The organism is Clostridium pasteurianum DSM 525 = ATCC 6013, from assembly GCF_000807255.1.
GTDB lineage: Bacteria > Bacillota > Clostridia > Clostridiales > Clostridiaceae > Clostridium_I > Clostridium_I pasteurianum.
In genome coordinates this window covers 3,979,166-4,036,836 of record NZ_CP009268.1, presented here as the reverse complement: position 1 = coordinate 4,036,836, position 57,671 = coordinate 3,979,166, and the positions used below count along the sequence as shown (strand labels likewise).

Genomic DNA, 57,671 nt, shown 5'->3' with positions numbered 1-57,671 from the left:
GGTTCAGCATTAATAGGATCTGTTTTAGGTGTTAGTGCAACTAAAGTTTTAGAAATAGCTTGGACTGTATATAGAGCATATAGAGCAGGTTCAAGTATTGCAGCAGCTGTAGGTGCTATTTTTGGACCTGGTTATGCAGCTTGGTTTCTTGCACAAATTTTTATATCATATGGAATATCTGTTGTTTTAAATAGTCCAGGACTTAGATCTTATTAATTTAACATAATAATTATGTTCCCCCAACTTTTAATTTTAGGAGGCGGTTCATACTGTGAAGATAATTAAGAGTAAAATAATAGCTATTATTCTTTTTTGTTTTTATTTCTATTATTGAAGCAATTGATAGTATTAATAAGAATGAAATTACAATAGGTATTTTATATTTTACTAGTATTCTAATAGCTATAACATGTATTTTTATTGTAGTAATAGGCTATAGTGCTAATTTACTAATTTATAGGTTTGTTGTTGGAAAAAGTGTAGAGAAAAAATCAATCTTTTTCAACTTTTTTTTATTACAAATAGATGTAAATATAATTTTTTTATATTTTTCTAAGATAAATAATTTCTGGATTATTTTATTTAATCCCTTTGCATTAATAATAGAATGTTTATTTTATTTATATTTAATTAAAATTGAACTAATATCAAAAAAATCTGCAATTATTTATATATTAATAAATATTATGATTTCAATAGGATTTAATTTTTTAAAAGTTAAATATTAAAATATAAATAAATTAAAAAAGGAGTTTTTCTAGTGGTAAAAGAATATAAAAAGATACTAGAATACAGAAAAATACTAGAATATAGAGAAATATATTTTAAATTATTAAAAGAAATACCTATTATTAATAAAAAAATATTTGATATATTTAAAATTTCAATTATTATTTTGACTTTTTTAGGAACTGCAATATTCATGTTTTTGTTTTTTATATTAGATAAAAATTTATTGAATTATTTTTATCCAGTAATAATAATTTCATATGTATTTTTTTTAACATTTATATATAAAAGTAATGTTATAGCATATGATTTTAAATACAAATTGATATTATTTTTAACAAGTGGTATATACAATAATAATCAAAGAAAAAAAAATATTAATAAACTTATTATTTATAGTACGATAAACATAATGTTAGCATTGTTTTTTATATTAATTACATATTTAGTTTTAAAACATAGACTTATTAAAGAAAAGAATTATGTCGATATATTTTTTGCATTTAATTTTTTTAGTTTAATTACTTATATAACTATAAATAGAATAAAATTAATATACATGAGTTTTATATTACCAAATAAAAAAAATAATATAAAAAATATTGTAATAATATTTTTTCTTATAACTATTTTTATATTAATAAAAATAGAGAAAGCTATATTAGGTTTAGATATAAAAAATATAAATTTCAATAATTTTAATAATTTATATTTAAAATATTATTTATATATGTCAAATTATAATTCTTTTTATTTTAATATAATTTTTTTAATAATAAATATAATTATTTATTATTTTGATATATTAGGTAATTTTAAGGATGCTAAAGAATTTAGCAAGTCTAATAATTATAAAATATATAATTTAAATAATAAAACATTAAGAAAATTAATAAATTATAAAAAACTAATCATAATTGATTTTTTTAAAAAAGAAATTTTACCAAAATATAATTTAATGATAATAATTATGATATGTATTAATATATTGAATATTACATTATTAAAAAAAACATTATTAATTTCCTTATGTACATGTTTTTTATTTAGTCACTATAATCAAAGATATTTATTAACAGATAAATTTCTAAATTATATAAAGCTATTTAAATCCAATAATAATGTTATTTTACATATTACTAAAAAATTATTACCTATAGAAATTATACATTGCATTATTTGTTTGATTTTTATAAATAAATTTTCTTTGCAATCCTTATTATATATTTTTATAGGTATTATGTTATTCTTATTAAATATTTTAATTAATTCTTTAATATATCATAGGGGATTAAAGCTTAAATATTCAAATAGAGATAAAGATGATATTATATCTAAAATTTCTGGAGGGTTATATATAATACAATTCTTAATATTATTTTTTATTTAGAGGTATATATGAAATTGGAAAATAAACAAATAAAAAAAATTTTTATTATCGATTTATCTTTTTGGATTTTGCCAGTATTTACTACTATATTTGTACTTTTTATAGACATAAATAATAAATTTTCAAAAGATATTATCGATAATATAGCTATGTCAAATTTTACTAAAATATTAATAAATAACTTCTTAGTATATGTAGCTATTATTTTAGTAGGATTAATAAATAATAAATTACCATATATATTATTTTATTATAATTCTATTATGTATTCTGGTATTGCATTGATATTTATGGAGCACTATGGAGTTGTATCATGTATTATAAGAACGATACCTCATGGAATGACTGAAATATTAGGATTATCCATTGCGACATATATCGGAATAAATATTAAGAATATACAAATAAAAAATAAAAAATATTTGTTTTTTTTAGGAACTATTTTAATATTCATTTCAGCACTTATAGAATCTTTTGTAATCTTTTTTTTTAAATGGAAATTAAAATGATAAAGGAATGATTAACTTGGAATTAATAAATTTAAGTAAAAAGTATGAGAATCTTCTTTTTAAAAATATAAATTATAAATTTACATTAGGGAAAATATATAGTATATTTGGTAAAAATGGTATAGGTAAAACTACCTTATTAGATATAATATCAGGATTTAATAAAGCAGATAATGGATATATTGATTATGGAGATTTAAAAGATGAAATCATGTATATAGGAGAAAATCCTATACCCTTTGAACTTTTAACTGGAAAAGAATTCGTTATTACAACTCTTGAATTTAAAGATATTAAAATAGATGATTGTGAAATAGATAGCTTATTTAAAAAATTTGAAATAGAAGATTTTAAGGATAATATTATAAATACCTATTCAAAAGGAATGAAATATAAGTTACTAATAATAATCATTTTAATATCAAAACCAAAAGTTTTAATATTAGATGAACCGTTAGTAGATATTGATATAATTACAATAGAAAATATAAGCCAAATATTTCATAATATTAAAGATAGTATAATAATTTTTTCTACTCATATTTCAAATATAGCATTTAAATTAAGTGACGAAATATTATATTTGACACAAAATGGCATAATAAATGTTACCAATAATTTTAAAAGTTCAGAAGAAATTGAAAATTATATATTAAATTTAATGAAGGATGGTAGAATATATGAAAAATAAAATTTTAGAATCAATAGCACCAATAATAACTGCTGTAATATTTGTACAACTTATAACTAAAACTCATATTAATATAGTTAAATCATTGCTAATATCTATAATAATAGGGATAATAATTATGATCATTGTTAAAATTGTATTAAAAAATAAATAAGAAAATAATATATATTGGAGGAATACATGAATAAAATATTTCAAAGTATTGGTACTAGTATTGTAATTTTGTTAATTTTTGTTGGGTGTACTACTTTCCAAAAAGAAAGTGAAAAAAAAATGATATGCAAGCTAATGTATATACTATTTCATCACCTCAAAATGTATATTTAGATGGAGAAATACAGTATGTACAGCAACAAAATTTTATGCAAGATACAACTAAAGGGACTATCGATACAATAAATGTTACAGATAAACAACAAGTAAAAAAAGGACAGGCATTATTTACATATAAAAATGATACGGTAATTCAGCAATATGATAATTTATCGGATCAATTAAAAAATCTTCGATCTACATATAAGCAAATTCAGCAACAATTAACCGATATCTCTAAGGCACAACAACAGGTACAGCAAGCACAAATAGATAGTTCTGTTAATACTACAACTACAACTAATACCACAAAATCTTCTTTACAATCACAACTTGATCAAAATAATCAGCAACAGGCAAGCATAAAAAAACAGTTAGATAGTATTAAGAATAATCGTTATACTACAATTACTGCACCTTTTGATGGCAATATTTCTTTAACTGCAATTACTAATACAGATACAAATAAGTCTATTTTAACTTTAACTGATCCTAAAATGCAGGTAGTTTCCAATGTTAGTGAGAAAGATGTATTAAAGTTAAAAACAGGTCAAACAGTTAAAATTACTGTGTATGGAACAACTCAAGATATTAACGGTACTATTCGTTCAATTGGGACTGAATCTATACAAGCATCTATAACACAAGGAAGTACAAGTACAGCGTCTGCAACACAATCATCAAGCATTTCATCAGCGAATGTGTCTTATTATCCTGTATATATAGATATTGATAAACAATATGGTTTTCATCCTGGTTTTCATGTTCAAGGAACTACTACTGCTGAAAATCAATTGCCTAAAATACCAATTTCATCAGTTTTAAATGAAAATAGTAAAAATTACGTATGGGTTGTTAATAATAGCAAGTTGAAAAAAGTTGAAGTTACTACTGAAAAGTTGAATGATACATATATGCAAGTAAAAAGTGGGGTAAACTTTGGAGATAAGATTATTAGTAAGCCAACATCATCAATGAAGGAAGGAGCTACAATTAATGCAACAACTACTGAAAATTAAGGGACTATCAAAATGGTATAAACAAGGCAAAGATCATTATGATGTTTTGAATAAACTTGATTTTAGTGTGGAGCAAGGCTCATTTGTTATCATAATGGGTAAATCTGGTAGTGGAAAAACAACGCTTTTAAATACTATAGGTTTACTTGATGAATTTAATGAAGGAAGTTATGACTTTAAAGGACAGGATGTAACTAAACTAAAAGAAGTTGATAGATCTGTTTTTAGAAATAATCATATCGGATTTATATTTCAACAATTTCACTTAATTGAGTCATTGACAATAGCTCAGAATATAGAGCTACCCTTATTATATCATGGAGGATATACCCGTAGTAAAAGAATTGAAATGATTAAGAAAAGCCTTAAAGATGTTGGATTAGAAGAAAAATTCAAAAATTATCCTAATGAGTTATCAGGAGGGCAGCAGCAGCGTATTTCTATTGCCAGAGCTCTTGTTACTCAATCTGATCTTATCCTTGCTGATGAGCCTACTGGTGCCCTTGATTGGAAAACGGGTCTTCAAATAATTGATTTATTAGTTGATTTAAACAAACAAAATAAAACAATTATTATGGTTACTCATGATGAAGACCTTAGGAAATATGCAACACGTTGTGTTTATTTAAAAGATGGAGCATTTTGTAAGGAGGATGAAATATGAATTTATTTGAACTTATATATAGCGCCTTCTTAAGTTTACGTGCTCATAAATTTAGAGTTTTCTTAACTATGATTGGAATAATAATTGGAATAAGTTCTGTAGTTACTATTCTTTCTATTGGTGCTGGATTAAAAGCACAAGTAAATCAATCTACACAGAATGTAAGTGTCAATACAATTACCATTAATTTTGAACCAGAAGATTTAAACTCTGTATCCATGACAACACCATTTCAACATAGTGATTTTAATGATTTGCAAAATATTGATGGAGTAGAAAAAATTAGTGAGAGTACTGGAGGATTAGCAAATCTTTTAGGTATTAATGAAAATGCACAATTTTTTGATAAACAAACATCATTAACGATGAATACATATGATAAACAAAATTTAAATTTAATTTATGGAAGGAGAATTACACAGGAAGATGATAGCTTTAAGAACTATGTTATTATTCTTACTGAAGATCATGCAAATTCTTTATTTGGAACAGATTTAAAACAAACAATTGGTAAGGGCATTAATATAAAAGGTGAATTTTTTCAAGTTATTGGTATTCAAAAAAAAGATGCTACTGGACTTATTACATCTTATGATTATATTCCTCCTTTTGCAAAGACACTTTTTGAAAATGATACATCAATTTCTTCAATAGATATCAAGGTTAAGCAAGGATATGATACAAATTCTGTATTTAAATCTATACAAAAGGAATTAAAAATTCTTCATCCAGATTTAAAAGGAAAATATGTTCAGGCTGATCCTCAAGCAATAACAAAATCTATAGAAAAAATTATAGGTGGATTAACTCTATTCATTGCCATTGTATCAGGAATTTCATTATTTGTTGGCGGAATTGGAGTAATGAACATAATGTATGTATCTGTTACAGAAAGACGCAGAGAAATAGGAATTAGACGTGCCATAGGTGCAAAACCCAAGACTATATTATTACAATTTTTAATTGAATCTATTTTTATTACTGTACTTGGTGGAATTCTTGGAATTAGTATAGGTTATGGTATATCTGTAATTATAGGATTATTTTTACCATTTAAACCTGTTTTAACAATAGGAACATTACTAGGATCTTCAATTACATCTATTACTGTAGGAATAATTTTTGGAATTATTCCAGCGTATAAAGCAGCAAACTTAAATCCAATTAAAGCTATATATAAATAAAATATTAGGAGAAAAAGGTGTTGTCGTTTATGATTTTTGATAAAAGTATACCAATTTATATTCAAATTAGTGAATACATAAAATCAAATATAATAAATGGGAAACTTAAATCAGGCGAAAAGCTTCCGTCTATACGAAAATTGGCCAATGAATTAAGAGTCAATATAAATACTGTTTCTAGAGCTTATTATGAACTTAAATTAGATGAAATTATTTATGTAGAAAGAAAAGGATTAGGATATTTTGTAACATCAAATAATTATATAATAAATAAATTAAAACTTGATAGTTTGGAGAAAATTACTGAAATTTTTATTAATAATATTATAAATTTAAGATTTTCAAATGATGAAATAATTTATATGGTAAAACAAAGAATGATTAATAACAATAGTACTATACATTAAATATATGATAATTTTAAGGAGGTTATTTTCTATGGAAGATACAAATAATATTGAAAATATAACGTTTACTGAAAAATTAAAGAATTTTTTTATCCATCCAATCCAAATTTTTGCTCAATATAATAAAAAACGATTTTATGCACTTAAACTCTTAATAATACTTATAATAACTGCTATGTATGGGGCAGTACAGAGCATTATGGCTAAACCGTATTTACAAAAATACTATGATGATTTAACTAAAAATATGAGTTCTGATCAAGCTAGTATAGTAAAGAGTACCACTAGTGTTATCTCTTCTATACCAGTAATAATAATAACAACTATAATAATTGCTCTAATAACAATATTTATAGCTTCTTTTGTATATATGTTATTCATAAAAGCAGCAAAAGGCAAAATTAAATATGGACAGGTAGTATCAATTTATACTACTGCTTATATGGCTACAGTTATAGGTTTAATAATAAAAATTTTATATATGCTTATAAGTAAAAAACCGATGAATATTTCAGCACAAACTAATCCTAATTATATTAATACAATATTAAAATCATATGATATATTCACTATATGGCAATGGGTATTAATGGCTATAGGAATTTCTACAGTAGCAAAGATATCTAAAAAGAAAAGTGCAATAATAGTAATTATTTTAGCTTTGATATTAATATGTATAGTAGTAGTTCCTTTAATGTTAAAAAAATAATAAGAGATTATTATAAAATTATTAAAATTGAAGATTATGAGTTCCACACAATGGTAATTGTGTGGAATTTGACAAAATAGTGAATAATATGCTCTGTTAGAGCACTTGATATGTTGAAAGTGAGCCACCTTCACGGAATAATTTGAGCCACCTTAACGCTGGGTGATTCACCTACATATTTTTTGTCAATAATGAGTTTATAAGCTATTTTTAGTGTAAATAAATTCAAAGGAGGTCATATTATTATGACCAGATATAGAGAAATACTACGATTGTATAATCAAGGTATTAGTCAGCGTAGTATTGCATTAAGTTGCGAGTGTTCTCGCAACACCGTATCAAGGACTTTAAAACGTGCTGAAGCTTGTGGAATTGGATGGCCATTACCTCAAGATATGTCAGATGATGAGTTGATTAAAAACTTTTTCCACAACGAATTCTCTCTTCTTCAAGAAGACTTCCAGACTGTGAGTATATCCACAAGGAAATGGCTAAAAGTGGTGTAACCCTTAGCTTACTCTGGAATGAGTATTGCGAAGCATACAGGTTGAGCAATGAAGTCCCTTTTATGTATACTCAATTTTGCAAATATTATCGCGATTATGCCAATGTAACAAAAGCTACAATGCATATCAACCGCAAACCTGGTGAGCAATTAGAAGTTGATTGGGCAGGCCAAACATCACCTATTGTTGATAGAAATACTAGTGATATTATCAATGCCTACATTTTTGTTGCCGTGTTATCATCTAGTCAATATGCTTACGTTGAGGCTTTTACATCCCCAAATCAGGAATGTTGGATTACTGCCCACATTAATGCCTATAAGTTTTTTGGTGGAGTTACAAGAATTCTTATTCCGGATAATTTGAAAACAGGTGTGTAAAGAACATCTTGGTATACTCCTGTTATAAATAAAACTTATCATGAAATGGCTGAGCATTATGGAACAGCAGTAATTCTAGCTCGTGTTAGAAAACCCAAAGATAAGCCTAATGCCGAAGGCACTGTAGGTGTTATCTCCACTTGGATTATTGTAGCACTTCGTCATCAAAAATTCTTTTCACTTAGAGAATTGAATGAAGCTATAAGCTCAAAATTATATGAATTCAATAATAAGCCATTCCAAAAGAAGCCTGGAAGCAGGCTAAGTACTTTTCTTGAAGAAGAAAAATTAGCACTTATTCCGTTACCAAAAACTCAATATGAATTATCTACATGGAAAATTGCCACAGTTCAATTTAATTACCATATAAATGTGGAGAAAATGAACTATAGTGTTCCTTATGAATATATTAAACATAAAGTAGATGCACGAATTACACGTAATATAATTGAAGTTTTTTATAACAATCATCGTATTTGTTCCCACCCCAAATTACACGGCCGAGAAGGCCAATATAGTACTGTTGAAGAACACATACCTGAAGACCATAAAAAATATATTACTTGGAATGCAGAAAGATTTATTTCATGGGCAAAGAGTATTGGTCCTAATACTACTATAGTTATAAAGGCCATTCTTTCCATGCATAAGATAGAACAGCAAGGTGTATTTTATACATAATTTTCAGTCCAAAATATAATTAAAATCCTTTCCACCAAAAGATGGAAATTAGTTTTCAAGAGTGTCTAACCAAGCCTTAGTTTCTTTCATTCTATAAGAATTTCCATTCATGTTAACAACGTAAGATTTGTGAGTCAACCTATCGGTCATTGCAGCAGTCATCACAGGATCGCCAAATATTTCACCCCACCTGTCAAAAGAAAGATTAGTTGTAATTATTGTGGATTTTTGGCCTGCTCTTAAAGAGATATTAGTAAACAGGAGCTCCGCCCCCTCTTTGTCAGAAGATATATATCCAAATTCATCTAATATAACTAAATCATATTTAGAAAGTTTATTTTGATATCCTCTTAAACTTTTAGTAGATTTTAATTCTTTTAATTGTGTAATAAAAAGAGGTACAGTTGTAAATAATACTTTATATCCTTCTAAACATGCCTTTATTCCTAATGCGATAGCAATGTGTGTTTTCCCTGTTCCACAGTTTCCAGAAAGAATTACGTTCTGCCCGTCCTTTATGAATTTTAAGCCGCTAAGGTGCTTTAACTTCAATTGAGCGTCAGCTGGTAAATCTTCAATTGATAAATCTTCTAAATATTTTTTATAGGGGAAACTGGCTGTTCTAATTCTGCTTTGAGTCAAATTATACTTTCTTATATCACATTCCTTTTGAAGAAGTCCATATAGGAATTCCTCATAACTAAGGTTATTAGTGTTAGCATCTTCAATTGACTGTTCAATATCACTTTTTATAACTCCCAGCTTCATTATTTTAGCATATGTTTTTATATCACTAATAAATGAATTCTTAGCATCCATAAAGTCACTCCCTTGAATGTTTTTTTGAAACACAATATATATGGTTAAAAAAGATATTTTCAAGTAGTAGATTAAAATTAAGTACTTACTTAGCTCTAAGTATTTTCCTTATCTGTTCATAAATATCTTGTTCTGTATATTCATAAACATATCCTTCTTCGTCTGCTTCTGGCTCTTTGCCAAACTTCTCAAGAATAAAAATTTCCATATCTTTCGATATATTTAAAAATGAATGTTCTCTTAAGTCATTTATATATTTTTTAGTAACAATCATGCTTTTCTCCTTATACATATATAATCTTGTAAACTCAATCCTAACGGATTTTTTTAAGATACCCAAAACAAAATAAACATCTTTTACTGCTTTAGAAGACTGTTAAATTCATTTAAAATATTAAGTGAATTATTCATAATTTCATCATCATGATCTTCCAGATATATAATTTTAGGATCATCCTTTCTAGAACAGATAAATTCAATTTTATCAATACTTATATTAGTTGGGCATACTTCCTGTAGATTTTTGATGGCATTATTAATAGTTACAAGACCATAGTTACCAACTAATTCAATAAGTTTCACAAAATCTCGGTCATTACTGTTAAAATATTTAGAGTAAATTTCTTTTAGCACATTATCCATTTGATTAAAGGCTGTGCTATTAATAAGTGCTTTTGGCTTTCTAAAAAGCGTTTTAGAATAATGCATAATATCTATATGCCACAAGTTCATACCATAAACTTTATCATGTGTAGCTATTTCTTTTTCATTATAAAAAACTAAAATTTTAGTGGTATATATCTTACATCGTACCATTGTGCCTACATAATCATCTGGTACAGAGTAATAACAGGAATCTACCATAATCGTTGAATATTTATTTACTCTTAGATCTGAAATAGAAGCTGTTTCATATAGAGGCATATCCGGTAATAAGTACTCTCGTTCATCATCTAATAGTTGAAACGGTGACTTATTTGAATTAGATAAGGTTCTTGAATTTAATTTATTTAGCACTTCATCAAGATAAGCGTTAGCTTCATTTAATGATATAAATGTATGCTCTCTTGAAAATGCTTTCCTTCGTATAAATTCTACACTTCTCTCTACATGCCCTTTTTCATTACCACTGTAAGCATTGCAAAATCTAAATCTGAATTTATAATATAGCGACAGCTTTAGAAGAGCATCTGTTGGTTCTTTTTCTGTATGCCCTACAAACTTACCTACGGCAACTCTAGTATTATCATAAACAACTGTTCTGTGGTTACCTTTAATATGTTTAAAGAATGAAGCATGGGCTTCTAAAAAGCATCCTGTATTCTGTTTTGGAAATAATCTAGCCCATCTATAATTGCTGTAAGCTGCCGTAAATACTGCCAATTGAAATTCCTTTATAGTGCCATCATTCATTTGTAATTTCACTACTCCAAAATCAAATTCTACTATATCTCCTGGAGAGTATTCCTGACGTATATACGCTTCGCGTTTTTTCCTTTCTATGCTGTTTACAGCATTTACCACAGATGGATAGCTGATATTATAGCCTTCTTCAAGCAAAACCTCATACATATCAATTTTTTTCTTCTGCTGTTTAGATAATCCACTTAATCGTTTCTGTTCATTCTCTCTTAAAAATTGTTTAAGCCTTTCTATAACCTCATCGGTTAAAGCCTTTTTAACTCTTGGAGATGAAATATATTTAGGTTTAGATGTTATATCATTAATAATATTAATTTTGTCTATTTCACCTAAGTCATCATTTACTTCAATAAGCTTATTTTCGTAGTCTCTAACATATTTTCTTATGGTCTCTCTACATATTCCTGTTTCTTTACTTATTTGTCTTTGAGATTTACCTTCTCTAATATGTTTTAATATAATATCCTGTTTTTGATTCAAATCTATCACCCTCTGCACTTCCTCTTATACAAAATATTATTACCTAAATATTGTTTGTATAAAAGGTTTGGAAAATACTAGTGGACAGATTTTTAATTATTATTTGGCACAGTTATAGTTTATACAATACATCCTTTTAATATTTTTATATTTCTTGCGTCACATCTCTGCTTTATTAATTCTATTAATCTTATTTTCATACTTTTATTTAACATCTCATATCTATATTTTGTTACCCATACTATATGATATTCTATTTTATGCACTGTATGGCTTCCTTTGTTATAATATACCAACTATACCACCCTATTTTATTATACCAAAGTATTGTTATTTATCTATATCCTACGGATTTGCTAAAGCTGCCCAACTAAAGTCGGGGGTTTTAGACCTCATACATGGAAATAAAGAATCTGAGGATTTTGGATTTACTAGAGATGCAGATTACTATGGGAGGAATTCACAATGATAAATGAATCTACTGTTTCAAAGCTTAATGAATTAAGACTTACTGCTATGGCAGAATCCTATCGCAATCAGTTACTTGATTCCTCCTTCAAAGACCTATCCTTTGAAGAACGTTTTGGGCTTATAATCGATACAGAATGGTCTAGAAGGAAGAATAATAAGCTAAACAAACTTATTCGAAAATCTGAATTTAGCTTTAATGATGCATGTATCGAAAATATAGAATATCATGCAGATAGGAAACTTGACAAAGCATTGATTACAAAGCTATCTACCTGTAATTATATCCAAGAGAAACATAATATAGTCATCTTAGGTGCTTCTGGTGCTGGCAAAACATATATAAGCTGCGCTTTTGGAATTGCTGCTTGTAGAAACTTCTATACGACAAAATACATTCGTCTCCCAGAACTCTTAAACGAGTTAGCGATAGCTAGCACACATTATTTTTATAAATATAATATGAAATAAAAAAAGTAGTCCATTCATTTGAAATAGACTACTTTAAAATACTTTGGTCGGGGTGACAGGGATTGAACCTGCGACCTCATGGTCCCAAACCACGCGCGCTCCCATCTGCGCCACACCCCGGCAACATGTATTATTATATACAAAGACTAATAAAAAAGCAAGAAAAATTTAATGCAAATTTTAAATTAGTAATAGTGGAGAAAGATGAAACAAACTATGAAGTTAGTTCATTGGTTAAATGGTGATTTTTACTCACTATCAAGTGAAAGCTTTTCACCAGGCTACGCGGTGAAAAAGTTAAAGATTCCACTTCGTGAAAGGTGAAAGCTTCAACGACGCTGCGCTTGTTGAAAGTGATAGATTTGACTAAAGTCAAAGGTAAAGGATATTTTTCTTCCGTTACACTATAGAAAAATTTAGAATTAAGAGATGCAAACTTTATATGGGAATTTGGTTCATTAAAGATTTTTGGGCGGTTAGCCCGGTAGATTAGCAATAATATTACATTAATATAATGACTTTTATTGATTTTCAGTAGTAACATTTAGATAGTTGTTTCTATCCGATGACTAACATCCGTAATACTCCCAAGCTTCTATAAAGTGTGAGATAACAGTTTCAGCTTACTCATTAATTAATTTAAACTTAGAGATAGAACAAGATCAAGTTATATTAGATTTATTAATAACATGGCCCTGCTGGCAGGTCAACGGAATTAATGAATTGTGTAGTTATATTTTGAAAAATTTTATCACTGAAGTTAGTTATCCTAACCACCTAACCGGTTCGAAAACATATATTCCCATTTAAAGATGTTAATTTATTAGTTCTAAAGCTTTTTTCGTAGCATAGCGGAGAAAAAGCCTCCTTTACTATTCACTACGTGAATGCTTTCGCTTTTAACCGAGGCGAAGCCAAGTAAAAAGCTTTCACTTGTTAATGAGCAAAATATCCATTTAGCAGTTTGATGCCATTATTTCGTCATTTTCTCCTATTTCCAATAAAATAAGTATTTACAAATGATTATATTGAGTGTATTATGTAAGTATAACAGTAATTAACTGGAGGTGGTAAAATGAAATTTGATGAGAATATTCCAATATATATACAGATAATGAACTATATAAAAGAGAGAATTATTACCGAAGAATTAAAAAAAGGAGAAAAACTTCCATCTGTTAGAGAGTTGGCTGAACAAATGAAAGTAAATCCTAATACAGTTCAAAGAGCTTATCAAGAACTTGAAAGAGAGAATGTAGCACATAGTCAAAGAGGACTTGGAAGATATATTACAGAAGATGAGGAAAAAATAAAAATGCTAAAAAGTGAAATGGCTAGTGAGTTTATAGATACTTTTATCAAGAGTATGTCAAAGCTTGGTTATACTCCTGAAGAAATAATTGATATTTTAAGTAAAAAATTAGAAGGGAAGTGCTAAAATGGAACCTATACTTAAAGCATCAGATCTTACGAAATCTTATTTTAGAAAAAGAGGTCTAAATAATTTTAATTTAGAAATACCTCTTGGAAGAATAGTAGGTCTTTTGGGGCCCAACGGCAGTGGAAAGACTACCTTTATAAAAATTGCAGCAGGAATTTTAAGGCATACTTCCGGGGAAATAAAAATTGATGGACAAAATCCGGGAGTATATACAAAATCAGTAGTTGCATATTTACCTGATGTTAATTTTCTATATAAATGGATGAAAATTAAACACGCAGTAAAATTTTATAAGGATATGTTTAAGGATTTTGATGAGAATAAATGTAAAGAACTTTTAATATTCATGGACTTAGATGAAAATGATAAAGTAACAACACTTTCTAAGGGTATGCTGGAAAAATTAAATCTTTCTCTTACTCTTGCTAGAAAAGCAAAATTATATATTTTGGATGAACCTTTAGGCGGAGTGGATCCTACGGCAAGAGAAAAGATACTTAATGCAATACTTGACAACTGCAGAGAAGATTCCTCTATGATTGTAACAACTCATCTTGTAAATGATATTGAGAGATTATTTGATGATGTCGCTTTCATTTCAGAAGGTAAAATTGTATTACAGGGAAACGCGGAGGAACTTAGAATTGAAAAGGGTAAATCTATAGATGAACTATACAGGGAGGTATTTAAATAATGTTAAAACTTATAAAATATGAACTTGTAGGAAAATATAAATCCTTTGGGATATTGATTTTACTTATAATACTTCTTAATCTAGGGCTTATCAGCAGAATGAACAACTGGGAACCAGAACTTCTTGTAATGCTCTCAATTTTTATAGGAGTGGCCATTGGAGTTACTTTATTAGTATGGTGTATAAATTTATTTGGACAGGACTTATATGATGATAAAGGATATTTAACTTATACTTTACCGCAGAGGGGATATTCTATACTAGGTTCCAAGCTTATAATTTCTTCGATTTTCTATGTTATAGCTATGTGTATAGCTGGAGCATTTTCTTTATGATATACCAAACTTACAAATGTCATTGGATATGGTGGGAATTAAAATTAAATGGTTAAATATAGCGATTTTATTTTTAACAAGCTTTATTGCTTTATTAATGACAATTTATTTCTCTATATCTGTCACTAGACTTGCAATAGCTAAAAAGAGAATGGGAAAGTTTGCTGCATTTATAATTTTTGCTATAATAACTACACTACAAGGACTTATAAGTTATAAAATTATAGACAAAGTATTTCATCAGACTTTTTATGTAAAGATATTTGGTTTTTTACAGGGGACAAATGCTATTAACAGCAGTAATATGGATAGTGACCTTGCTTCATTAATAATAAATGGTGTACCTCTTAATACAGTAGATGTTATATTTCAAGTCATTATATTTATAGTATTTTTTATATTAACTTCTTATATTATTGAGAAAAAGATAGATTTATAAAATATAGAAATCTCTATATTTTATAAATTCCGGTTACTTTAGAATTCATTTTAATAATTTATTGATCTAAATTTATTTTTTAATATTGAGATGAGTAAAAGCTGTGTCCTAATATATTGTGGCACAGCTTTTATTATTCAGTTCTCTATCATATAAAGTGGAGAATAAAAGTACTATCTAAATTTTATGTTTATTATCACCAGCACCTCTTGTAGGTACAACAGAAATAATGAATCCTATAAGTACAGAAACTATGGCTGGAGCAATAATGTTAATATATGCTATATATCTGGTTCTATAGACAATTAGGGCAGTTATGCCAGTAATTAAAATTGAAGCTATAAATATATAGATAACAAACTTTGCAAAAGAACTCATAAATTTTTCATAAAATTTATGGCGAGTAGGTCCACTGATAATACTTCTAAATAAAAAATAAGATATAAGTATTAATACTAAATCCATGCCGGCTGAAATAATAAAATTCCTCATGCTAATCAACTCCTATCATAAAAATAGATTTATGTATTCTCTATTTCTATTATATTTTCCCAAATCTATAGGATTTTACACATGAAAATTAAAATTAAAAAGCTTTAATCTAGAAATTTATATTGAGACATAAATAAATCATAATACAATCCTTTAAGTTTCATTAGTTCTTTATGAGTTCCAGATTCAGCTATATTGCCTTTATCTATAACCATTATTCTATCAGCGTTTCTAATAGTAGAAAGTCTATGGGCTATTACAAAAGAAGTTCTTCCTGTAAGTAATTTTTGTATTCCACTTTGCACAAGCTTTTCTGTATGAGTGTCTATGTTAGAAGTAGCTTCGTCAAGAATTAATATTCTAGGATTTGCAAGCAAGGCTCTTGCAAAGGATATAAGTTGCCTTTGTCCAACTGAAAGTCTTGAACCTCTTTCATTTACCTCAGTATTATAACTATTTTCAAGGTTCATAATAAAAGCATGAGCATTAGCTGATTTTGATGCTGCTATAACCTCTTCATCAGTAGCATCTAGTTTACCATATCTTATGTTTTCCATTATTGTAGAAGAAAATAAAAAAGTATCTTGAAGCATTATTCCCATTTGAGACCTCAGGGATTCTAAATTTACATATTTAATGTTTATGTTATCAATTAAAACGCTTCCCTTAGTTGGATCATAAAATCTACTTATAAGATTTACTATAGTAGTTTTCCCAGAACCGGTAGGACCAACTAAGGCCACTGTTTCACCTGGATATATTTTGAAGTTAAGTTTGTTTAAAATAGTAGCATCATTGTTGTAGGAGAAAGTTAAATCTTTGAATTCTACAGTTCCAGTTATCTTAGGCATAATGTCATTTTTTATAGTGGTTATATCAGGTTTAATATCAAGAATTTCAAATATTCTTTCACCAGCGGCAAAATTTGTGATAAGGGTATTATAGAAGTTACTTATATTTATAATTGGTCTCCAAAACATGCTTATATAAGCTATAAAGGCAACCATAGTTCCAATAGTTATTCTATTAGACTTTAAAAGTGAAATTCCATAGAAAAAAACTAATATAGTTCCTACACCGGAAGATAAAGTTACTATTGGCCAAAAGGAATCATTTAATCTAACTGCTTTTACAAAGGAATCCATCATATCTTTTGTAAGTACTAAAAAGCTCCTTGAAGTCTTTTCTTCTTCTGAAAAGCCTTGTATTATTTTTATACCAGAAAAATCTTCATGGGTATAGGCATTTAGATTTGATCTTTTTCTTCTGTAATTTTGCCATCTTTTTCTGGAGATTGTTTCTATGGAAAAAAGAGTTATTGATAAAAAGGGAATAACTATTATGGCCATTAAAGCTAATACAAAGTTCATATAAAACATTATGAAAGTTACACATATAAGGGTTAGTATTTCTGGTATAAAACTGGTTAAGCTAGTTGAAAACAATTCCTGAAGGGAATTTACATCACCAATTACTCTAGCCAAAATTTTTCCTACAGGTCTGTTATCGAAAAATGAAAAGGAAAGTTTTTGAATATGTTCATAAAGCTGCTGCCTTATTTTTAATAAAATTTTGTTTGTAACCTTAGAAAGCATTTGAATGCTTGTTTTTGAAGCTATCATAGATAAAAAGTTTAATATAAACATAGCGATAGCTAACAGTATAAGTCCCTGTAGATTTTTGGATGAAATATATTTATCAATAGCAATTTTCATTAAATAAGGATTTAACAGTCCGCATAGCATTACGTAAATTAAAAGTATAAGTATAAGAAATACTCTTAGTTTATAAGGCTTTAAGTAGCTAAATAATCTAATTAGCAAATCTTTGTTGGATATATTGTTTATATTTTCATCCTGTTTTATAGAATTTTTAGGCATTATATCACCTCATCTTCTTTTAGAGATTCAAATTGTTCTAAATAAATTTCATAATAATAGCCTTTTTTATTGATTAGTTCTTCATGAGTACCAATTTCAACTATTTCACCTTTATCTAGAAATATGATGATGTCTGCATTTTTTACTGCGGATATTCTATGGGCAATTATGAAAGTGGTTATTTTTTTATTTCTATTATAGAGATTTTTTAACAAATTATATTCTGTATCCATATCTAAAGCTGAGGTGGAATCATCTAGAATTAATATTTTTGAATTTTTAACAAGGGCTCTAGCTATGGAAAGTCTTTGTTTCTGGCCTCCGGAAAGACCTATTCCCCTTTCACCAATAATTGTATTAAAACCATCTTCAAGTTCATCTATAAAGTTTAAAGCACAGGAATCACTACAAGCTTTCTCAATTTCACTTTGAGATGCACTTACATTACTGAATTTTATATTATTTTCTATAGTATCAGAGAAGAGAAAAATATCCTGTGGAACTACAGCCATTTGACTTCTTAGAAAATCTAAATTTATGGATTTTACATTTACTCCATCTATGAGAACACTTCCAGAAGTAACATCATAGTATCTTCCTATTAAATTTATCAATGAGGATTTACCAGAACCGGTACTACCCATTATAGCTACAGTGCTTTTTGCGGGTATTTTTAAATTAATGTTTTTTAACACAGTCTCCTTGTTATATTTGAAGGTTACATTTTTGAATTCTATATTTCCAACAATTTCATTAAGCTGTATTGGATTTTTAGGACTTGTTATCTGTGAGGTTATTTTAAATATTCTATCTATTTTCTTTGCGGAAGCTGAACCTTGAGATACAACATTTGTAAAAGTTCCTATCATTCTTATAGGCCATATCAGCATCCAAATATAACTGTTAAAAGCCACTAAGGTACCTATACTCATGCTATCTTTTATAACTAATATACCACCAACGCATACAACTAGTAATGTAGATATATTTCCTAAGAAATCTTGAAGAGGATTATACTTGCCCCGTATGTAATTTAATCCTACATTTAGATTATAATTATTATTATTTAATTTCAAAAATTTTAATATTTCATATTTTTCTCTGGCAAAGGCCTTTATTAATCTTACTCCAGCAATATTTTCCTGAGCTGTAGTGTTTAGTATAGCTATTTCATCGCTTATTTTATCAAATTGAGAATCTGTCTCCTTTTTTAATTTAGTGGTTATATATATAAGTAAAGGCATGGTGGATAAACAGATAATGGCTAAAATCCAATTTAGCCTAAAGAGTATTATAGATGCAATAATAAAATATAAAATATTTTCTATTATTAAATTTATTCCAAAGCCTAAAGATTTCCATACATTTTCTACGTCTTCACCTATTCTTGACATAAGTTCACCGGTATTCATATTGTCAAAATAACTGAAAGAGAGACTTTGAATGTGGTCAAATAAATCTTTTTTTATGTCTGTAGTAACTTTAGTAGACATATAGTCAAAGCAATACTCTTTTATGTATCCAAGGACAGATCTAAGTAAAGATATAATACCAATATAGATCAGCAGTTTAGTTAAAATTTCATATTCTTTTAATATTACCACCTTATCTATTAATATTTGTACAAGATATGGATTTATCATATCTAAACCAATACCTATAAGCATTGCTATTGAAGGTATAAGTATGAGCAAATAATATTTAGGCAGATATTTCAGCACTCTTTTCAATTGATGGTCCTCCTTTTTTAATATAATTATTATTTTATAATGATAATTTAAAAGTAAGAAAAATAGACAGAGTCCTTTGTTTTAGATAAATTAGCCAGGAACCTGTGGCCGTTATTTTTGTATAGACTTTTACAAAAATAAAAAAGTCCAGGATTTTCCACGGACTTTTAAGTAACTTTATAGAACAATTAATAGAAATAAAAAGTCATGGACGATAGATCCATGACTACAAAATCAAACTTTAAATTAATTAAAGAATTTTTCTAAGGCAGGACTATCTTCTAAATTTTTATAAGAATATACTGAGTTTCTAAATAAATTCTTAAATCTCATTTTTCCTACCTCCTCAATTAATATTATGACCTTATGATAAATTATCAAAATTTATTTGTCAATATAAATTTTAATTCTTAACATTAAACTGATATGAATCAGTTTAATGTTAATTTGAAATAATAAAATTTAATTTTTTAAGTACATTTCGCCAACTTCAAATACATTTCCCGCTCCTACAGTTAAAAGCAAATCCCCTGGCTTTAATGTTTTATTTAAAAAGCTTACTATTTCTTCAAAGCTATGGATATTCTCGCATTTTACATTGTTTTTTCTTATAGCATCACCTAGTTTATCAGAACTTACTACACCAGTGTCTTTCTCTCTTGCTGCATATATATCTGCTAGTACAAGTTCATCTGTATCTGAAAAGGCTTTGCTAAACTCGTCAAAAAGAGTTAAAGTCCTGGAGTAAGTATGCGGTTGGAATACGCAGAATACCCTCTTATGTGGATAATTCTTAGCGGCAAATAAAGTTGCCTTTATTTCTGTTGGATGATGAGCATAATCATCTATTACTGTAACACCATCCTTTTCGCCTTTATATTCAAATCTTCTATGGGTTCCACCAAAGCTTAAGAGCCCATCTGTTATAGAGTTGTTACTTATATTAAGAGTTAGAGCACAAGCTATTGAAGCTAATGCATTTAATACATTATGCTTACCAGGAACATTAAGTTGTACAGTAAATAGAGGACTATTGCATTTATAGACTTCAAAAGCTGCACATCCTTTTGGATCAAAGGATATATTTTTGGCAGTAATGTCACCTTTAGTTATACCAAAAGTGACAACATTACATAGTGCTTTCTGAGATATTTCAAAGGCCCTTGCATCATCTGCATTTGCAATAAGGTAACCATCTTTTGGAATAAGATCCACAAATTTTTTAAAAGTACTTTGAATTTCATTAATATCTTTATAGTAGTCTAAATGATCCGCATCTACATTTAGAATTATACCTATATAGGGGTAAAATTTTAAAAAAGAAGCTTTATATTCACAGGCTTCGGTAATAAAATATTCGCTTTTACCAGTTCGAACGTTACCATTTATAATATCTAACTCACCACCTACAAGGATGGTTGGATCTAGATTTTCTTTTAATGTTATATGGGAAATCATAGATGTAGTTGTAGTTTTTCCATGAGTTCCAGAAATAGCCACATTATATTTATGACCTTTCATTATTAAGCCCAAAAATTCTGCTCTTGTAAATAATGGAATATTTAATGCTTTAGCCTGTGCCAGTTCAGGGTTTGTATCAGGAATAGCAGCAGTATATATTACTAAATCTACATTTTTTAGGTTGTCTTTATGGTGGCCTATATATATTTCTGCACCAAGTTGTGACAATTTTTTAGTGAGAGAAGATTCCTTCATATCAGAACCTGATACAGTATATCCCCTCTTAAGTAAAATTTGAGCAAGTCCACTCATACTTATACCACCTATACCAATAAAGTGAACTTTCTTATTTAAATCCGTATTTAAATTAAAATTCATGAAATCAACTCCTCATAAAAATAAATTAATATTATAAAAACTCTTAGATTCAAAGGAGTTTTTGCTCCAAATGAATTTTAAAAGTAGTTGTTATAAAAAAAATCTCCTTCTTAATTATATACAAATATAAAAAAAAGCAATACATAAAATAATTAATAACCTTTAAACCTAATAATATTTCTATTGATTAAGCCTATAATATAGCATAAAATATGAATAATAAGAAAATTATTTTATAAATAATTCGTAATTTTAATGTGAACAGGTGATAGAATGGAAAAGTTCAGTAGAAATCAAAGGATAGCAGCTATAACTAAAATATTAGTTGAAAGTCCTAATAAAGTCATCAATTTAAATAGTTTTACAGAAATTTTTAATGCAGCAAAATCAACAATAAGTGAAGATATAGTTATTATAAGAGATATACTAAGTAAACTTAAGGTTGGTAATATTGAGACAATTTCAGGTGCTTCTGGAGGAATTAAATACGCCTGTAACATTTCCGAAATAGAAAAAGAAAAGTTTATAAGAGAATTGTGTTTTATTTTGAAAGAAAAGGATAGAATAATACCAGGGAACTTTATATATATGACTGATATAATGTATAATCCAGAAATGGTACATAAGGCTGCAGTTATTTTGGCATCAAGTTTTAATAAATTATCAGCAGATTGCGTGGTTACAGTAGAAACTAAGGGAATACCACTTGCCTATGAAGTTGCTAAAATGCTGGGAGTAAAACTTGTTATAGTTAGAAGAGATACCAGAGTTACCGAAGGACCTACTGTAAGTATAAATTATTTAAGCGGATCTAGTAAGAGAATTCAAAGTATGTCTTTATCAAAGAGATCTATAAAAAGAGGAAGTAAGTGTATCTTTATTGATGATTTTATGAAGGCCGGTGGAACTGCACTGGGAATTATTGATCTATTAAAAGAATTTGATAGTAAAGTTTTGGGAATAGGTGTATTAGTTGATAGTGTAGAAAATAAAAGAAAACTTGTAGATAATTATATATCAATTTTAAAATTTAAGGGTATTTCTGAGGATGGATCTGCAATTTTAATTCCATGGTAAAATATACAACTATAAAATTTTTATAAAAATTATAAATTTTTTGAAAAATAAGAAGGAAAAATATAAAATATAGAGAATATTAAATGTATAAAGCATCTTGGAGGTGGAGTTGAATAATGCAGATTACAGATGTAAGGATTAGGAAAATAACTACAGAAGGAAAAATGAAAGCCATAGTTTCAGTTACATTCGATAATGAATTTGTAGTTCATGATATAAAGGTTATCGAAGGTCAAAATGGTCTTTTTATTGCTATGCCTAGTAGAAAGACTCCAGATGGAGAATTCAAGGATATAGCACATCCTATAAACACTACAACAAGGGAAAAAATACAGACAGCAATTTTAGATGAATATGAAAAAGTAAAGAATGAAGAAGAAACAAAACCAGAAACTGAAGAATAAAATAAAAAGGAGGAATACTCCTTTTTATTTTATATAAAATTATTATGTGAAAATTTTTTGAAATACGTGATTAATTTTTATTTTAATATTTTACACTTGTTATTGAGAATTTTTAAAAAATAGTCTCTTATCTTGAAATTAATTTAATAATAAAATATAATTATAAAGGTTAATTGTCGTAATATGTACAAGAAGAGGTGTAAGCATGAATAAGTGCGTTTTAATTTTGGCTGGTGGCAAAGGTAAAAGGATGAAGTCAGATTTACCTAAGGTACTGCACAAAGTTTGTGGTAAGGAAATGATAAATCATGTAATTGATGTAATGAGAAAGGCTGACTTTCAAGATGTTAATGTCATAATAGGTAAGGGAGCTGATCAGGTAAAGGCTGCTACAAAGGATAGAAATATAACCTATTCTTTTCAAGGAGAACAATTAGGCACAGGACATGCAGTTATGTGTGCTAAGGATTTCTTAAAAGATAAGGATGGGATAGTAGCAATCTTTGCTGGAGATGCTCCTTTAATATCAGATGAAACTGTTAAAAAGTTCATTAAATTCCATGAACAAGGTAAATATAAGGCTACTTTGCTTACTTCAATATTAGAACACCCTGATGGATATGGAAGGATTATAAGAAATTCCGAAGATTGTGTAGAAAAAATAGTTGAACATAAAGATTGTAGTTCTGAAGAGCTTACAATCAAGGAAGTAAATGCAGCTATGTATTGTTTTGATATAAAAACTCTTTTAAGGGGACTAGATAAAATTAAAAATGATAATGCTCAAAAGGAGTATTATTTAACTGATATGATTGAAATAATTAGAGCATCTGGAGAAAAAGTTGGTGCTATGCCTATTAATTTTGAAGAAACTTTAGGAGTTAATTCAAGGGTTCAATTGTCAGAAGTCGAAAGTATAATGAGAAAAAGGATCAATAATAGACATATGGAAAATGGAGTTACAATTATTGATACAAATTGTACATATATAGGTGAAGATGTACAAATAGAAAGAGATACGATAATATATCCAGGAAATGTAATCGAAGGACTTTCTGTTATAAAGAAAGGTTGCATTCTCTATCCTAATTCTAGAATTGTAGATAGTATTATTGATGATAATGTAACTATCCAAAGTTCTGTAATTTTAGAGAGTAAAATAGGGAAAAATACCACAGTAGGGCCTTTTGCATATATAAGACCAGAAAGTAATATTGGTACTGAAGTTAGAATTGGAGATTTTGTTGAAATCAAGAAATCTAAAATAGGTGATCATACTAAGGTGTCACATTTAACATATATAGGAGATGCAGAAGTCGGATCTGATTGTAATTTTGGTTGTGGAACAGTAGTGGTAAACTATGATGGTAAAGAAAAACACAAAACTATAATTGGCAATAATTCATTTATAGGCTGTAATACTAATTTGGTATCACCAGTAGAAGTGGAAGACAATACATATATTGCAGCAGGATCAACTATAACTGAAAAGGTTCCAAAGGGATCTCTGGCCATAGCTAGAGCAAAACAGGTTAATAAGAAAGATTGGGTATCAAAAAAGAATTTAAAGAAATAAACTTTAGGAGGATTATTTTATTATGATAGCTCATGGGAAAAATATAAAAATATTTACAGGCAATTCAAATCCTGATTTGGCAAAGAGCATTGCAGATATACTAGGTGTCAAAGTAGGAGATTCTAAGGTAAGTAAATTTAGCAATGGAGAAACCTATGTTGATATTAATGAAACTGTAAGAGGCGCAGATGTATTTATAGTGCAAACTCTTTGCGAACCTGTTAATGATAGCCTTATGGAACTTTTAATTATGCTTGATGCTCTTAAAAGAGCATCTGCTGGAAGAATAACTGCAGTTATACCTCATTATGCTTATGCAAGGCAAGATAGAAAAGCAAAGGCAAGACAACCTATAACGGCAAAGCTTGTTGCTGATTTGATTCATACGGCAGGAGCCGACAGGGTTCTTACAATGGACCTTCATGCAGCACAGATTCAAGGTTTTTTTGATATCCCAGTTGATCATTTAGAAGGAGCCCCAATACTTGCTAAATATTTTAATGAAATGAACTTTAACAAGGAAGAACTTATAGCGGTTTCACCTGATATAGGTGGGGTTAAAAGAACTAGAAAATTTGCTGAAAGACTTGAAACGCCAATAGCTATAGTAGATAAAAGAAGACCAAAACCAAATGTATCTGAAGTAATGAGTGTCATTGGTAATATAGAAGGCAAAAAAGTAATACTAGTAGATGATATGATAGATACCGCAGGCTCCATTACAAATGCTGCAGATGCACTTATGAATTTAGGTGCAAAAGAAGTATATGCTTGCTGTACTCATGGAGTATTATCAGGGCCTGCTATGGAAAGAATTGAAAAATCAACATTAAAAGAGGTTGTTATATTAGATACTATACCTGTTAATGAAGAAAATTGCAGTAGTAAAATAAAGGTTTTGTCCGTAGCAAATATTTTTGCAGAAGCTATAAGAAGAATATATGAAGATGTTTCTGTAAGTAAAATATTTGATGAATCTATAGACAAGAAGTAATATTTATATAAAAATTCATTAACATCGCAATTCAATTTTAGTTTTGCGATGTTTTACTATATTGTAAATTATAATTAATAATTTGTAACATTAATGATGAAATAAAAAAAGTATGATAAATTATAATTACTATGGTAATAGTAAGACCTATAGGAGGTATAGGAATGGAAGGAACATTAGGAACAATTCTAATTATTGATGATGATGAAAATATAGCAGATATAATAAAAATATATCTAGAAAGTTCAGGATATAACACAAGGCTTTGCTATGATGGTAAAGAAGCAATGAATACTTTTATTGAATGTAAACCAGATCTAGTTCTCTTAGATGTGATGCTTCCACATGTGGATGGTATAGATGTATTAAAGAGCATAAGAAAAGAATATGAAACTCCTGTAATTATGCTCACTGCGAAGGGAGAAACTTTTGATAAAGTATTGGCACTAGAACTTGGAGCAGATGATTATATTGTTAAACCTTTTGAAGCAAAAGAGCTTATAGCAAGAGTTAAAGCTGTATTAAGAAGATACAATACAGATAATAGAGGTAAGGAAAAATTAAATTTTGATGGATTGCTAATTGATATAAATTCTTATGCTGTTGTGTATAATGGTGAAGAAATAAAGATGCCTCCAAAGGAATTTGAATTATTGTACTATCTTGCAAACAATAGAAATAGAGTATTTACAAGGGAACAACTTTTGTGTGAAGTATGGGGATATGATTATCCAGGAGATTCTAGAACTGTAGATGTACATGTTAAAAGGTTGAGAGAAAAACTTCAAGGTGGGGCAAATTGGCAAATTCAGACTGTATGGGGTGTTGGATATAAATTTGAGGTGAAGTAGTTTATGAAAAAAGGACTATTTTCTCAGATGATAGCAACTTATACAATTATCATAGCTGTAAGTTTTATTATTGTTTCAGGACTTTTATCCGTTTGGTTTGAATCCTATTATTTTCAGCAAAGAGAAGATGAGCTCCATAGAGGTGCCACACTTATAAAGCCCGTAGCAGTAAATTATATGCAAGGCGGAATGTCCTATGATTTTTTAAATGATACATTAGAGCATTTTGAACATTATTTTAATTCTAATATACTTTTAGTAAATAAATATGGATATGTATACGCAGTATCTGATATGAAAAGTAGTAGTAAGTTATTAGATAAGCAAATTTTAAATGAAGATATTGATAAGCTAAGAAAGGGAAATATTATTGTAAGAAAGGATGTTTATGGAGGTAACTTTAATCTTCCTGTTCACACATATATTGTTCCAATTTCAGATAATAGTAATGGATTTGAAGGGGCTATAATGATGAACACATCTTTATCTGAAATAAAAAAGCCTCTTATAAAAGTATATTATATAATATGGGCTTTGGCTATATTTGCCATAATTATAGCTTGCATTGTAATATATCATTTATCACAAAAGATCATAGTAAATCCTCTTGGCAAAATAAATTATGCAGCTAGGAAGATAGCCAATGGAGATATAGAAAAAAGGGTAGAAATTAAATCTGAAGATGAAATTGGAGAACTTGCCAATTCTTTTAATTATATGGCAGATTCCATAGCTAAGGTTGAAAAAAATAGGAGAGAGTTTATTTCCAATGTATCCCATGAAATAAGATCTCCAATAACTTCAATAAAAGGATTTATCGGAGGAATTTTAGATGGAGTTATACCTAAAGAAAAGGAAAGATATTATCTATCCTTAGCTTATGATGAGACACAGAGACTTACGAGACTAGTGAATGATTTGCTAGATTTATCCGCTATAGAATCTGGTCAATTGACTTTAAATATAACTAAGATTAATATTAATGAGATAATAAGACGCACTGTTATAAAATTTGAACCTAAAATAAATGAAAAAAAGTTGATAGTTGATGTGTGTTTTAATGAAGATGAATTATATGCTATGGGAGATATGGATAGAATAATGCAAGTGGTAACAAATTTAATTGATAATGCTATCAAGTATGTGATTGAAGAAGGTAAAATTAGCATTGAAACAAAGATAAAAGGAGATAAGATTTTTGTTTCAATCTATAATGAAAGTAAGCCTTTATCAGAAGATGCTTTGAAGCATATTTGGGATAGGTTTTATAAAAAAGACAAATCTAGAACTTCAAAGGTTAGTACAGGTCTTGGTCTTCCTATAGTTCAAAGCATACTTACGGAGCATGGAGAAGATATATGGGTAAAAAATGTGAAGGATACAGGAGTTGAATTTACATTTACATTAACAAAGGCAACTAATTAGTTTAATTTATATAATAGGAGGTGTTACTTTGAAAGATGATAATAGGATTATTAAAGAAGTGGAATGGCACCAAATAAATACAAAAGAAGAAGAGGATTTGAGAGGGAAAATAAAATTTAGAAAAAAAAATCGTAGATATATCTTTATAAAAATTTGCAAGGGAATGATTTTTGTTTTAATTGCTGCTTTTTCAGGAGGAATAACTGGCGGTTACATTGCAAGTAAGATATACAGCAATGAGATGAACACTAATAATTCGTCTTCTTTTCAAAGTGACAATACTTCTAAAAATACTAATAATAGTATAAATCCTATTACTAAAGTAGCTGGAGCAGTAAGTCAGTGCGTAGTAGGTATAAATAATAGCAATGATAGTATTTTAGGGGATGAAAGCAGTAGCTATAGTGGATCAGGAATAATTTTTAAATCTGATGGATATATCGTGACAAATTATCACGTTATTAAAGATACAAGTAGACATTTGGTAAAATTGTCTAATGGTAAAGATTCTAAGCCCCTGAATGCCAGTGTAGTAGGATACGATGCTATGTCTGATTTGGCCGTTCTTAAGGTGGATTCTGCCAATTTGCCAGCAGCAGTTTTTGGAGATTCTTCTAAAGTGCAGGTAGGAGATACTGCTATTGCTATAGGAAATCCTTTAGGAGAGGAATTCTCAGGTTCTGTTACAGCTGGAATCATAAGTGCTATAAACAGAAAAATAAGGATACAGGATCCTTCTACAGGAATAACTACAACTTATAATGTTTTTCAGACGGATGCAGCTATAAATCCAGGGAATAGTGGAGGAGCACTATGTAATGAAAGTGGAGAAGTTATAGGTATAAACAGCTTAAAAATAGGAGCCAATGAAAATGTAGAAGGTATGGGATTTGCTATATCTATAAATGAGGCAAAGAAAATAATAAACTCTATTATGAAAAATGGTAGAGTTATAAGACCTTATTTAGGTATTCAACTTGAAAATTATATATCTGAAGATAAAAAGATAAAAGGTGTTTTAATAAAACAAGTTAAAGATAATACTGGAGCAGCAAGAGCTGGGATAAAGGTAGATGATATAATGGTGGAATTTGACAGTGTAAAGCTAGAATCCAAAAGTGAACTTCAGGATATAATGGATAGACATAAAGTTGGAGATATAATACCTTGTAAAGTGATTAGAAATGGTAAAACTGTAAAATTTAGCGTTAAATTATCGGAAAGACCACCTTCCGATAGCTGATGGATATAAATATTTAGCAGTAATATAGTTACTGCTGATTTTTATTTGAGCGAATATTTAGTATAATGTATTTAGGAATTTATAAATAATATTTTTGCAGCCATATATTTTATAAATTAAAAAAGGAGTGGCATAAGGGGTGTATTTAATAGTAGGCTTAGGTAATCCTGGTAAGGAATATGAGAATACTCGCCATAATGTAGGATTTGATGTTTTGGATTTACTTTGTGACAAGTATAATATTGACATGAACAGGATAAAATTTAAAGGAATGTATGGAGAAGGGAAGATAGAAAATGAAAAAGTGATTTTTTTAAAACCTATGACTTTTATGAATTTAAGTGGAGAGAGTGTTAAAGAAGTCTGTGCTTTTTATAAGATCCCCAATAAAAACATAATAGTTATATATGATGATATCAGCCTTGATATAGGTCGGATGAGAATAAGAAAGAGTGGCAGTGCTGGAGGTCATAACGGTATAAAAAATATAATATTCAATCTTTCTACAGACATTTTTTCAAGAATTAAAATTGGTGTAGGTGAACCTAAAGGAGATTTAGTATCTCATGTTCTTGGTAAATTTTCAGAAGATGATAGATTAGAAGTAGAGAAAGTGTTTAATGCAGCTGTTAAAGCAATAAATTGTATAATAACTGATGGTGTATATGAAGCAATGAATAGTTTTAATGGACTTAAGCTTTAAGTAATTAAGAGGTGTTAATATGAGGTTTAGGGGGCTTATCCAGCCTTTAAGAGAAAGCAAAGAGTTTATAAATGTCATGTATAATATAAATAAAAGTAAGTTTCCAATTGAAGTATCGGGGTTATCTGAGTCTGGGAGAAGTTATTTTATCTATACTATATATGAAGAAATAAATAGGCCTCTTGTGGTTGTAGCAGATAATGATGTAGAGGCAAAAAAAATATATGAAGATCTATCTTTATATTTATCAAATGTATATTATTTTCCTACTAAAGAAATAGTTTTTTATAATTTAGATGCAGTTTCAGGTGATTTGAGATGGGAAAGAATAAAGGTCATAAGAGAAATACTTACTAAAGGTAGAAAAATAGTAGTTACTTCAATTGAAGCTTTTTCACCTTATTATGTTCCTGTAGAATTATATAGAAAATATTCATATAATCTTGGATTGGGAGATGCTATTGATTTAGAAAAATTTAGTAAAGAACTCATTTTATCAGGTTATGAGAGAGTGGAAACTGTAGATAGCAAAGGACAATTTTCTATAAGAGGAGGAATATTTGATATATTTCCACCAATATCTAATATGCCCTATAGAATTGAATTCTTTGGAGATGAGATTGACTCTATAAGAACTTTTAATACAGGATCCCAAAGAAGTATTGAGAAAGTGAATAAAATTGATATATTCCCAGCAAAAGAAATTGTTTTAGAAGAAGGTAATATTAAAACAGGATATAATTTTATAAAGCAAGAACTTGACAATGTATTAGAAAAGATTAAAGAAAAAGGTAATGAAGAATCTCAAAAGAAAATAGGTAGTATAATAAAAAGAAATTTAGAAACTTTAAAAGAATCTTCTACCTTTGAGACTATAGATAGTTTTTTACCTTTCTTTTATGAAAAACCATCTACATTTTTTGACTATATTGAGGATGCAATAGTAATAGTTGAAGATGACTTAAGGTGTAAAGGAAAGTTAAATAGTGTATATTTTGAATTCCAAGAAAATTATAAATCATTTCTTGAAAAAGGAGATATATTACCTAGTCAAGGAAAACTTCTTTTTCCACAAGAAGAAGTTTATGAGATGTTAAATAACAATAAAGTAATTAATATGACTGCAATTGAAAAATCTAAAGGATTTCTTAGAAGTACATATTGTGAGAATTTTAGAGAAATAACTTTAAGTAATTTTGGTGGAGTTCTTGAATTACTTATAAATGAAATTAAGGATAAAAAAGATAAAGGATATAAGACTGTTATATTATGCGGAAGTAAGCCGAGAGGAGAAAGATTAGTAAATACACTTAGAGATAGAGGCATAGAGAGCAGTTATAGAAATGAAATACAGAATATACAATTTGGAGAAATCATAATTACCTTTGGAAGTCTTAACAAAAGTTTTGAATATCCTGATTTAAAACTTTGTGTTATTTCTGATAAGGAAATTTTTGGTGAGTCAAAAAGAAGGTCAAAAAAGAAACCTCAAAAAGGTGTAAGTAAAATAAAGAGTTTTGCTGAGCTTAAACCAGGGGATTATATAGTTCATGTAAATCATGGAATAGGAGTATATAAAGGTATAGAGCAGCTGGAAGTTGAAGGGCATAAGAAAGATTATTTAGAATTAACTTATTCTGGTGATGATAAATTATTTGTTCCAGTAGAACAATTGGATTTAGTGCAAAAATATATAGGCAGTGATGGAAATTCTCCAAAAATAAATAAACTTGGAGGTAATGAGTGGAGTAAGGCAAAAAATAAAGTTAGAAAATCCATTAATGAGATAGCAGAAGAACTGGTTAAATTATATGCCATAAGATCTACATTAAAAGGATATACCTATTCAAATGATACTGTTTGGCAAAAACAATTTGAAGATGAATTCCCTTATGATGAAACTCCAGATCAGTTAAGTGCTATAGAGGACATAAAGCAGGATATGGAAGTCGGAAAAGTTATGGATAGGTTATTGTGTGGTGATGTAGGATATGGTAAGACAGAAGTTGCAGTGAGAATAGCCTTTAAAGCAGTTATGGATGGAAAACAAGTGGCCTTTTTAGTTCCTACTACTATACTTGCGGAACAACATTATACAAATTTCAAAAAGAGATTTTCTGATTTCCCTGTAAAGATAGATATGATAAGCAGATTTAGAACTTCTGCTCAGCAAAAATCTACAATAAAAGCCCTGAAGGAAGGGAATGTAGATATACTTATAGGGACTCATAGAATATTACAAAAGGATGTACAATTTAAAGATCTAGGACTTTTAATTGTAGATGAAGAACAGAGATTTGGAGTAACACACAAGGAAAAAATTAAAAATTTGAAGAAAAATATAGATGTATTGACACTTACAGCAACACCTATACCTAGAACTCTTCATATGTCTCTTACAGGGGTTAGGGATATAAGTGTTATGGAAACCCCTCCAGAAGAGAGATATCCAGTACAGACTTATGTAGTTGAATATAATGATCAACTTATAAGAGATGCTATTATGAGAGAATTAAATAGAGGTGGACAGGTATTTTTTGTATATAATAGAGTTGAAACTATAAATGATATGGCAGGAACTTTAGCTAAATTGCTGCCAGAAGCCAAGATAGCGGTGGCACATGGACAAATGACGGAAAGAGAATTGGAAACTGAAATGCTAGGTTTTATGAATAAAGAATATGATATACTTTTATGCACTACTATAATTGAAACTGGTATTGATATTCAAAATGTTAATACAATGATTATATATGATGCAGATAGAATGGGATTATCTCAACTTTATCAGCTTAGAGGACGAGTAGGAAGAACAAATAGAATGGCTTATGCTTATTTTACTTATAGAAAAGATAAAGTATTAACTGAGGTGGCAGAAAAGAGATTAAAAGCAATAAAGGAATTTACAGAGCTTGGTTCTGGATTTAAAATAGCTATGAGAGATTTAGAAATAAGAGGTGCCGGTAATATGATGGGATCGGCCCAACATGGTCATATGGCTTCAATAGGTTATGATTTGTATTGTAGAATGCTTGAAGATGCTATAAAACAATATAAAGGCGATATAGAAAAAGAACCTATTGAGACTTTTATAGATATCAAAGTGGATGCATACATACCAAATTCTTATATAAAAAATGAGATTCAAAAAATAGAAATTTATAAGAAGATTGCTTCTATTGAATCAAAAGATGAATTCTTAGATATACAGGAAGAATTAGAAGATAGATACTCCGATATACCTCCTTCTGTTTCTAATTTAATGCATATTGCTTATATTAAATCCTTGGCAAGACAGTTAGGTGTAATTGATATTAAAGATAAAAAAGATTTTATAAATGTTAAATTTAATGATAAAGACAGAATTACTGATTGCCTGGTGAAAAATTTAATTAAAGATTATAACAAGAGTATAATTTTTAAAGTTGATGATAAACCTATGATTATATATAATTTAAAAAACTTAAAGAGAGAAGAACTTTTAAATAATTTGACTAAACTATTTCAATATATGATAGATGTAATTAACAATTAAATTTCAATTGAATTGTTATATTAATAATATGTTAGCATTAGTTTTTATATTGTAGATTTTAGATAGTTCATACTATGATCAAAATACAATGAATTTATTGTCAAAATTAAGTTTTGATTAATAAATTTGTGTTTTAAATAATTAAAAAATAGGGGGAATAAATTTGAAAAACATTAAGAAAATCATATCATTTTCAATTATTGCTATATTGGCTATAGTGATGAGTGGATGTAATATGATTGCAAAAACAGAGCAAGGTATTATGAATAGTACAGTAGCAAAAGTAAATGATGAAAAGATAACAAGAGGACAGCTGGAAGATAATTGGCAGATGAAAAGTGTAATTAATCAAATTAAACAACAGTATGGAACTAACTATACTAGTAATGATCAAGCAGTAGAATTGTTAAAGCAGCAAAAAGAAACAATACTTGACCAGATGATTACAGAAAAATTACTTCTTCAAAAGGCAAAAGAATTAAAACTTGTACCTTCTGATTCTGAGATAAATAAAGAAATACAAAAACAATATGATTCTACAAAATCTCAGTATAAAACTGATGAGGAATGGAAAAATGCCTTGAGCCAAAATGGGCTTACGGAGAATGTTTTAAAAGAGCAAATAAAAAATTCTATTATAATGAATAAAGTCAGTGATAATATAACTAAAGATGTAAAAGTCACAGATAAACAAATTGAAGATTACTATAATGCAAATAAAAATAAATACACTACTGAACCAAATAAAATACATCTTGCTCATATATTGGTGAAAACAGAAAATGAAGCTAAAAGTGTAAAAGCTAGAATTGATAAAGGAGAGGATTTTGGAAAAGTAGCGAAGGAGGTTTCTACTGATACAGGAAGTAAAGATAATGGTGGAGACTTAGGAGATTTAGAAGAAGAAAATTCAGGGCTTGATGCTACTTTTTTAAAGGCTGCATTGGCACTAAAGCCAGGAGAAGTATCTAATCCAGTTCAAACTCAGTATGGATGGCATGTAATAAAGTGTATATCAAGAAATCAATACCCTGTTAAAAAGCTTGATGAAGTAAAAGATGAAATAAAGAATACTTTATTAACTAATGCTAAACAGGACAAAATAACAACTACATTAGATAAGTGGAAGAAAGAGGCAAAAATTAAACAATACGAAAATAACCTAAATTAATTATTGTTAAGATTAAGTGTAAAAATTTATTATCTTTTGATTTTAAAATAATAATTATAATTAAAAACATTTATTTAATACATATTAATTTATATTAGTGATTATTTAAAAAATAATTTACAAGTATAGTATTAATAATAATATCTATAGGAGGCTATTCTGCAATGAAATAGCCTCCTAATTATTTAATAAAATTCAGGTAAATTTTTAAGAAAGCAGGAAGTATAAAGCATGATTTTTGTAAATATAAGTCTAATTTAGTACTATAATAAAAAGTATGCATAAAATTTTATACTTGGTAAGATACTATAAATGTAAAAATATTTACATTAAATAGGAGGGAAGATTTATGAAAGCAACTGGTATTGTCAGACGTATAGATGATCTTGGAAGAGTTGTAATACCAAAAGAAATAAGGAGAACTTTGAGAATTAGAGAAGGTGATCCTCTCGAAATATTTACAGATAGAGAAGGAGGTGTAATATTAAAAAAATATTCACCAATTGGTGAATTAAGTGATTTTTCAAAAGAGTATGCAGAATCTTTAAATGCATCAATTGGGCATATAGTTCTTATAGCTGATAAAGATAGTATTATTTCTGTAAGTGGTGGAACTAAAAAAGAATACTTAGAAAAACGTGTTAGCGATGAATTAGAAAAAATTATGAATGATAGAAAAGTTGTTAATATTAATAGAGAAGATAATAAGGCAATACCATTAATAGAAGATGAAGAAGCTGAAGGAAAATATTCTGCACAAATAGTTTATCCTATAATAGCTGAAGGAGATTCTATTGGGGCAGTAATAATAATGTCTAAGGAAGAAGGAGTAACTTTCGGAGAAATAGAAGAGAAGTTAGGAGAAACAGCTTCTTTATTTTTAGGAAAACAGATGGAACAATAATGATATTTTGTACTAGTTATGATAAATTTTTAATTAAAGGTTACATATGAGGTATTAAAAAAATAAATATTTTTTATATTTATTTTTTAATACACATAAAATCCTGTAAAAAGTAATAATACCTCCAAACTATAAATATTAATATCTTATAGGAATTTTGGAGGTATTTTAATATTATGAAAAAACAATCTCTTATTAAAGGAACTGTAATTTTAGGGGCAGCAGGTATTTTTGCTAGATTTTTAGGAATATTTTTTAGATGGCCTCTTATAATGTTAATAGGTGATGAGGGAATAGGATATTATCAAATGTCATATCCTATGTACATGTTTTTTATAGCTGTTGCATCAGGGATACCTGTAGCTATTTCAAAGATGGTTTCAGAAAGAAATGCAATAGGTGACAAAGATGGAGCAGTTTTAGTTCTTAGAAAAGCTCTTATCCTTATGCTGGTAATTGGAGGTGGATTTACAGCTTTTATTTTAATATTCAGTAGTAAATTAATAGTCTTTTTAAATTGGGATAGAAAATCCTATTATTCCTTAATTGCTATTGCATTTGCTCCTTTATTAATATCTATAGTAAGTGCTTTTAGAGGATTTTTTCAAGGAATGCAAAATATGAATCCTACAGCAATGTCACAAATATTTGAGCAATTGGGGAGAGTGATCGTAGGTGTTGGACTTGCATACATACTTTTACCTAGAGGGATAGAATATTCGGCAGGTGGAGCTGCTTTTGGTGCAGTAGCAGGAGCATTTGTGGCGGGCATATATTTAATAAATAGATATATTTCTGTTCGAAAAGAATTTAAAGCAGTTAAGTATAAAAAAAATTATGATATAATGAGCAAATTATTATATATCGCAATACCTATTTCTATTGGATCTGCTGTAAGTAGTATAATGAGTTTACTGGATTCTATAATTGTTCCACAAAAACTTATTACCGCCGGTTTCAGCTATAGAGAAGCCACAATACTTTATGGACAACTTACTGGCAAGGCTTTTGTATTAGTTAATGTACCATTAACATTGTCTATTGCACTTTGTGCATCTTTAGTTCCAATAATATCAGAAGCATATATATTGAATAGAAAAAAGGAGGTTTTACATAAACTTCAGTTAGCTATAAAAGTTTCTATGGTTATTTCAATACCATCCTTCTGTGGATTGTTTTTTATGGCCGGTCCCATATTAAGTTTAATATTTCCTGGACATGGAGATGGATATTTGATTTTAAAATATTTGAGTATTTGTATACCCTTTATAGTTCTTGCCCAAACGAGTACTGCTATATTACAGGGGATTGGGAAATATTTTTGCCCTGTAGTAAATTTACTTTTGGGTTGTATTGTAAAAGTTGCAATAACTTCATTATTGGTTAAAATACCCGGAATAAACATATATGGAGCCATAACAGGAACAATATTTGGATATGTTATGGCATCTATGCTCAATATGATATTTATTAAAAAGTACTTGAATGTAAAAGTTAATCTATATGAAAGTATAATAAAACCAGCCTATGCATCTATAATTATGATGATTATAGTTGTATTTATTTATTCAAATGTCTATAATAATACAATGAGTAATGGTATTGCTTGCTTTATATCCATATTTTTCGGGGTTATTGTATATCTTATATTAATAATGATATTTGGAATATTCAGTTACAGACAAATAAAAAGAAGAATAGCTAGAAAACGATAATGGTTTATTTAATTCATATAAAGGAGATAGCTTTATGATTAATGTAGTAGGTCTAGGACCGGGTTCTTTAGAGGCATTGACTATAGGTACAGTACAACTAATAAAAAAAAATACCAATATATTTTTAAGAACAGAAAAGCATCCTACTGTTAAATTTTTAAGAGATGAAGGAATAAATTTTTTTACCTATGATAATGAATATGAGAATTCTGAAAGTTTTGACGAAGTATACAATTCTATCGCTGAAGATTTATTAAGTCAGCATGAAAAATTAGGGGATATTGTCTATGCTGTGCCAGGACATCCTTTGGTGGCTGAAAAATCAGTTGATTTATTATTGAGTTTGTGTAAAGAGAAAAGTATAAAAGTTAATATATTACCTGCTGTAAGCTTCATTGATGCTGTAATGGAGGCTTTAGAGATAGATCCAATAGATGGTATTAAAGTAATAGATGCTTTTGATATAAAAAATCAAATTATGGATAAGAGAATTGGTACAATAATAACTCAAGTCTATAATAATTTTATAGCGTCTGAGGTTAAATTATCCTTACTTGATTACTATAGCGATGATACTGAAATATACTTTGTACGATCAGCAGGTATAAAAGATAGTGAAAATATAAGAAAAATACCATTATATAAACTTGATCGTCAGCAGGATATAGATTATCTCACTTCAATATACATACCAAAAGATCTAGACAATAACAAAGATTTTTATGATTTAGTAAAGATTATTGATATTTTAAGAGGAGAAAATGGTTGCCCTTGGGATAAGGAGCAAGATCATGATTCTATCAAAAGAGATATTATAGAAGAAAGTTACGAAGTTCTAGAAGCTATAGATAAAAAAGATGAAGATATGATAATTGAAGAGTTGGGAGATGTATTGTTTCAGGTTATGTTTCATTCACAAATAGGAAAAGAAGAGGGATATTTTAACATAAATGATGTAATTGGAAATATATGTAATAAAATGATTAATAGGCATCCACATGTATTTGGAGATGAAATTGCAGATTCATCTGAAACTGTCGTTGAGAGATGGGATAAAATTAAAATAAAAGAACAAAAATTAATTAGTTATACAGATGTGTTAAAGCACATAGCAATAAGTTTACCGGCACTTATAAGAGCGGAAAAAGTACAGAAAAAGGCATCTAAAATTGGTTTTGATTGGCAAAAAGTAGAAGGAGCTATGGATAAAATTTTAGAGGAATTAAATGAAGTAAAAAAGGTATATAAAGGCAGTAATAGGGATAAAATAACAGAAGAAGTGGGTGATTTGCTATTTAGTGTAGTAAATGTTTCTAGATTCCTTGACATTGACCCCGAAAATGCTTTAAATTATACTATAGACAAATTCATTAGGCGTTTTGAATTTATGGAACTAAAGGCGAAAGAAATGAATAATGATCTGAAGAATATGACGTTTAATGAAATGAATGAGTTATGGAATAAATCAAAAATTTAAAAATTCAATAATCAGATCTTAATTATTTATTGAAAAGAAGGAATTTTGTGATTTATGAAGAATATGCTATTAAGTTAACGTATATTCTTAATTTTAAGGAGGTAACAAAAGTGAACAAAGCAGAATTAATTACAAGTATAGCTGAAAAAAGTAATTTAACAAAAAAAGATGCAGAAATAGCTCTAAAAGGATTTATAGAAAGTATCGAAGAAGCTCTTGAAAAAGGTGAAAAAGTTCAATTAGTAGGATTTGGTACATTTGAAACAAGAGAAAGGGCTGAAAGAAAAGGGAGAAATCCGAGATCTAAAGAAGAAATAATTATACCTGCTTCAACAGTACCAGTATTTAAAGCAGGGAAAGAATTTAAGGACAGAGTAAATAAATAATTTATTTTAGTTTTTTTTAAGCCTGGATTTCTGTCCAGGTTTTTTACTATATATAATTATTTAAAAAAATTATTTTCTGAAGAATTACATTTTTAAGGAGGAATCTTATGAGGCTGGATAAGTATCTAAAAGTATCAAGAATAATAAAAAGAAGAACTGTTGCAAAAGACGCTTGTGAAAATGGAAGAGTTTCTATAAATGGAAAAGTAGCAAAGCCGAGTTCAGAAGTAAATGAGGGAGATATTATAGAGATAAGATATTCCGAAAGAGTGTTAAAAGCAAAAATAATCAATATTTCAAGCCATGTACTTAAAGAAAATGCAAATCAGATGTATGAGCTCATCTTAGATGAAAAAGAAAATTAAATTATGTATTTATAAGGTAATATAAACTTTCTATTTCACATATATATTTATAAGTGGAATAGGAGGGAAAAGTATGGAAGTAAAAGTTGAGGATAAGAAAAGTAATTTAGTACTTGAAAATAGAAAAAAATTATCCATTACAGGTGTAAGTGAAGTAGTCAGTTTTAATGATGAAATTATAATATTAAATACTAATTTAGGTATACTTACTATAAAGGGCAGTGGACTTAAGATGAATAAGTTAGATGTACAAAATGGGGATATGAAAATTACCGGATTAATAAATTCCTTTGTTTATACAGGAAATGAAAGTAAAAAAAATAATGAAAGCATAATAGCTAGGCTATTTAGGTAGAATTTATGATACTTTCAAATTTAAATCAATTTAATTTGCTCTTTTATAGTTTCATTTCAGGAATAATTACCGGTATATTGTTTGATATATATAGAGTTATTAGGGGATTAGAACTTCCTAATAAAATTTTAGGATTTATTGAAGATTTATTATTTTGGATTTTAAGTGCTATAATAATATTCATATTTTTACTTTATAGCAATAATGCAATTATGGGAATCTATGTATACTTATTTATAAGTCTTGGAGTATATGTTTATATTAGGCTTTTAAGTAAAAAATTAATATATATTGAATTTCGGATATTAACTTTTTTTACAAAAATCATAAGAATAACATTTAATTTAATAATATATCCTATTAGGATATTATTTAATTATTTTTTGATTAATAATGAAAATAAGAATAAAAAAACTTGAATATATTATAAAAAAAAACTAAAATAGAGTTAGTAGTTTAAATCCTTAAAACTTGAAAGGAAAACGGTATGAGGAAGAAGTATATCAAATACCTTTTAATAGGAATTGTTATTATAAATATATGTTATATATTTATAAATCAACAGCTCACTATGAGGAGAATACAATTAACAATACAAGATAGAAATATGGAAAGCCAAAAAGTTAAATCTCAGAATGCAAAATTACAGAATGAAATAAAAATATCTCAATCGGATAAATACAGTGAAAAGCTTGCTAGAGAAAAATTAGGTCTTATTAAAGAAGGCGAGATTCCTGTAGTAAATGCTAGTAACAATAAATAAATATTATAATTAAAATAAAATATAAACATATATCAAGGAGGAGTCTTTTTAATATGACTTTAAAGGCAGGAGTAATTTTAGAAGGTACAATAATAAATATTACAAATTTTGGTGCATTTGTAGAGGTGGAGGGTAAAACAGGTCTTGTGCATATTTCTGAAGTTGCTGACACTTTTGTTAAAGACATAAGAGATTACTTAAAAGAACAAGATAAAGTTAAAGTTAAAGTTTTATCAGTAGACGATAATGGGAAAATAAGTTTGTCTATAAAGCAAGCGTCTATTCCTAAAAAGTCAAGTAAACCTGTTGATATTGATTGGAGTAAAAATTCAAAGAGCAAGCAGGGAGGTACTGACTTCGAAGATAGATTATCAAAGTTTTTAAAAGATAGTGAAGAAAGATTTCAAGATCTAAAGAGACATCAAGAGGCAAAAGGCCGTGGTGGTTATAAAAAAAGTTAATTATATAAATAAAGAGGCTAAAGCGGCCTCTATTATTTTTAAATTTATTTAGTAAATTATTATTGACATATTACTAAATATGATATATAATAGTTTCTGTTGCAGTAAGTAACATGCCGAAGTGGCGGAACTGGCAGACGCACAGGACTTAAAATCCTGCGGTGCTTAAACCACCGTACCGGTTCGATTCCGGTCTTCGGCACCATTATAATATCGCGGGGTGGAGCAGCTGGCAGCTCGTCGGGCTCATAACCCGAAGGTCGTAGGTTCAAGTCCTACCCCCGCAACCAAGTTTGGCGGAATAGCTCAGCTGGCTAGAGCATTCGGTTCATACCCGAAGTGTCGTAGGTTCAAGTCCTATTTCCGCTACCAGAGTTCATACTTATATATGAACTCTTTCTATTTCTTAAGCTTTTTTATAGTGAATTTTATTGCTATAATAATTTTTAAAATATATATTGACATATTACTAAATGTGATATATAATAATTTTTGTTGCGGCAAGTAACATGCCGAAGTGGCGGAACTGGCAGACGCACAGGACTTAAAATCCTGCGGTGCTTAAACCACCGTACCGGTTCGATTCCGGTCTTCGGCACCATTATAATATCGCGGGGTGGAGCAGCTGGCAGCTCGTCGGGCTCATAACCCGAAGGTCGTAGGTTCAAGTCCTACCCCCGCAACCAAGTTTGGCGGAATAGCTCAGCTGGCTAGAGCATTCGGTTCATACCCGAAGTGTCGTAGGTTCAAGTCCTATTTCCGCTACCAGAGTTCATACTAGGTATGAACTCTTTTTCGATTGTACAATATTTTTTTGTTTTATTGTTGAAGTTTATTATAATAAAATTAATATGTAATCTAATATGAAGAAATTCTATTTATACATGAGGGAGTTACAAAATTTAAATGACATAATATTTTTATAACGACAATTTTATTAAATAATTTTAAATGGGATTAGATACCGGTAATTATTACTAACTCAGCAATTATCTATAATTTAATAGGTAATTTATATAAAAAAGTATTTGTATTATAAACTTGTATTTTTAAAATGTATAAAAAATTCTAGGGATAAATGTCCTAAAAAAATTTATAATCTATTCATGTTATGACAAATAATTCCAGTTAGTCTTGTTATAATAAAAATAGTTTATAGGTTGGGAGATGTTTGTATGCAATATAATTCACAAGTTTATAACTATCGCAGAGTTAGCAAAGGGGACAAGTATAGCCAAAAGAATAAATTTATATTAAATATATTTGGTATAAAATTTGTTCTATATTTTATGTTTGCCTTCCTAATAAGCAGAGTGTTAATGATTAATTCAGCAGCACCTTTTGGAATTGCTTTTATGATTTGTATTTTGATACATGGAAATGTAAAAGAAAAAATTATAGGTGCCGCTGGAGCTGTATTGGGATATATGACTTTATATAATACTCTACAAAGTTTTTATATCTATATAATTGCTGTAATGACAATAACTTTTTTTAGCTTTTTATTGGATAAATTTTCTATAAATAGAAAAATATTTATGTATAATTTGCTTATATTATGTGAATTCATATTTTCAAATCTTATATTAAATAAGATGAATGGAAGCATTGCAATTTTTACTTCTATTTTACAGCTCATTTATATTGTTTCAATATATTATATTATTAATTACTCTATAATATGCTTTAAAAATATAAAAACAAAACATTTATTTAGTGGAGAAGAAGTTGTTAGTATGGCATTAATAATATCTTTAGCAATAGCTGGAACTTGGGGAGTAAATTTTTATAATGTAAATTTTAGAAATGTTGCCGCTCTATTAAGTATTTTAATAATTACATATGTAAATGGTATGACTGTAGGTGCAGCTAGTGGTATAGCAATTGGAGGTATAATTGGAATGTCATCAAATGCTATGCCTATTTATATTAGTGTCTTTTCTATTTGCGGCCTTATATCAGGAATATTTAAAAATACTAATAGATGGATGATGGGTATTTCTTATACAATAACTTTTTTTATAATAATAATATATGAAAAAGCTATACCTAATTTTAATATTATTGATGGTATAATTTCTTGTGGTATATTTTTTTCAATTCCAAGTTCCATATTAAAGACAATACAAGCTGAAATAAATTTTGAAAAGAAACAAGAAGGTATATCTCAAGGATATATCGATAAAATTAAGAATATATTTATTAAAAGGTTGGACAGATTTTCCGATGTACTCTTTACAATGTCGGGTATATTAAATAATTTAGTGGATAATGATAAATTAGCATTAAAAACAAAGAGCAGTGGATTAGTAGAGAACTTGGCAGACAGAGTATGCAATACTTGTAATATGAAAAATATATGTTGGAAAAGAGAGTTGTATTATACCTATGCGGCTTTTGAGGAACTTATATCTAACTTTCAAGATAATAGAATAGTTGTGCCAAATGAAATAGATAGAAAATGTGTTCATTTAAATGCATTAATGAAAAATACAGAGGAAATAGTTAATAATTATATCATAAATGAAATGTGGAGAATAAGATTAAGTCAAGGAAGAGAAATTTTGGCTAATCAAATCAACAATATGGCAGGTACCATTAAAGAAATACAAAAAGAGTTTAATGATAGTCTTAATTTTAATGGTATAATTGAGAAAAAAGTTATAGAAATTTTAAATAGAAATGACATTAAATATAAAGACATAATGTGCATAAATGATAATAATGATAGGCTTCTAATAAAACTCTCTATGGAAGCCTGCGGTGGAAGGCAGATTTGTGTTAAAGAAATATTACCTTTTATTAATGAAATTACAGAAAGATGTATGTGTGTTTGCGATGATGGATGCAAGATAAATCCAGATACTAATTTGTGTACAGTTGAATTTCAGGAAACTCCTAAATATCACGTGGCTTCTTATGTAAGTAGAAAAAATAAGCATGGAGAAACAGATAATGGGGACAGCTATAGTTTTGGAAAGTTAAATGATGGCAGTTATATGGTTATAATAAGTGATGGTATGGGATCTGGTGCAAAGGCTGGCCACGAAAGTAGAGCGGCTATTGACCTTATCGAAAAATTTACCATGTCAGGACTTAGTAAAACTACTGCTATTAATAGTGTGAATTCTATAATGACATTAAAATTCAGTGAAGATGAGAAATTTTCTACTATAGATTTATGTAGTATAGACTTATATTCTGGGAATGTAGAATTTATGAAAGTAGGTGCAGTTACTAGTTTTATTAAAAGAAAAGATAGGGTTGAGATAATAAATTCTAGGACATTACCTATTGGGGTATTAGATAAAGTTGATATTGACACAAAAGATAAAAAAGTTGAAAATGGTGATATTATAGTAATGATAAGTGATGGCATAACAGATTATGATAATGAAAATGCAGGAAAGACAGAGTGGATTATAGAATACTTGAAAAATTGTAGTTCTAATAATCCAAAGGATATAGCAGAAGAAGTTGTGAAAAAATCAGTAGAGATGGGTGGAGGTAAGGCAAAGGATGATATGACTGCTATAGTGTCAAAAATATATAGTTTGTATTAAAATGTTGTTTATTAATTGAATGAGAATTTATAAGTATGATATAATAAGTTGAAAATTAAGGATTTATTTTAGAATAATGTTTTAAATTCATTATTCTAAAATACTTTAATTATTAGATATTTTTAGGAAGTGGTGCCATTGTTAGATAAAGTATTAAAAACTATACATGAAAATTCAATGTTTTCTGTAAATGATAAGGTAATAGTTGCAGTTTCGGGTGGCCCTGATTCCATGTGTCTTCTCCATGTGTTAAATAGAATTAAAGATAAATTAAATATAAAAATTATAGCTGCGCATGTAAATCATTGTTTAAGAGGAAATGAGTCTGATGAAGATGAAGTTTATGTAAAAGAATTTTGCAGCAAATTAAATATTGATTTTTATAGTACTAGAGTAGATATAAATAGATTTTCCAAAGAAAAGGGACTTTCTTCGGAAATGGCAGGCAGGGCTGCAAGATATGAATTCTTTGAAAATATAAAAAGTAAAGTAGGAGCACAAAAAATAGCTATAGCTCATAATGCAAATGACCAGGCAGAAACAATACTTATGAGGATAATGAGAGGAACTGGTATTGCCGGGATTGTGGGGATAAAGCCAGTGAGAGATAAAATTTTTGTAAGACCATTAATAAAAATAGGAAGAGAAGAAATAGAAAGCTATTGTAAGAAGGAACACATTAATCCAAGAATAGATAACACAAATCTTACTAATATATATTCAAGAAATAAAGTAAGACTTGAGCTTATTCCCTATATAAAAAGAAACTTTAATGAAGATATAATAACCACATTAAATAGATTATCTGATACAGTAAATGTAGATAACGATTACTTAGAATATATTTCATCACAAAAATATAAATTATTTTGTGATGAGAAAAAAGATGAAATCATAATACATAAAGAAGCATTTTTAGAGCATAAGGCCATCATTGCCAGAATTATTAGAAAATCTATATGTTATCTTTTAAATAATACATATAATTTTGAAAAAAAACATATTTTAGATATAATCAATCTACAGCTTCATAAAACAGGAACTAATTTAGATTTGCCTAAAAATATAAAAGTATACAATAATTATGGAGATATTAGCATATATTTTAAAAATGAGAAAATTATTAATAAGGATAATAATGAGTATGAACTTTTTACTGGTAAAAATATTATACAATCTAAAAAAATAATAATTACAATAAAAACTTTGAGTAAAAATAATAGAGTGAATTTTAAAGAAAATAATTTTATAAAATACTTTGATTATTATAAAATAAAAGATAAAATAATATTAAGGTATAGAAAAAAAGGTGATAAATTTATTCCTATAGGAATGAGCGGTAATAAAAAACTTAAAGATATGTTTATAGACATGAAGATTGAAAAGAGTTTGCGTGATAAGATACCTCTCATATGTTTTGGTAGTGAAATTGCATGGATAGTAGGATATAGAGTAAGTGATAAATTTAAAGTAGATGAAAATACTATTAAAATATTAGAAATTAAATTTGAAAGTGAGGCAAACAATGACAGAAGATATTAAAGAGGTAATACTTACAGAAGATAAGATAGGAAATATGACTTCAAAAATTGGTGAAAAAATAAGTAATGACTATAAAGGTAAAGATCTTGTTTTAATAGGAATTTTAAAGGGATCTGTTATGTTTATGTGTGATCTTATGAAAAAGATAACAATACCTTGCAGTATAGATTTTATGGTAGTATCAAGCTATGGAAATGCTACTGAATCTACTGGTAAAGTTAAAATACTAAAAGATATTGATTTTTCTATAGAAGGGAAGGATATACTTATAGTAGAGGATATTATAGATTCAGGAATAACTTTATCATATGTTAAGGAATATTTGTATTTAAAAAAACCAAGGAGTTTAGAGATAGTTACACTTTTAAATAAGCCAGAGAGGAGGAAAGTAAATCTGCAGCCTAAATACATGGGATTTAATATACCTGATGCATTTTTGGTAGGATATGGATTGGATTTTGCGGAAAAGTACAGGAATCTTCCTTACATAGGAGTTTTAAAAGAAGAAGTTTATAAATAATTAAATTTTCTATTATTGTAAACAAATTTTGGTTATGGTACAATTTTATCGTATTTACAAAGAGAGGGGGGCCCATAGTGAAGAAGATATCAAGCGCTACGGTCTGGATAATAGTATCTATAGTAGTTATTTTTACAGCATTAACATTACTGGAGAATGGAAAAACAGGAAATCAAATAAATTTTAACACTTTTCAAAAGAAATATATAGCAAATGACGTAAAGAGTTTTCAGGTAAAAGAGGATAGAATGACCATTAATGGTGTATATACAAATGGTGAGACTTTTCAAACGGTAGTTCCTATGGAAAGACTTGTACAATTTTTAGCTGATAATCCTAATGGCAATGTTTCTGAGTCTTACACACCACCGGCTAATGTACCTATATGGGTAAATTGGCTGCCTAGTATACTTTCTATATTGGTTTTAGTAGTATTTTGGATTATGTTTATGCAGCAGGCTCAAGGTGGTGGAGGAAAAGGTGTTATGAGCTTTGGAAAAAGCAGAGCTAAAATGTCTTCGCCTGACAATAAAAATAAAGTAACATTTAATGATGTAGCTGGTGCTGATGAGGAAAAAGAAGAATTGGCTGAAATTGTAGATTTTTTAAAAACTCCTAAAAGGTATCTGGAACTTGGAGCAAGAATTCCTAAAGGAGTGTTACTTGTAGGGCCTCCAGGAACAGGTAAAACACTTTTGGCTAAAGCAGTAGCAGGAGAAGCAGGTGTACCTTTCTTTAGTATATCAGGCTCAGATTTTGTTGAAATGTTTGTTGGTGTAGGTGCTTCAAGAGTAAGAGATCTATTTGAGCAGGCTAAGAAAAATGCACCTTGTATAATATTCATTGATGAAATTGATGCTGTTGGAAGACAAAGAGGAGCAGGACTTGGTGGAGGACATGATGAGAGAGAACAGACACTTAATCAATTGCTTGTTGAAATGGATGGATTTGGAGCCAATGAAGGTATAATAATGTTAGCTGCTACTAATAGACCTGATATATTAGACAGAGCTTTATTAAGACCAGGTCGTTTTGATAGACAAATTTTAGTTGGTGCTCCAGATGTAAAAGGAAGAGAAGAAATACTTAAAGTTCATTCTAAAAATAAATCTTTAGAGCAAGGTGTAAAACTTGATGTGCTGGCAAAGAGAACCGCAGGTTTTACTGGAGCTGACCTTGAAAATCTAATGAATGAAGCAGCATTACTTGCTGTAAGAAACAGAAAGACTTTAATTGGTATGGATGAACTTGAAGAGGCGATAACAAGAGTTATAGCTGGTCCTGAAAAGAAAAGCAGAGTTATTAACGAGGCTGATAGGAGACTTACAGCTTTTCATGAAGCAGGTCATGCTGTAGTTATGAAATTGCTTCCCAATAGTGATCCAGTTCATCAAATAAGTATTGTTCCAAGAGGTATGGCTGGAGGATATACTATGCATCTGCCAGTAGAAGATAGAGCATATATGTCTAAAAGCAGATTGGAAGATGAAATGGTAGGCCTTCTTGGTGGAAGAGTAGCAGAAAAGCTAGTAATTGGTGATATAAGTACAGGGGCTAAAAATGACATAGATAGAGCTTCAAGTATTGCAAGAAAAATGGTTATGGAATATGGAATGAGTGAAAATCTTGGTCCAATATCCTTTGGAACAGATCAAGATGAAGTTTTTCTTGGTAGAGATTTAGGAAGAAATAGAAATTTTAGTGAAGAAATTGGAGCTAAGATTGATAAAGAAGTTAAAGAATTAATACAAGAAGCATACAGAAAAGCAGAAAAATTGCTTACTGACAATATGAGTAAATTAAAGGCTGTAGCTGAGAATCTCCTTGAAAAAGAAAAATTAGAAGCTGATGAATTTGAGGATATATTTGCTAATAGTTAGAGTTATTTTGCAGTAGAAAATAGAATGTTTTCTACTGCTTTATTTTATTTTTAATTGTATGGAGTAATAGAAAGTATGTATAGGGTTATGATATAATATAGTGTAATTATTACTTATAACCATCAAAAACTATAGATGAAAAGGGGCGTATTTAAGGATGAAATCTGATATTGAAATTGCACAGAGCTGTAAAATGCAGCCTATTTATAAGGTGGCAGAAAAATTAGAATTAAAGGAAGAAGATATAGATCTATATGGAAAATACAAGTGTAAGATTTCGCTAGATATTCTTAACAAGAATATAGATAAAAGTAATGGGAAACTTATTTTGGTTACTGCTATCAATCCTACTCCAGCAGGTGAAGGAAAATCAACAGTAACAGTTGGACTTGGTGATGCTTTAAAAAGAAAGAATAAAAAAGTAGTTATTGCATTAAGAGAGCCTTCTTTGGGACCCGTTTTTGGTATAAAAGGAGGAGCTGCTGGCGGTGGCTATGCTCAAGTTGTACCTATGGAAGATATAAATTTACATTTTACTGGAGATATGCATGCTATAACATCTGCAAATAATTTACTTTGTGCTGCTATAGATAATCATCTGCAGCAGGGGAATACACTTAAAATTGATCAAAGAAGAATAGTATTTAAAAGAGTAATGGATATGAATGATAGAGTGCTGAGAAAAATAGTTGTTGGATTAGGTGGAAAACCAAACGGAGTACCTAGAGAAGATGGATTCATGATTACAGTTGCTTCTGAAATAATGGCAATACTATGTCTGGCCAATGATCTTATGGATTTAAAAGAAAGAATGGGTAAAATATTAGTAGCTTATAATTTAGACGGAGAACCTGTATATTGTAAAGATTTAAAGGTTGAGGGAGCTATGGCACTTCTTATGAAAGATGCAATAAGACCTAATTTAGTTCAAACATTGGAAAATACACCAGCAATAATTCATGGAGGCCCTTTTGCAAATATAGCTCATGGATGCAATAGTGTTTTAGCAACTAAAACAGCATTAAAGCTTTCTGAATACACTGTTACTGAGGCAGGATTTGGTGCGGATCTTGGGGCTGAAAAGTTCTTTGATATAAAATGTAGATATGGTAATTTAAAACCAGATTGTACAGTAATAGTTGCAACAGTAAGAGCACTTAAGCATCATGGAGGTGTGAAAAAAGCTGATTTAAATATTCCTAATGTAGATGCTTTGAAAAATGGTATAGAAAATCTTGCAAAGCAAATTGAAAATGTAAGAAAATATGGTGTACCTGTAGTGGTGGCAATAAATAAATTTATAACTGATAGTGATGAAGAATTAGAATTTATTAAAAAATACTGCAAAGATTTAGGGGTTAGAGTTTCTCTTACTGAAGTTTGGGAAAAAGGTGGAGAAGGTGGCCTTGACTTGGCTGATAATGTATTAGATGTAATTGAAAATGAGAAAAGTGATTTTAAATATATTTATGATGAAAAGAAAACTATTAAGGAAAAATTAGATGTTATTGCAAAAGAGATATACGGAGCAGAAGGTGTTACATATACTGTAGCTGCAGATAAACAAATTGCAGAACTTGAAAAATTCAATTTAGACAGATTACCTATTTGTGTAGCTAAAACTCAGTATTCACTTTCAGATAATCCATCATTGCTTGCAAGGCCAAAAGGATTTTACATAACCGTAGGAGAAGTAAGAGTATCTAATGGTGCTGGATTTATTGTAGTTCTAACTGGAAATATTATGACTATGCCAGGACTTCCAAAAGTACCGGCGGCAGAGAAAATGGATATTAATGAAGATGGTTCTATAGTAGGGTTATTTTAATTACACTTAAAGATGAATATACTTAGTTAGGACTTTCAATTATTTTAAAGTATGTACTCCTTTTATTGCATTAAAGATTTTATAATAAATGTCTTTTATTAGATGTTTTTATTACGTATTTAAAATACTTGACCAAATAAAATTAAGTTGATAAAATAAATCTATTGTGTTTTTATCTACTATACTTCCATATACAAGGGTGGCTTTAAAGAGCCGCTCTTATAATTTATAAGGGGTGTATTAATTTGATTTTAGTTCTGGATGTAGGGAATACTAATATAGTTATTGGTGTTTATGATAAAAAGAATCTTATAAATGAATGGAGACTTTCAACAGATATGTTTAGAACTGCAGATGAGTATGGAATTCAGTTCTTAAATTTATTTGATATGAGCAAACTTGAAATTACCATGGTAGAAGGTGTTATAATATCTTCTGTTGTACCTAATATTATGTACTCCCTTGAACATATGATTAGGAAATATTTTAAAGTAGACCCAATAGTTGTAGGGCCAGGAGTTAAAACTGGTATTAATATTAAATATGATAATCCAAGAGAAGTTGGAGCGGATAGAATTGTAAATGCTGTAGCCGCACATGAAATATATAATAAGCCATTAATTATTATTGATTTTGGAACTGCTACTACATTTTGTGCTGTAAGGAAAAATGGTGATTATTTGGGTGGAGCTATTTGCCCTGGAATAAAAATATCATCAGATGCTCTGTTTCAAAAGGCAGCAAAACTTCCAAGAGTTGAATTACTTAGACCTTCGGAAGTTATTTGTAGAAATACAGTAACCAGCATGCAAGCAGGAATAGTATACGGATATATAGGGCAAGTAGATTATATTGTACATAAAATGAAAATAGAAATGCTGGAGCTGGGAGAAAAGGATACATTGGTAGTGGCAACAGGAGGGCTTGCTAAACTTATAAGTGAAGAATCCAAGAATATAGATATTGTAAATCCATTTCTTACATTAGAGGGATTAAGAATTATATATGAAAAAAATAGAAAACAGGTGAATTATGAAAATATCAGAGCTTAAATTTTATAATAATGTTTTCTTGGCGCCCTTAGCTGGCGTAACAGACATTATATTTAGAGGAATATGTAAGGATATGGGATGTGGTCTTGTATATACTGAAATGGTAAGTGCAAAAGCTTTATATTATGGAAGTGAGAATACTAAGGAGCTAATTAAGGTATCTCATAAAGAAAGCCCTATAGCTGTACAAATATTTGGAAGTGAACCAATGGTTATGGCTAAAGCTTGTGATTACTTTAATGATAATAAAGATATATGTTTGATTGATATAAATATGGGTTGCCCTGCTCCCAAAATAGTAAAAAATGGTGAGGGCTCTGCTTTAATGAAAACCCCTGAGTTAGCTGTAAATATAGTAAAAGAAGTTAAAAAAACTTCTGTTAAACCTGTCACGGTAAAGTTTAGAAAAGGTTTTGATAGTAGCAATATAAATGCGGTAGAATTTGCTAAAAGGCTAGAGGATGCTGGTGCAGATGCTGTAACCGTACATGGTAGAACTAGAGAACAGATGTATGAGGGAAAAGCCGATTGGAATATAATAAAGCAAGTTAAAGAACAGGTTTCCATTCCGGTTATAGGTAATGGCGATATTTTTTCAGCAGAAGATGCTTTAGAAATGACAAGGGAAACAAATTGTGATGGAATAATGGTTGCAAGGGGAGCTTTAGGTAATCCATGGATTTTTAGAGAAATCAATCAGGCTATAAAGGGTAAGCAAATTATAAAACCTTCCATAGAAGAGAAAGTTGATTTATGTATTAATCATTTAAAGCTTGCGATAGATTATTATGGAGAAAATAAAGCTGTTAGAGAAATGCGAAAAAATATATCTTGGTATCTAAAGGGATTGAGGAATTCTACAAATATAAAAAATAGAATAAATTTTGAGAATAATAGTGATACAGTCATAGCTATATTAAAAGATTATAAAATGGAATTAACTGAATTATAGATAAGCAGTTTTATAAATAGATTCATACTTTAAAATAATGTTTAGTTATGAAATTATTGTATGTATTAGTTTAAATATTTTTATAAATACAGGTGTTATAAAACATAAATAATATGAATACAATTTATAAAATAAAATTAATATTTGAAATGGTCTGGAGTAGTTATATTGACAATGCAAATAGGCTGTTTTATAATTACTTAAATGGCTACGTCTACAGATTGGTAGTCTTTTATTTTATTCTTGAGCTAACTGATATAGTATTTCAATATTTATAAAAGTAAATATAATAATATTAAATTAATGAATAATCTATCTAAACTTAGTAAAAGTACAATTTTAACTGAGTAGGATTTATTTGTTATTTATAATTGTGTTACCTATAATAATATTAGGGCAGTTTATGAAATTAAAAGGGGAGAAATAAAATGAGTGAAGCAAAAAAATATGTTATGACCTATGAGGGATTGAAAAAATTAGAAGAGGAATTAGAATATCTTAAAACCACAAAAAGAAAAGAAGTTACTGAAAAAATAAAAGTAGCACTTTCTTTTGGTGATTTAAGTGAGAACTCTGAGTATGATGAAGCAAAAAACGATCAGGCGTTCCTTGAAGGAAGAATTATACAATTAGAAAATATGCTTAAAAATGCTACTATAGTAGATGAAGCAGATATACCAAAAGATAAAGTTAATGTGGGAAGTTTGGTTAAAGTTAAAGATTATGAATTTGATGAAGAAGTCGATTTCCTAATTGTAGGATCTGCAGAAGCTGATCCACTTAAAAATAAGATTTCTAATGAATCGCCAATAGGAAGTGCATTAATTGGCAAAAAGGTTGGAGAAATAGTAGAGGTTCAAGTTCCGGATGGCATTAATAAATTTGAAATATTGGAAATAAGTAGACCATAATTGGAGGTATAGTAATGTCAAATGAAAAAAAGTCATTGACAAAAGAAGAAATTAAAATGCAGAGGCTTCAAGCTAAAGCAGAAGCTGAGATGAATGATTTATTGAAAGAAAGAAGGCAAAAGTTATCTGATCTTCAAGCAGCAGGTAAAGATCCTTTTGATGTTTATACTGTAGACAGGAGTCATACGTCAGAACAAATAAAGGAAAATTATGATGAACTTGAAGGAGAAACTGTAACTGTTGCAGGAAGGCTTATGTCCAAAAGAGTACATGGAAAAGCAGGCTTTTCAGATATTTATGATAGATATGGCAAGATACAGCTGTATATAAAGATAGATGATGTAGGGGAAGAAAAACTTAAAAGTTATAAAACTTTTGATATAGGAGATTTTGTATCTATAACGGGTACAGTGTTTAAAACAAAAACAGGAGAAGTCAGCATACATATTACAGACTTTGAACTGCTGTCTAAGTCTTTAAAACCTCTTCCAGAAAAGTTCCATGGATTGAAAGATCCAGATTTGAGGTACAGACAGAGATATGTTGATCTTATAATAAATAAAGAAGTAAGGGATACTTTCTTTAAAAGAACAGCTATTATAAAAGCTATAAGAGAATTTTTGGACAATAGAGATTATCTTGAGGTTGAAACACCTATACTATCACCTATAGCAGGTGGTGCGGCAGCTAGACCTTTTAATACTCATCACAATGCATTAGATATAGATATGTATCTTAGAATAGCTACAGAATTATATCTAAAGAGACTTATTGTTGGTGGCTTTGAAAGAGTATATGAAATAGGTAAGAATTTTAGAAATGAAGGAATTGATGTAAGACATAATCCTGAATTTACTGCAATAGAATTATATGAAGCTTATGCTGATTACAATGATATGATGGAAATAACAGAAAATATGGTTGCCTATGTTTGTGAAAAAGTTCTTGGTACCACTAAAGTAACATATCAAGGTACTGAAATAGATTTTAAACCTCCATGGAAGAGAATAACTATGGTAGATGCAGTTAAAGAGTATTCATCTGTTGATTTTAATAATATTAATACAGACGAGGAAGCAAGATCTATAGCTAAGGAAAAAGGACTTGAACTTAAAAAGAAGCTTGAAGATTGTACAAAAGGAGATATTTTAAATCAGCTTTTTGAAGATTATTGTGAAGATAAACTTATACAACCTACTTTTATATGTGATTATCCAGTAGAAATATCACCACTCACTAAGAAAAAGAGAGGTAATGAAGAGTTTACAGAAAGATTTGAAGGTTTTGTATTTGGAAGAGAAATATGTAATGCCTATTCAGAACTTAATGATCCAATAGTTCAAAAGGATAGATTCATACAGCAGCTTAGAGAAAGAGAACTAGGTGATGATGAAGCCTATATGATGGATGATGATTTTATTAATGCTTTGGAGATTGGAATGCCGCCTACAGGTGGACTTGGAATAGGTATTGATAGACTTATAATGTTCCTAACAGATGCTTATTCTATAAGGGATGTAATATTGTTCCCAACAATGAAGCCATTAGCTTAGTGACAGTCTTATACAATTATTGTATCAGTATAATGCCTAGACTTCCATGAAAGTCTAGGCATTATTTTATGTAGTTATTTTGAAGATTAAATATTGTTATTTTAAATTTTTATTGAGTACATATATCTTATGGGCAACAGTTATTTTTAGACTAAATAAAAAGTTATAAAAATTTTAAAATAATCCTTGCTTTTTTAGAATATATTGTTATAATAATATATGTGAGTGGCGAGAGTGTTACTCAAAAAATAATCCGCGATAGCTCAACGGTGGAGCACTCGGCTGTTAACCGATAGGTTGAAGGTTCGAATCCTTTTCGCGGAGCCATTTTTATTTTTTGTATGTTTTAAATCTAAAAACCATCTAGATTAATTTTATAAGGTTTAATCTAGTATAATAAATGCACAATGATTAAGAAAAGTATTTTTAAAATTCTTTTAGAGAGGTCATGTATGCTGGAAATGACTAGAATTTTAAATTGAATGGAACTTTTGAGTGTAAGAAAAGGATAAAGTAGGGCTAATGCCAACAAGGGTGGAACCGCGGAATTTAATTTCGTCCCTTGATGGTAGTAGTCCTTTTGTAATTATTCTAAAATATTTTAGGAGGTTTTATGTATGTCTTTTGAAAAAACAATGGATAAGATAGTTTCACTTGCAAAAAATAGAGGATTTATATTTCCTGGGTCTGATATATATGGAGGATTGGCAAATTCTTGGGATTATGGTCCTTTAGGAGTTGAACTTAAAAATAATGTGAAAAAAACTTGGTGGAAAAAATTTATACAAGAAAGTTCCTATAATGTTGGAATTGATTGTGCTATACTCATGAATAGTGAGGTGTGGGTAGCCTCAGGTCATGTTGGTGGATTTTCGGACCCACTTATGGATTGTAAAGATTGTAAATCAAGATTTAGAGCTGATAAACTTGTAGAAGAGCATATGGCAGAACAAGGCATAGATGATGTAAGTGCTGATGGTTTTACAAATGAAGAGTTAAAGGATTATATAGAGAAAAACAACATAGTTTGTCCTAAATGTGGTAAAAGTAATTTTACTGATATAAGAAAATTTAACTTAATGTTTAAAACATTTCAGGGAGTTACAGAAGATGCTAAATCTGAAATATTTTTGAGACCGGAAACAGCTCAGGGGATATTTGTAAATTTTAAAAATGTTCAAAGAAGCTCAAGAAAAAAAGTTCCTTTTGGTATAGGTCAAATTGGTAAGGCTTTTAGAAATGAAATTACACCTGGGAATTTTACTTTTAGAACAAGAGAGTTTGAACAGATGGAATTGGAGTTTTTCTGCAAGCCAGGAACTGATTTAGAGTGGTTCAATTATTGGAAAGATTATAGCTTTAACTTTTTATTGAATTTAGGTGCTAATAAGGAAAACTTAAGAATTAGAGATCATTCCCCAGAAGAATTGGTTTTTTATAGTAAGGCAACTTCTGATATAGAATATAAATTCCCTTTTGGATGGGGAGAATTATGGGGAATAGCAGATAGAACTGATTATGACTTAACTAAGCATATGGATCATTCAGGAGAAGACTTAAACTACTTGGATCCATCTACTAATGAAAAATATATACCTTATGTTATTGAACCATCATTAGGAGCAGATAGAGTGACATTGGCATTTTTAGTAGATGCTTATGATGAAGAAGAGCTTGAAGGTGGAGAGACAAGAACTGTTCTACATTTACATCCAGCTTTAGCACCATTTAAAGCAGCAATACTTCCGCTTAGTAAGAAACTTTCAGATAAATCTATGGAAGTATATGATAAATTAAGTAAAACATTTAATGTGGATTATGATGAAGCTGGAAGTATAGGTAAAAGATATAGAAGAGAAGATGAGATAGGAACTCCTTATTGTATAACTATAGATTTTGATACTCTAGAGGATGAGTCTGTTACTGTCAGAGATAGAGACACTATGAAGCAAGTAAGAATAAAAATAGAAGATTTAGAAAAATTTATAGAAGATAAATTGAGTTTTTAGAATGTAAGTATAAGCACTATGAAATAATGTATCAGGATAAATTTCATGGTGCTTTTTATTTGGATTTTAAAATGTATTATAATTTGATAAATAATCTATATAAATTTAAAAATGTGTAAAAATTTATATTAATTTCAATAAAGATTATAAATAAAAAAAGAGCCGGATACAAAATCCGACTAAATAGGGTTTAATCATGGGGATATGTTATATGTTCAATTAAAACTTGGGGAATTATATTAATGTTTTCCTTACGGCACATGCATAGTATACCATAATAAAGTCGAATTTTGCAATACAATGCAATGAAGTTGAAAAATTAAATAAATTCACACAATTTTAATATTAATGATTTTACCAGTTATATAATAGACTTATACAATTACTTATTACTAAACTAATAATTCCAACTAGTAAGGCAGTATATTTTGAATTTCTATTATACTTGGAATTAGAAATTAATATTATATTTATTATTACACCCATGGGAAATGGAATTTTATAATTTATGGTTATATATACTTGGCTTATTAGCCATATAAAAATAAGTTTTGTTACATAAAAATTTTCTGCCTTATGATTTTTGGAATAAGATATATATATTAATGGGCTCGAAAGTATTAATGATAAAAAAGACATTAAGCATCACTTATTATAATTAATTTCAATAAATTATATGATATATTTATAATAAAATATTAGTTTTGTTTAAAAAAATTTTTTTAGTGTTATAATTTAAATAAGATAGCTTATAAATAATATTTT

Annotated in this window: 54 protein-coding genes and 8 tRNA genes (1 of these 62 cut by a window edge); 53 read left to right on the top strand and 9 right to left on the bottom strand. The window is 28.7% G+C overall.

Going from position 1 to position 57,671, the window contains the following annotated elements; translation table 11 throughout:
• The 12 genes from CLPA_RS18405 to CLPA_RS21785 form a co-directional block, all read left to right on the top strand.
• Positions 1–216, top strand: partial view of a hypothetical protein gene (locus tag CLPA_RS18405; RefSeq protein WP_003447630.1) — the 3' portion only. 105 nt of this gene lie to the left of the window's left edge; only the last 216 of its 321 coding nucleotides appear in the window; its start codon lies off the left edge, out of view; it ends in the stop codon at positions 214–216.
• Between the two features lie 1,911 nt (positions 217–2,127).
• Positions 2,128–2,628, top strand: coding sequence for a stage II sporulation protein M (locus CLPA_RS18395; protein WP_003447623.1), 501 nt, complete (start codon positions 2,128–2,130; stop codon positions 2,626–2,628).
• Positions 2,629–2,644: 16 nt separating this feature from the next.
• Positions 2,645–3,319 (top strand): ATP-binding cassette domain-containing protein, encoded by a 675-nt coding sequence (locus tag CLPA_RS18390; RefSeq protein WP_003447621.1) that lies wholly within the window; start codon positions 2,645–2,647, stop codon positions 3,317–3,319.
• Positions 3,309–3,473 carry a hypothetical protein gene (locus CLPA_RS21280; protein WP_155760402.1) on the top strand — a complete coding sequence of 55 codons (165 nt, stop codon included), beginning with the start codon at positions 3,309–3,311 and terminating at the stop codon, positions 3,471–3,473. Before CLPA_RS18390 ends, CLPA_RS21280 begins: the two co-directional genes overlap by 11 nt.
• 124 nt (positions 3,474–3,597) lie before the next feature.
• Entirely contained in the window at positions 3,598–4,650 is a 1,053-nt protein-coding gene (locus CLPA_RS18385) for an efflux RND transporter periplasmic adaptor subunit (RefSeq protein WP_003447619.1), read from the top strand.
• Complete coding sequence (locus CLPA_RS18380; protein WP_003447617.1) at positions 4,628–5,314, top strand: ABC transporter ATP-binding protein; 687 nt, start codon at positions 4,628–4,630, stop codon at positions 5,312–5,314. The genes CLPA_RS18385 and CLPA_RS18380 overlap by 23 nt, the downstream gene beginning before the upstream one ends.
• Complete coding sequence (locus CLPA_RS18375; protein ID WP_003447615.1) at positions 5,311–6,498, top strand: ABC transporter permease; 1,188 nt, start codon at positions 5,311–5,313, stop codon at positions 6,496–6,498. Before CLPA_RS18380 ends, CLPA_RS18375 begins: the two co-directional genes overlap by 4 nt.
• A 29-nt stretch (positions 6,499–6,527) precedes the next feature.
• Positions 6,528–6,905 carry a GntR family transcriptional regulator gene (locus CLPA_RS18370; protein WP_003447614.1) on the top strand — a complete coding sequence of 126 codons (378 nt, stop codon included), beginning with the start codon at positions 6,528–6,530 and terminating at the stop codon, positions 6,903–6,905.
• A 31-nt stretch (positions 6,906–6,936) separates the two neighbouring features.
• Positions 6,937–7,614: a Yip1 family protein gene (locus tag CLPA_RS18365; RefSeq protein ID WP_003447612.1), complete on the top strand. Its 678-nt coding sequence runs from the start codon at positions 6,937–6,939 to the stop codon at positions 7,612–7,614.
• A 245-nt stretch (positions 7,615–7,859) separates the two neighbouring features.
• Positions 7,860–8,120: a helix-turn-helix domain-containing protein gene (locus CLPA_RS21795; RefSeq protein ID WP_236900360.1), complete on the top strand. Its 261-nt coding sequence runs from the start codon at positions 7,860–7,862 to the stop codon at positions 8,118–8,120.
• Positions 8,102–8,500, top strand: coding sequence for a hypothetical protein (locus tag CLPA_RS21790; protein WP_236900359.1), 399 nt, complete (start codon positions 8,102–8,104; stop codon positions 8,498–8,500). Before CLPA_RS21795 ends, CLPA_RS21790 begins: the two co-directional genes overlap by 19 nt.
• A 45-nt stretch (positions 8,501–8,545) precedes the next feature.
• Positions 8,546–9,181 (top strand): Mu transposase domain-containing protein, encoded by a 636-nt coding sequence (locus CLPA_RS21785; protein WP_003447609.1) that lies wholly within the window; start codon positions 8,546–8,548, stop codon positions 9,179–9,181.
• A 48-nt stretch (positions 9,182–9,229) separates the two neighbouring features.
• On the opposite strand, the gene istB is transcribed toward CLPA_RS21785, so the two are convergent.
• The 4 genes from istB to CLPA_RS18335 form a co-directional block, all read right to left on the bottom strand.
• Positions 9,230–10,000, bottom strand: coding sequence for an IS21-like element helper ATPase IstB (istB, locus tag CLPA_RS18350; protein WP_034830604.1), 771 nt, complete (start codon positions 9,998–10,000; stop codon positions 9,230–9,232).
• An 85-nt stretch (positions 10,001–10,085) separates the two neighbouring features.
• Positions 10,086–10,274 carry a hypothetical protein gene (locus CLPA_RS18345; protein WP_003447816.1) on the bottom strand — a complete coding sequence of 63 codons (189 nt, stop codon included), beginning with the start codon at positions 10,272–10,274 and terminating at the stop codon, positions 10,086–10,088.
• Positions 10,275–10,357: 83 nt separating this feature from the next.
• On the bottom strand, positions 10,358–11,911 hold the full coding sequence (gene istA, locus CLPA_RS18340; RefSeq protein WP_034830606.1) for an IS21 family transposase: 1,554 nt from the start codon (positions 11,909–11,911) through the stop codon (positions 10,358–10,360).
• Positions 11,912–12,021: 110 nt separating this feature from the next.
• Positions 12,022–12,168, bottom strand: coding sequence for a transposase (locus CLPA_RS18335; RefSeq protein WP_158380946.1), 147 nt, complete (start codon positions 12,166–12,168; stop codon positions 12,022–12,024).
• Between the two features lie 199 nt (positions 12,169–12,367).
• Here CLPA_RS18335 and CLPA_RS18330 point away from each other — a divergent pair, with 199 nt between their 5' ends.
• Positions 12,368–12,841 (top strand): ATP-binding protein, encoded by a 474-nt coding sequence (locus CLPA_RS18330; protein WP_003447819.1) that lies wholly within the window; start codon positions 12,368–12,370, stop codon positions 12,839–12,841.
• A 44-nt stretch (positions 12,842–12,885) separates the two neighbouring features.
• Here the strand turns inward: CLPA_RS18330 and CLPA_RS18325 are convergent.
• Positions 12,886–12,961, bottom strand: a tRNA-Pro gene (locus CLPA_RS18325).
• Positions 12,962–13,916: 955 nt separating this feature from the next.
• On the opposite strand from CLPA_RS18325, the gene CLPA_RS18320 reads away from it, so the two are divergent.
• The 4 genes from CLPA_RS18320 to CLPA_RS18305 are packed head-to-tail and all read left to right on the top strand — an operon-like array spanning position 13,917 to position 15,750.
• Entirely contained in the window at positions 13,917–14,279 is a 363-nt protein-coding gene (locus tag CLPA_RS18320; RefSeq protein ID WP_003447820.1) for a GntR family transcriptional regulator, read from the top strand.
• 1 nt (position 14,280) lies between these two features.
• A complete protein-coding gene (locus tag CLPA_RS18315) occupies positions 14,281–14,976 on the top strand; it encodes an ABC transporter ATP-binding protein (RefSeq protein WP_003447821.1) in 696 nt (231 codons plus the stop codon).
• Entirely contained in the window at positions 14,976–15,311 is a 336-nt protein-coding gene (locus CLPA_RS18310) for a hypothetical protein (RefSeq protein ID WP_004455560.1), read from the top strand. Before CLPA_RS18315 ends, CLPA_RS18310 begins: the two co-directional genes overlap by 1 nt.
• A 16-nt stretch (positions 15,312–15,327) precedes the next feature.
• A complete protein-coding gene (locus CLPA_RS18305; RefSeq protein WP_004455561.1) occupies positions 15,328–15,750 on the top strand; it encodes a hypothetical protein in 423 nt (140 codons plus the stop codon).
• A 177-nt stretch (positions 15,751–15,927) separates the two neighbouring features.
• Here CLPA_RS18305 and CLPA_RS18300 read toward each other — a convergent pair whose 3' ends face one another.
• The 4 genes from CLPA_RS18300 to murC all read right to left on the bottom strand — a co-directional run bounded on the left by CLPA_RS18300 (position 15,928) and on the right by murC (position 21,691).
• Positions 15,928–16,242 (bottom strand): hypothetical protein, encoded by a 315-nt coding sequence (locus CLPA_RS18300; protein ID WP_004455562.1) that lies wholly within the window; start codon positions 16,240–16,242, stop codon positions 15,928–15,930.
• 104 nt (positions 16,243–16,346) lie between these two features.
• Entirely contained in the window at positions 16,347–18,122 is a 1,776-nt protein-coding gene (locus CLPA_RS18295; RefSeq protein WP_004455563.1) for an ABC transporter ATP-binding protein, read from the bottom strand.
• Positions 18,122–19,852, bottom strand: coding sequence for an ABC transporter ATP-binding protein (locus CLPA_RS18290; RefSeq protein ID WP_004455564.1), 1,731 nt, complete (start codon positions 19,850–19,852; stop codon positions 18,122–18,124). The genes CLPA_RS18295 and CLPA_RS18290 overlap by 1 nt, the downstream gene beginning before the upstream one ends.
• A 462-nt stretch (positions 19,853–20,314) precedes the next feature.
• Positions 20,315–21,691 (bottom strand): UDP-N-acetylmuramate--L-alanine ligase, encoded by a 1,377-nt coding sequence (gene murC, locus CLPA_RS18285; RefSeq protein ID WP_004455566.1) that lies wholly within the window; start codon positions 21,689–21,691, stop codon positions 20,315–20,317.
• Positions 21,692–21,964: 273 nt separating this feature from the next.
• Here murC and purR point away from each other — a divergent pair, with 273 nt between their 5' ends.
• From purR to CLPA_RS18105, 36 genes are all read left to right on the top strand, one after another.
• On the top strand, positions 21,965–22,768 hold the full coding sequence (purR, locus tag CLPA_RS18280; RefSeq protein WP_004455567.1) for a pur operon repressor: 804 nt from the start codon (positions 21,965–21,967) through the stop codon (positions 22,766–22,768).
• 116 nt (positions 22,769–22,884) lie between these two features.
• Entirely contained in the window at positions 22,885–23,172 is a 288-nt protein-coding gene (gene spoVG, locus CLPA_RS18275; protein WP_004455568.1) for a septation regulator SpoVG, read from the top strand.
• A gap of 205 nt (positions 23,173–23,377) precedes the next feature.
• Positions 23,378–24,748, top strand: a complete 1,371-nt coding sequence (gene glmU / locus CLPA_RS18270) for a bifunctional UDP-N-acetylglucosamine diphosphorylase/glucosamine-1-phosphate N-acetyltransferase GlmU (RefSeq protein WP_004455569.1) — start codon at positions 23,378–23,380, stop codon at positions 24,746–24,748.
• 22 nt (positions 24,749–24,770) lie between these two features.
• Positions 24,771–25,742 carry a ribose-phosphate diphosphokinase gene (locus CLPA_RS18265; RefSeq protein ID WP_004455570.1) on the top strand — a complete coding sequence of 324 codons (972 nt, stop codon included), beginning with the start codon at positions 24,771–24,773 and terminating at the stop codon, positions 25,740–25,742.
• Between the two features lie 164 nt (positions 25,743–25,906).
• Entirely contained in the window at positions 25,907–26,593 is a 687-nt protein-coding gene (locus CLPA_RS18260) for a response regulator transcription factor (protein WP_004455571.1), read from the top strand.
• A gap of 3 nt (positions 26,594–26,596) precedes the next feature.
• Entirely contained in the window at positions 26,597–28,018 is a 1,422-nt protein-coding gene (locus CLPA_RS18255) for a sensor histidine kinase (protein WP_004455572.1), read from the top strand.
• Positions 28,019–28,046: 28 nt separating this feature from the next.
• Entirely contained in the window at positions 28,047–29,261 is a 1,215-nt protein-coding gene (locus tag CLPA_RS18250; protein WP_004455573.1) for a S1C family serine protease, read from the top strand.
• A 139-nt stretch (positions 29,262–29,400) separates the two neighbouring features.
• Positions 29,401–29,964 carry an aminoacyl-tRNA hydrolase gene (gene pth / locus CLPA_RS18245; protein WP_004455574.1) on the top strand — a complete coding sequence of 188 codons (564 nt, stop codon included), beginning with the start codon at positions 29,401–29,403 and terminating at the stop codon, positions 29,962–29,964.
• A 19-nt stretch (positions 29,965–29,983) separates the two neighbouring features.
• Positions 29,984–33,499 (top strand): transcription-repair coupling factor, encoded by a 3,516-nt coding sequence (gene mfd / locus CLPA_RS18240; RefSeq protein WP_004455575.1) that lies wholly within the window; start codon positions 29,984–29,986, stop codon positions 33,497–33,499.
• Between the two features lie 163 nt (positions 33,500–33,662).
• Complete coding sequence (locus CLPA_RS18235; protein WP_004455576.1) at positions 33,663–34,670, top strand: peptidylprolyl isomerase; 1,008 nt, start codon at positions 33,663–33,665, stop codon at positions 34,668–34,670.
• Positions 34,671–35,019: 349 nt separating this feature from the next.
• Complete coding sequence (gene spoVT / locus CLPA_RS18230; protein ID WP_004455577.1) at positions 35,020–35,574, top strand: stage V sporulation protein T; 555 nt, start codon at positions 35,020–35,022, stop codon at positions 35,572–35,574.
• Between the two features lie 176 nt (positions 35,575–35,750).
• Complete coding sequence (locus tag CLPA_RS18225) at positions 35,751–37,289, top strand: putative polysaccharide biosynthesis protein (protein WP_004455578.1); 1,539 nt, start codon at positions 35,751–35,753, stop codon at positions 37,287–37,289.
• Between the two features lie 34 nt (positions 37,290–37,323).
• Entirely contained in the window at positions 37,324–38,766 is a 1,443-nt protein-coding gene (gene yabN / locus CLPA_RS18220; protein ID WP_004455579.1) for a bifunctional methyltransferase/pyrophosphohydrolase YabN, read from the top strand.
• Between the two features lie 83 nt (positions 38,767–38,849).
• Complete coding sequence (locus tag CLPA_RS18215) at positions 38,850–39,152, top strand: HU family DNA-binding protein (RefSeq protein WP_257786256.1); 303 nt, start codon at positions 38,850–38,852, stop codon at positions 39,150–39,152.
• 107 nt (positions 39,153–39,259) lie between these two features.
• On the top strand, positions 39,260–39,517 hold the full coding sequence (locus CLPA_RS18210) for an RNA-binding S4 domain-containing protein (protein WP_004455581.1): 258 nt from the start codon (positions 39,260–39,262) through the stop codon (positions 39,515–39,517).
• A gap of 73 nt (positions 39,518–39,590) precedes the next feature.
• Positions 39,591–39,872, top strand: a complete 282-nt coding sequence (gene yabP, locus CLPA_RS18205; RefSeq protein WP_004455583.1) for a sporulation protein YabP — start codon at positions 39,591–39,593, stop codon at positions 39,870–39,872.
• Positions 39,873–39,877: 5 nt separating this feature from the next.
• On the top strand, positions 39,878–40,291 hold the full coding sequence (gene yabQ, locus CLPA_RS18200; protein ID WP_004455585.1) for a spore cortex biosynthesis protein YabQ: 414 nt from the start codon (positions 39,878–39,880) through the stop codon (positions 40,289–40,291).
• 68 nt (positions 40,292–40,359) lie between these two features.
• Entirely contained in the window at positions 40,360–40,635 is a 276-nt protein-coding gene (locus CLPA_RS18195) for an FtsB family cell division protein (protein WP_004455586.1), read from the top strand.
• A gap of 53 nt (positions 40,636–40,688) precedes the next feature.
• A complete protein-coding gene (locus tag CLPA_RS18190; protein ID WP_004455587.1) occupies positions 40,689–41,096 on the top strand; it encodes a S1 domain-containing RNA-binding protein in 408 nt (135 codons plus the stop codon).
• A 115-nt stretch (positions 41,097–41,211) separates the two neighbouring features.
• A tRNA-Leu gene (locus CLPA_RS18185) sits at positions 41,212–41,301 on the top strand.
• Between the two features lie 9 nt (positions 41,302–41,310).
• A tRNA-Met gene (locus CLPA_RS18180) sits at positions 41,311–41,386 on the top strand.
• Between the two features lie 5 nt (positions 41,387–41,391).
• A tRNA-Met gene (locus CLPA_RS18175) sits at positions 41,392–41,468 on the top strand.
• A 139-nt stretch (positions 41,469–41,607) separates the two neighbouring features.
• Positions 41,608–41,697, top strand: a tRNA-Leu gene (locus tag CLPA_RS18170).
• Between the two features lie 9 nt (positions 41,698–41,706).
• Positions 41,707–41,782: transfer RNA gene (locus tag CLPA_RS18165), tRNA-Met, on the top strand.
• 5 nt (positions 41,783–41,787) lie between these two features.
• Positions 41,788–41,864: transfer RNA gene (locus CLPA_RS18160), tRNA-Met, on the top strand.
• A gap of 407 nt (positions 41,865–42,271) precedes the next feature.
• Positions 42,272–44,659, top strand: coding sequence for a stage II sporulation protein E (gene spoIIE, locus CLPA_RS18155; protein ID WP_004455588.1), 2,388 nt, complete (start codon positions 42,272–42,274; stop codon positions 44,657–44,659).
• Between the two features lie 138 nt (positions 44,660–44,797).
• Positions 44,798–46,201 carry a tRNA lysidine(34) synthetase TilS gene (gene tilS, locus CLPA_RS18150; RefSeq protein WP_004455589.1) on the top strand — a complete coding sequence of 468 codons (1,404 nt, stop codon included), beginning with the start codon at positions 44,798–44,800 and terminating at the stop codon, positions 46,199–46,201.
• A complete protein-coding gene (gene hpt / locus CLPA_RS18145; protein ID WP_004455590.1) occupies positions 46,185–46,721 on the top strand; it encodes a hypoxanthine phosphoribosyltransferase in 537 nt (178 codons plus the stop codon). The genes tilS and hpt overlap by 17 nt, the downstream gene beginning before the upstream one ends.
• A 77-nt stretch (positions 46,722–46,798) precedes the next feature.
• On the top strand, positions 46,799–48,601 hold the full coding sequence (ftsH, locus tag CLPA_RS18140; protein WP_004455591.1) for an ATP-dependent zinc metalloprotease FtsH: 1,803 nt from the start codon (positions 46,799–46,801) through the stop codon (positions 48,599–48,601).
• A gap of 157 nt (positions 48,602–48,758) precedes the next feature.
• Complete coding sequence (locus CLPA_RS18135; RefSeq protein ID WP_004455592.1) at positions 48,759–50,429, top strand: formate--tetrahydrofolate ligase; 1,671 nt, start codon at positions 48,759–48,761, stop codon at positions 50,427–50,429.
• 245 nt (positions 50,430–50,674) lie between these two features.
• On the top strand, positions 50,675–51,481 hold the full coding sequence (locus tag CLPA_RS18130; RefSeq protein ID WP_004455593.1) for a type III pantothenate kinase: 807 nt from the start codon (positions 50,675–50,677) through the stop codon (positions 51,479–51,481).
• Positions 51,462–52,433 carry a tRNA dihydrouridine synthase DusB gene (gene dusB, locus CLPA_RS18125; RefSeq protein ID WP_004455594.1) on the top strand — a complete coding sequence of 324 codons (972 nt, stop codon included), beginning with the start codon at positions 51,462–51,464 and terminating at the stop codon, positions 52,431–52,433. The genes CLPA_RS18130 and dusB overlap by 20 nt, the downstream gene beginning before the upstream one ends.
• A gap of 428 nt (positions 52,434–52,861) precedes the next feature.
• Complete coding sequence (gene greA / locus CLPA_RS18120; RefSeq protein WP_004455596.1) at positions 52,862–53,344, top strand: transcription elongation factor GreA; 483 nt, start codon at positions 52,862–52,864, stop codon at positions 53,342–53,344.
• A gap of 14 nt (positions 53,345–53,358) precedes the next feature.
• Positions 53,359–54,897 (top strand): lysine--tRNA ligase, encoded by a 1,539-nt coding sequence (gene lysS, locus CLPA_RS18115; RefSeq protein WP_034830616.1) that lies wholly within the window; start codon positions 53,359–53,361, stop codon positions 54,895–54,897.
• A 252-nt stretch (positions 54,898–55,149) separates the two neighbouring features.
• Positions 55,150–55,224 (top strand) — tRNA-Asn (locus CLPA_RS18110).
• A 290-nt stretch (positions 55,225–55,514) separates the two neighbouring features.
• Positions 55,515–56,906, top strand: a complete 1,392-nt coding sequence (locus CLPA_RS18105; RefSeq protein WP_004455598.1) for a glycine--tRNA ligase — start codon at positions 55,515–55,517, stop codon at positions 56,904–56,906.
• Positions 56,907–57,671: the final 765 nt, after the last annotated feature.

Bases quoted from the DNA above. Each gene is read 5' to 3' on its own strand.
- CLPA_RS18375 (WP_003447615.1), top strand. From the start codon at position 5,311: ATGAATTTATTTGAACTTATATATAGCGCCTTCTTAAGTTTACGTGCT.
- CLPA_RS18310 (WP_004455560.1), top strand. From the start codon at position 14,976: ATGTTAAAACTTATAAAATATGAACTTGTAGGAAAATATAAATCCTTT.
- CLPA_RS18260 (WP_004455571.1), top strand. From the start codon at position 25,907: ATGGAAGGAACATTAGGAACAATTCTAATTATTGATGATGATGAAAAT.
- CLPA_RS18345 (WP_003447816.1), bottom strand. From the start codon at position 10,274: ATGATTGTTACTAAAAAATATATAAATGACTTAAGAGAACATTCATTT.
- CLPA_RS21795 (WP_236900360.1), top strand. From the start codon at position 7,860: ATGACCAGATATAGAGAAATACTACGATTGTATAATCAAGGTATTAGT.
- CLPA_RS18320 (WP_003447820.1), top strand. From the start codon at position 13,917: ATGAAATTTGATGAGAATATTCCAATATATATACAGATAATGAACTAT.
- lysS (WP_034830616.1), top strand. From the start codon at position 53,359: ATGTCAAATGAAAAAAAGTCATTGACAAAAGAAGAAATTAAAATGCAG.
- glmU (WP_004455569.1), top strand. From the start codon at position 23,378: ATGAATAAGTGCGTTTTAATTTTGGCTGGTGGCAAAGGTAAAAGGATG.
- CLPA_RS18295 (WP_004455563.1), bottom strand. From the start codon at position 18,122: ATGCCTAAAAATTCTATAAAACAGGATGAAAATATAAACAATATATCC.
- CLPA_RS18195 (WP_004455586.1), top strand. From the start codon at position 40,360: ATGAGGAAGAAGTATATCAAATACCTTTTAATAGGAATTGTTATTATA.
- hpt (WP_004455590.1), top strand. From the start codon at position 46,185: ATGACAGAAGATATTAAAGAGGTAATACTTACAGAAGATAAGATAGGA.
- yabN (WP_004455579.1), top strand. From the start codon at position 37,324: ATGATTAATGTAGTAGGTCTAGGACCGGGTTCTTTAGAGGCATTGACT.
- CLPA_RS18330 (WP_003447819.1), top strand. From the start codon at position 12,368: ATGATAAATGAATCTACTGTTTCAAAGCTTAATGAATTAAGACTTACT.
- CLPA_RS21785 (WP_003447609.1), top strand. From the start codon at position 8,546: ATGGCTGAGCATTATGGAACAGCAGTAATTCTAGCTCGTGTTAGAAAA.
- CLPA_RS18380 (WP_003447617.1), top strand. From the start codon at position 4,628: ATGCAACAACTACTGAAAATTAAGGGACTATCAAAATGGTATAAACAA.
- CLPA_RS18190 (WP_004455587.1), top strand. From the start codon at position 40,689: ATGACTTTAAAGGCAGGAGTAATTTTAGAAGGTACAATAATAAATATT.
- greA (WP_004455596.1), top strand. From the start codon at position 52,862: ATGAGTGAAGCAAAAAAATATGTTATGACCTATGAGGGATTGAAAAAA.
- purR (WP_004455567.1), top strand. From the start codon at position 21,965: ATGGAAAAGTTCAGTAGAAATCAAAGGATAGCAGCTATAACTAAAATA.
- CLPA_RS18370 (WP_003447614.1), top strand. From the start codon at position 6,528: ATGATTTTTGATAAAAGTATACCAATTTATATTCAAATTAGTGAATAC.
- CLPA_RS18105 (WP_004455598.1), top strand. From the start codon at position 55,515: ATGTCTTTTGAAAAAACAATGGATAAGATAGTTTCACTTGCAAAAAAT.
- CLPA_RS18300 (WP_004455562.1), bottom strand. From the start codon at position 16,242: ATGAGGAATTTTATTATTTCAGCCGGCATGGATTTAGTATTAATACTT.
- CLPA_RS18255 (WP_004455572.1), top strand. From the start codon at position 26,597: ATGAAAAAAGGACTATTTTCTCAGATGATAGCAACTTATACAATTATC.
- CLPA_RS18135 (WP_004455592.1), top strand. From the start codon at position 48,759: ATGAAATCTGATATTGAAATTGCACAGAGCTGTAAAATGCAGCCTATT.
- yabQ (WP_004455585.1), top strand. From the start codon at position 39,878: ATGATACTTTCAAATTTAAATCAATTTAATTTGCTCTTTTATAGTTTC.
- CLPA_RS21280 (WP_155760402.1), top strand. From the start codon at position 3,309: ATGAAAAATAAAATTTTAGAATCAATAGCACCAATAATAACTGCTGTA.
- spoIIE (WP_004455588.1), top strand. From the start codon at position 42,272: ATGCAATATAATTCACAAGTTTATAACTATCGCAGAGTTAGCAAAGGG.
- spoVT (WP_004455577.1), top strand. From the start codon at position 35,020: ATGAAAGCAACTGGTATTGTCAGACGTATAGATGATCTTGGAAGAGTT.
- CLPA_RS18225 (WP_004455578.1), top strand. From the start codon at position 35,751: ATGAAAAAACAATCTCTTATTAAAGGAACTGTAATTTTAGGGGCAGCA.
- istB (WP_034830604.1), bottom strand. From the start codon at position 10,000: ATGGATGCTAAGAATTCATTTATTAGTGATATAAAAACATATGCTAAA.
- CLPA_RS18395 (WP_003447623.1), top strand. From the start codon at position 2,128: ATGAAATTGGAAAATAAACAAATAAAAAAAATTTTTATTATCGATTTA.
- mfd (WP_004455575.1), top strand. From the start codon at position 29,984: ATGAGGTTTAGGGGGCTTATCCAGCCTTTAAGAGAAAGCAAAGAGTTT.
- CLPA_RS18305 (WP_004455561.1), top strand. From the start codon at position 15,328: ATGTCATTGGATATGGTGGGAATTAAAATTAAATGGTTAAATATAGCG.
- CLPA_RS18365 (WP_003447612.1), top strand. From the start codon at position 6,937: ATGGAAGATACAAATAATATTGAAAATATAACGTTTACTGAAAAATTA.
- dusB (WP_004455594.1), top strand. From the start codon at position 51,462: ATGAAAATATCAGAGCTTAAATTTTATAATAATGTTTTCTTGGCGCCC.
- CLPA_RS21790 (WP_236900359.1), top strand. From the start codon at position 8,102: ATGGCTAAAAGTGGTGTAACCCTTAGCTTACTCTGGAATGAGTATTGC.
- CLPA_RS18385 (WP_003447619.1), top strand. From the start codon at position 3,598: ATGCAAGCTAATGTATATACTATTTCATCACCTCAAAATGTATATTTA.
- spoVG (WP_004455568.1), top strand. From the start codon at position 22,885: ATGCAGATTACAGATGTAAGGATTAGGAAAATAACTACAGAAGGAAAA.
- CLPA_RS18210 (WP_004455581.1), top strand. From the start codon at position 39,260: ATGAGGCTGGATAAGTATCTAAAAGTATCAAGAATAATAAAAAGAAGA.
- murC (WP_004455566.1), bottom strand. From the start codon at position 21,691: ATGAATTTTAATTTAAATACGGATTTAAATAAGAAAGTTCACTTTATT.
- yabP (WP_004455583.1), top strand. From the start codon at position 39,591: ATGGAAGTAAAAGTTGAGGATAAGAAAAGTAATTTAGTACTTGAAAAT.
- CLPA_RS18315 (WP_003447821.1), top strand. From the start codon at position 14,281: ATGGAACCTATACTTAAAGCATCAGATCTTACGAAATCTTATTTTAGA.
- CLPA_RS18265 (WP_004455570.1), top strand. From the start codon at position 24,771: ATGATAGCTCATGGGAAAAATATAAAAATATTTACAGGCAATTCAAAT.